This window comes from Syntrophomonas zehnderi OL-4 (assembly GCF_000983115.1).
Lineage (GTDB): Bacteria > Bacillota > Syntrophomonadia > Syntrophomonadales > Syntrophomonadaceae > Syntrophomonas_B > Syntrophomonas_B zehnderi.
The window spans coordinates 1-57,671 of the sequence record NZ_CGIH01000029.1; the positions used below are offsets into that span (position 1 = coordinate 1).

The window sequence follows — 57,671 nt, forward strand, 5'->3', positions numbered from 1 at the left end:
GGGGGAAGGAAGGGGGGCGGGCATTTCAAAAAAGGATTTAGAGGAAATAAAACGCAGCAGGTCAAGCAGCTTTGGCTTCAGCAATGTCTGCCAAAAAAAGGGTGTTGGCTATAAAAATGCAATTATTAAAGAAAGGAATAAAAAAAATACCAAATGACAGACTCGTGTCACTAGGATGTGGTTAAAGTATAAGAAGGAAAAAAAGGAAAAATAACGAAGAGATATTTTGTAATAAGATGTATGCCAGCATCTAACTGTTGCCGTTTATGTTTAAAAATATCTAAACGGCAAATGGATGTAAAGATTCCTGATACTTATATACTTTTTATATGACATTTTTATAGTATGCTTGCAAAAAAATTCTGATAGAAAGGGGGGATTAATTATGAGGGAAAAAATAATCGCTCATGTTCGTAAAAATGAGGACGGTACCTGGGCTAAGCCGCATGGATTATTAGAACACCTGAACAATACGGCAAAAAGAGCAGAATTTAGTGCTGGCAAATTTCAATCTGATGTTTGGGGGAAAGCAGCTGGATTGGCTCATGATGCTGGTAAAGGGAGAGAGGAATGGCAGAGGTATTTGAAAATCAAAAGTAGTTATGATGAAGAAGCACATTTAGAGGGTAAGCCTGGAAAAGTACCCCATGCCATTTATGGGGCAAAATTGGTTGAACAACTTTACGGAAAACAAGTGGGCAGATTACTGGCTTACTGTATTGCCGGGCATCATGCAGGCTTACCTGATTGGTCCAGTGCTGAAGGAGCAGGGCAGTCGTCGCTTCAGTTTCAGGAGATGCAGGTAAAACAGTTTGAAGATATAGACCAATCAATTATCGATATTATAGGTTCAGCCCAGCCCACGATTCCTCCCTGGAAATTTTCCGAGGGGTTAGATTTATCCTTGTGGATAAGAATGTTGTATTCCTGTTTGGTTGATGCTGATTTTCTGGACACTGAGTCATATATGAACCAGGAAAAAGCGGATAATCGGGGTGCTTATTGTTCTCTACAGGAACTGCTGGTTCGGTTTAATGAATACATTAAAAAATTGGACGAATCATCTGAAGATACAAGAGTAAATGCAATCCGAAGAGAAATAAGAAGAAAATGCATACAGATGGCAAGTGAAGATCAAGGAGTTTTTACCCTTTCAGTCCCCACTGGTGGAGGTAAGACTTTATCCAGCCTGGCGTTTGCTTTAGAACACGCTATTAAACATGAATTAGACCGCATTATCTATGTAATTCCCTATACCAGCATTATTGAACAAAATGCTGATGTATTTCGGGATGCTGTTGGTGCCGATCAGGTGGTGGAACATCATTCCAATCTGGAGGAAAATGATTCTACCCCGAAGTCCAGGTTGGCTTGTGAGAACTGGGACGCTCCTATTATTGTAACTACATCAGTGCAGTTTTTCGAATCTCTATTTGCCGCCAAATCGAGTCGTTGCCGCAAGCTACATAATATCACCAGGTCAGTTGTAGTTTTAGATGAAGCCCAATTAGTGCCTTCAGACTTCTTAATCCCTATTTTAGAAACCATGCAACTGCTAGTGGATCATTATAAAGTTAGTTTTGTAATATCTACTGCAACCCAACCAGCTTTCAAAGAGCGAATTGTAGGAGGTATACTCTTTCCTGGTTTAAAAAATGTGAGGGAAATTATGGGTGACGATAAAGATGTAGACTTGCTATACCAATCGCTAAAAAGAAATCATATCCAATTTCCCACTGATACTTATACAACTGCCAGCTGGGAAGAAATCGCGAATCAGTTACAACAATATGAACAGGTATTATGCATTGTTTCCGACCGTAAAAGCTGCCGTGAACTACATAGCTTGATGCCTAAAGGGACATTTCATCTGTCAGCTTTAATGTGTGGGCAGCACCGCAGTCAGATGATTAAATCCATCAAGAAAAAATTGCAAAATAATGAACCAGTTCGCGTTATCAGTACTCAGCTGGTGGAAGCCGGTGTTGATTTTGATTTTCCGGTGGTTTATCGCGCTTTTGCAGGTTTAGATTCTATTGCCCAGGCGGCCGGGCGTTGCAACCGGGAAGGTAATTTACCCAATCTTGGCAAGGTAATTGTTTTCATTGCTCCTCGGAAAGCACCCATGGGTATACTGCGAAAGGCAGCGGAAACAACCGCAAACATTGTTATAAAAAATTATGAAGACCCTTTGCAACATGAGATGTATGAAAAATATTTTTCCGAATTGTATTGGAAAGTCAATTCACTGGATGCAAAAAACATTGTAAATTTGCTAGACCCTTATCAAAATGATTTACGAGAATGTAGTATCTGTTTTCGCACTGCTGCAGGAAGGTTTCGCATAATCGATGAAACATTGCAGAAATCGATTCTAGTTCCATACTATGAGGGCGAAAAATTAATTAACCAGTTAAAATTTTCTGGCCCCGACCGCGGGTTGATGCGAAAACTGCAAAGGTATACCGTCAATATTTATAACAATGAGTTTAACCAGCTTTTAAAAAGAGGCTCACTATCCGAACCCAGTCCGGGTATTTTTGCACTGCTATCTGATGCTGAATATTCGGAGGAAATCGGTCTTATGGTGGAACCATCATTTGATCCTGAAAAATGCATTATTTAAGAAAGGAGCAGATGAAACTTGCATAATTGGTGTTTGGAAGTGTGGGGAGAATATGCATGTTTTACCCGCCCGGAAATGAAAGTGGAACGGGTAAGCTATGATGTCATGACCCCCTCGGCAGCACGGGCAATTTTTGAGGCTATTCTATGGAAACCTGCTATTCGCTGGAATGTGGTCAAGATAGAAGTTCTTAATCCAATTAAATGGATTTCTGTCCGGCGCAATGAAGTTGGAAAGACAGTACCAGCACCTACAGCTAAACAAATGGCAGGTGTACTCGGAGCCCCCATGGGTATTTTTATTGAAGATGAACGTCAGCAACGTGCCGGGCTATTTTTACGGGATGTCAGGTATCGCATTCATGGCTATTTTGATTTTATTCCGCCTGAGCAAAGAAAGGCAAACCGTTCGGCTTTACCCGAATTATGGGCGGACGAGCAGGAACAAGCCGGAATATTTAAAATGGATGAAACGGAAGCAAAATATGCCGCCATGTTTGAACGGCGGGCCAAAAAGGGTCAATGCTTCCACCGGCCTTATCTAGGGTGTCGGGAATTCGCCTGTGATTTCAGGTTGGTTGATCCCCTGAAAGAACCAGTCGAGTCGATTAATGAGACCAGGGATTTGGGTTACATGCTGTATGATATGGATTTTGAGCAGGATATAAACAATCCGCCGCCATTATTTTTCCGTGCTCAAATGGAGAACGGGGTAATTAATACCGACCGTCGGGAGGTGGAGGTAAGAGGATGATACTTCAGGCGTTAACAGAGTATTATGATCGCAAGGTAGCAGATCCTGATAGTAAAATAGCTCCAGAAGGTTTTGAAAAGATAGAATTGCAGTTTTTAATTGTTATTAATAAAAATGGCGAGTTTATTAATATTGAAGATACTAGGGAAAAGATAGGGAATAGAATGACTGCAAAATCTTTTCTACTACCAAGGTCAAAAGTGAGAACCGGTATTAAGAGCTATGAGACAACATTTTTATTATGGGATCATATCGGGTATTTGCTTGGTTTACCAAAAGACGATAGTAAATCAAGCAAACAACATCAAACCTGGATAAACTCTTTGAAAAAACTCCCATCAGAGTTACTTGATGATATAGGAGTTAAAGCAGTAATTAGATTTTATGAAAACAATGAGGTTATTAAGGCAGTCAACTCACCACAAATCCAGGAGTGCTTAAAATCTACTCAATGTAATATGTCTTTTCGGTTGGAATCAGATATTCCAGTACCATGTAGAACAAAAGTGAAAGAATTTGTTCGTAACAACCCAAACTATATAGTCGGTAAAGAAAACAACGAAAATAACGCGGAGGATAGTAAAACAGGAATATGTTTGGTAACAGGTGAAAGTGGAGTTATTGCCCGTACTCATGGTAGAACCCCAATCGATAAAGACACCAAATGCCTAGTAGGATTCCAAAGAAATAGTGGATACGATTCATACGGAAAAGAACAAGGTTATAATGCACCGATCGTACGATCAACCGAATTTGCTTATGTTACTGCACTAAATACTTTGCTAAAGTCAAAAAATCAACGTATGTCAATTGGCAATACCGCTACTATTTTCTGGTCAGAAAAACGCTCATCCTTTGAATCCGACTTTTCATTCTTTTTCAAGGAACCGGAAAAAGATAATCCCGATGCAGGAACCCAAAAAGTAAAAGCCCTGTTTAATTCCGTAAACACTGGGACCTACATAGAAGATGACGGGGATAACCGGTTCTATATTCTGGGGCTTGCGCCCAATGCAGCCAGAATTTCTATCCGTTTTTGGCAAGTAGGAACCATTTCCGAATTCGCATTACGAATTGCCCAATATTTTAATGACTTCAAAATTATTAAACCACCCAATGAACCGGAATACTATTCCCTTTGGCGTATTTTAGTCAATATTGCCACCCAGGATAAGAGTGAGAATATACCTCCTAATCTAGCCGGTGACTTTATGCGTTCTATCCTGGAGGGAACACCTTATCCTGCTACAGTACTGCAAGCCTGTCTTAGAAGAATTCACAGTGATACTAAATATAGAGTAAAACCTGTGCGGGCAGCTTTACTAAAAGCTTATCTGAACCGATATTATCAATTTTATCCTAATCAAAATCATAAGGAGGTTAATATAGAATTGGATACTAAACAACCATCTGTCGGCTACCAACTGGGGAGATTATTTGCTACCCTGGAAAAGATTCAAGAAGAAGCCAACCCGGGTATAAATGCTACCATTAGAGAACGTTTTTACGGTGCTGCTTGTGCCACACCGGTAACGGTATTTACCAATCTCCTGCGATTAAAAAATCACCACCTGGCCAAGTTGGAGAATAAGGGCAGAGTGGTAAACTTTGAACGCCTCCTGGGTGAAATTATGAGCCGTCTTACAGATTTCCCAGCCCATCTGGACTTACATGAACAAGGGCGTTTTGCCATTGGTTACTATCATCAACGGCAATCGTTTTTTACCTCGCAGAAAACTGATTCAGATAATAATTTCGAAAACAACTAAATTTAGAAAGGAAGAGTGGAAAAATGAGTGAGAATGTTTTAAATCGTTATGATTTCGTGCTTTTTTTCGATATAAAAGACGGCAATCCCAATGGAGATCCGGATGCCGGCAACTTACCACGTATAGATGCTGAAACTGGTCATGGATTGGTAACCGATGTGTGCTTGAAAAGAAAAGTTAGAAACTATGTCGCTTTGAAAAATGAAGAAAATCCTCCCTACGCCATTTTTATTAAAGAAAAGGCGATATTAAATAACCTCATAGAGCAGGCTTATATCAGTCTGGACATTGATTTGAATGAGTCGCCATCCGATGAGTCGGATGGTAGGAAAAGGATCAAGCCGGGGAAGGGTCAGGGCAAGGAAATTGATAGAGCAAAGGAATTTATGTGTCATAATTTTTATGATATAAGAACATTCGGAGCCGTACTATCAAGTGGACCTAATGCTGGGCAGGTTCGGGGTCCGGTTCAGTTAACCTTTGCACGCTCAGTAGATCCAGTTGTCGCCCTGGAACACAGCATTACCCGGATGGCAGTTGCAACTGAAGCTGAAGCCGAAAAACAAGGTGGCGATAATCGCACCATGGGGCGCAAATTTACCGTTCCCTACGGACTATATCGTGCCCATGGCTTTATTTCAGCACCGCTGGCAAATCAGACCGGCTTTTCAGTAGAAGATTTGGAGCTTTTTTGGGATGCTCTATTAAATATGTTTGAACACGATCGTTCTGCTGCTCGGGGATTGATGGGAACAAGAAAGCTTATTGTATTTAAGCATGCTTCAAAAATGGGAAATGCATCGGTTCAGAAACTGTTTGATACCATTTCGATAAAGAAACTAAATGAAAATAAACCGACTCGGGATTTCAGTGACTATGAGATTTCAATCGCCAAAGACGAGATCCCTGAAGGTGTTGAAGTACTTGAATTACTCTAAGAATTACCAGGAAGATCAGCTTCTAGCCATTTCCGGCTTGCAACATATAGCCTTTTGCGAAAGGCAATGGGCGTTGATTCACATCGAGCAGCAGTGGGACGAGAACCTCAGAACTGCTGAGGGGCGAGTATTGCATGGAAGGGTGCATGATCCGGAATATAAGACCTATAAACCAGGAGCAGTAGTTGTTCGGGGAATGACACTGCAATCACTGAGTTTAGGATTATATGGTGTTGCCGATGTAGTAGAGTTTGTAGAACAGCAGGGCGGGGTAGGAATTTCACTTCCTAACCGGACTGGATTATATCTGCCGCGCCCGGTTGAATACAAAAGAGGAAAATCCAAACAAGGTGATTATGACCGCATCCAATTATGCGCCCAGGCCATGTGCCTGGAAGAGATGTTAAACTGCCACATCGAAGAGGCAGACCTGTATTACGGAGAAACCCGCAGGCGGGAAACGGTGAAACTTGATACCGAACTAAGAGACGAAGTTATAGAACTGTCGCAACATATGCATAAACTCCATGAAGAAGGAATAACCCCAAAACCAGATATGAAGCTGAGCGTTTGCAAAAGCTGCTCCATGATAAACATATGTATGCCAAGAATAAGACTTAAAACCAGTGTACAAGGATATTGGAACGAAGTCCTAAAGGAATTATAAATAATATTAAGTTAAGAGGTGAGGTGATTGAGGCGTTTATTAAATACGCTCTATGTAACAACGCCCGATTCCTATCTGGCCCGTGAAGGGGAAAATATCCTTATTCGTTTGGAGGAAGAGACATTGTTCCGCGTACCTTCACATAACATTGAAGCGATTGTATATTTTGGTTATCCGGGGGCTAGTCCGTCATTATTAGGCCTTTGTGCCGAAAAGGGAATAACAGTTAGCTTTTTTACTCCCAATGGCAGGTTTTTAGCTAGGGTTGAAGGGGCACAGACTGGAAATGTACTACTACGACGCAAACAATATCGCATGGCTGACGAGGAAAATAATGTTCCGTTATTATCAAAATATTTTATTGCAGCAAAAATTATGAACAGCAGAGCCGTCCTGCAAAGGGGACGTCGAGATCATCCCGATAAAGTGGGAGATAATATTGAACGAAGCATAGTCTTGTTGGCTGGTTCAGTTAAAAAAGTATTTGCTAGTAAAAGCTTAGATGATATACGCGGGTTAGAAGGAGATGCCGCCCAAAGGTATTTTTCAGAACTGGATAATTTGATTCTGGAGCAAAAACAGGACTTTTTTATGAACACCAGGAGCAGAAGGCCGCCGTTGGACAATGTAAACGCATTATTATCTTTTTTCTATACACTATTAGTCCACGAATGTAGATCGGCTCTGGAAAGCGTTGGTCTAGATCCGGCGGCGGGATTTTTGCATAGAGATAGACCAGGTCGTCCTAGTCTGGCATTGGATTTAATGGAAGAGCTTCGTCCTTATCTCGGGGACAGGATGGTTCTTTCGCTTATCAATCGTAAACAGATTAGTAAGGACGATTTTGTCACCAAAGAGAATGGAGCAGTATATGTTCTGCCTGATACCAGGAAAATGCTTCTTACGGCCTGGCAAAAGCGTAAACAAGAGGAGATTATCCATCCGTATTTAGGAGAAAAGATTCCAATAGGATTATTGCCATATACCCAGGCACTATTGCTGGCGCGTTTTTTGCGGGGAGATTTGGATGCTTATCCGGCGTTCATTTGGAAGTAGAGGTGAGTAATCATGATGGTACTAATTACTTATGATGTTAATACTACTGACAAAGAAGGGCAGAAACGTTTGCGAAGGGTAGCCAAAAAGTGCGTTGATTACGGACAAAGGGTGCAAAATTCAGTTTTCGAATGTTTATTAGAACCAGCTCAATTTGTTTTACTAAAGAATGAATTGGAATCAATAATTGATACAGATAAAGATAGCTTAAGGTACTATATGCTCGGGGCTAACTGGAAAAGAAGGGTGGAGCATGTGGGAGCAAAAGAAACCTATGATCCGGAAGGCACCATGGTACTTTAGCGCGAACCGGAAGCGATTGGAAAAATGCTGGGCAGTTCGCGATAGCTAATTTTCGGGAGATAATTAATATTTTATAATTTGCTGGAGGTTAAAATCTAGGAGAAAAAGTTCTGCCGCGGATATAATGCTAAAAAACATTATTATATCGGAGTTAGAAAAGTTAGTGTCGCACCCCGTGCGGGTGCGTGGATTGAAACTTAAAAGTGTATGAAGAAAGTAATGCAATTGTTAGTCGCACCCCGTGCGGGTGCGTGGATTGAAACAATTATGTGGCCTTACGGGTCACCAACTCAGCCGCGTCGCACCCCGTGCGGGTGCGTGGATTGAAACAGGAAGCTGATCTATTTAATTCAGCTTCCCAAAGAGTCGCACCCCGTGCGGGTGCGTGGATTGAAACAAAAAATTGCTGATATTGTAACAGCCAAAAAGAAGTCGCACCCCGTGCGGGTGCGTGGATTGAAACGGCCCAAAAAGTTCAAGAAACAGAACCACAGGTTGCGGTCGCACCCCGTGCGGGTGCGTGGATTGAAACCCGGGCTCTCAAAGCCTGATCATGCGGGTTGTACTGTCGCACCCCGTGCGGGTGCGTGGATTGAAACACTTAAAAGTTTTGCCATTGTTCTTTTTCCTCCCTGTCGCACCCCGTGCGGGTGCGTGGATTGAAACCATGTGACCATGAAGAACTTGAAGGTAAAGAATGGTCGCACCCCGTGCGGGTGCGTGGATTGAAACTTTGTGCTTCGTATAAAGCTCTACCTGGTAATTAGGTCGCACCCCGTGCGGGTGCGTGGATTGAAACCAAAAGATGAACCAATCGATAGTGTGGGGCCTTGGCAGTCGCACCCCGTGCGGGTGCGTGGATTGAAACATCCAAGAAGGCTGTGTCGCACTCGACATAGCCAAGTCGCACCCCGTGCGGGTGCGTGGATTGAAACAGAAAATGAAGGATGAATATGGGATCATTGGTTACTGGTCGCACCCCGTGCGGGTGCGTGGATTGAAACTGAGTAGTTGGAACAGTGTCGCCTCATCCACGTCTTGTCGCACCCCGTGCGGGTGCGTGGATTGAAACAGCGATCCATGTTACCTGCACGCCTGCATAAACGGTCGCACCCCGTGCGGGTGCGTGGATTGAAACGGTTTCTAAAGCATCTAAATCAATATCGGTTGCATCGTCGCACCCCGTGCGGGTGCGTGGATTGAAACCATGTCCTCCACCCATGCAGGCGAGTTCCAACTGGTCGCACCCCGTGCGGGTGCGTGGATTGAAACAATTGCTGGATGTCTTGCAGCTATACATACACTTAAAGTCGCACCCCGTGCGGGTGCGTGGATTGAAACGGTTGTCAAGAATGACAATTGAAGACGGAATGCCTTGTCGCACCCCGTGCGGGTGCGTGGATTGAAACTATAGTTTGGCAGTTGGAAAAATAGTTAATCTTTGGTCGCACCCCGTGCGGGTGCGTGGATTGAAACTTATCTGTCATTAACATCTTATTACCCCTTCCTTGTCGCACCCCGTGCGGGTGCGTGGATTGAAACGTGATTATCTGTCAAAAATGAATAACAGAACTTTGTCGCACCCCGTGCGGGTGCGTGGATTGAAACAGTTTGTGTGTATTTATCGCTGTTGTTAATAGCTTGATGTCGCACCCCGTGCGGGTGCGTGGATTGAAACTTCAGGACGCTGGATGGGATGTAATGCTGACCAGGGGGTCGCACCCCGTGCGGGTGCGTGGATTGAAACTACAGAGTGCTATTAAAAAACCAATAACAATAACGTCGCACCCCGTGCGGGTGCGTGGATTGAAACTGAATCTATTCCATGTTGATACGAGTCTAATAAATGTCGCACCCCGTGCGGGTGCGTGGATTGAAACGAAGAAGTTGAGGATGGGAGTAAAGGAGTTATTAGTCGCACCCCGTGCGGGTGCGTGGATTGAAACAGGGAGCGGGGCAGGAAAGGGAGGAATTGAGATGGTCGCACCCCGTGCGGGTGCGTGGATTGAAACTTTCGACAAAAGCCTGTAACCCGCGTGGTTATGGGTCGCACCCCGTGCGGGTGCGTGGATTGAAACCCCTCAGTCCACCGCAAGATCGGCGGGCTGATAGAGGTCGCACCCCGTGCGGGTGCGTGGATTGAAACCGGTTATATCGCGCATTAGTCCTCGCTCCCTTCCAGTCGCACCCCGTGCGGGTGCGTGGATTGAAACAGCGTGTTAAAGCATTAAAGCGTTTTGACTGGCTGTCGCACCCCGTGCGGGTGCGTGGATTGAAACTGTGTATAAAGGCAGGTGGAAAAGGTGAAAAAGGGTCGCACCCCGTGCGGGTGCGTGGATTGAAACTCTGGGCTTAGCCTAAACCCGTAGTCTCTATACGTCGCACCCCGTGCGGGTGCGTGGATTGAAACTTGAAAAACTGCATACCCGTAAACCGTAAGTATCGGGTCGCACCCCGTGCGGGTGCGTGGATTGAAACAGTTTCCTCCGGGTACACCGGGGGATGAGGTATCGCAGTCGCACCCCGTGCGGGTGCGTGGATTGAAACATAGGTCCTTCGATAAATGCCTGCCCCTTCTCCCTCGTCGCACCCCGTGCGGGTGCGTGGATTGAAACTCCCCGCTGGACTTGCACCAGCCACCTTTCGGCGGGGTCGCACCCCGTGCGGGTGCGTGGATTGAAACCTGTATGCCTTGCTGACCGTGGCTTGGATACAGCCGTCGCACCCCGTGCGGGTGCGTGGATTGAAACTTGTAAAACACGTTGCAGGCTTTCGGCCAAAATGTGGTCGCACCCCGTGCGGGTGCGTGGATTGAAACAGTTTCCTCCGGGTACACCGGGGGATGAGGTATCGTCGCACCCCGTGCGGGTGCGTGGATTGAAACGCATGGATAGCGTGGTAGAAAAAGCGATAATATCGTCGCACCCCGTGCGGGTGCGTGGATTGAAACTATTTAAGGGATGAAAAGGACGAAGAAAGAGCCGGCCGTCGCACCCCGTGCGGGTGCGTGGATTGAAACTGCGTCTTAAGAAATAATGAAAAAAGATAGTAAAGTCGCACCCCGTGCGGGTGCGTGGATTGAAACGACAATCAGTGTCGAAAGGACAGACCAAGGGCGAAGTCGCACCCCGTGCGGGTGCGTGGATTGAAACCCGAATCTCGTCTTGTTCCATAAACGGGAGCCGTTGTCGCACCCCGTGCGGGTGCGTGGATTGAAACAGCTTGCCTCCCGCTGCTTGTGCTGGCTTGTAGCTCGTCGCACCCCGTGCGGGTGCGTGGATTGAAACTGAGGGTCGCACTGAGCGCAAACCGCGCGGCGAAGTCGCACCCCGTGCGGGTGCGTGGATTGAAACAAGCGGGTATAAAGACGCTTGCCAAGTATGCAACCGTCGCACCCCGTGCGGGTGCGTGGATTGAAACTCATCCTCCTTATACAAAGTCATCAAATACTATAGGTCGCACCCCGTGCGGGTGCGTGGATTGAAACCCATCAGTCCGTCGGTGTGATCGGCGGGCTGATAGGTCGCACCCCGTGCGGGTGCGTGGATTGAAACAAAATCACCAATGAGCAGTTAATCCAGATAGCCGCGTCGCACCCCGTGCGGGTGCGTGGATTGAAACTTGCGTGGGAGGCGTGGCAAGAACAGTAAGCTAGCGTCGCACCCCGTGCGGGTGCGTGGATTGAAACAGCAAAATTTTATCAGAATAAAACACTGTTTTATGTCGCACCCCGTGCGGGTGCGTGGATTGAAACTTTTTTGAAGGAATTAAAATGATAGCGCCCCACCCAGTCGCACCCCGTGCGGGTGCGTGGATTGAAACTACGTCAGTGCCTGCTTTTGTTTTCCAGCCATTTTGTCGCACCCCGTGCGGGTGCGTGGATTGAAACTAACAGGGTATTTCTTTATTACCTTTTTGTACCCTGTCGCACCCCGTGCGGGTGCGTGGATTGAAACCAGTAAAGGAGACTGAATAGCATGGCAGAAGAAACGTCGCACCCCGTGCGGGTGCGTGGATTGAAACCCCTTTGCACAAAGTAGTCATCAACGAAGTGCAGATGTCGCACCCCGTGCGGGTGCGTGGATTGAAACGGTTAGATGGTAACCACATGACTTGTACTCATAACGTCGCACCCCGTGCGGGTGCGTGGATTGAAACAAAGAACATGCGTTTGTAGTATCATATCCCACCCCGTCGCACCCCGTGCGGGTGCGTGGATTGAAACTAGCATGTGACGCGGCATAGTATGCTCCCCCTTCCGTCGCACCCCGTGCGGGTGCGTGGATTGAAACTTGGTTATAGTGGTCATCAATCATGTTAAGGGAATGTCGCACCCCGTGCGGGTGCGTGGATTGAAACTTTTAACCACACTGTTTTTTTTGGACTTCAATCAAGTCGCACCCCGTGCGGGTGCGTGGATTGAAACAGTAAATCCGTATTCGCACATTCTGGGGAACCAGTGGTCGCACCCCGTGCGGGTGCGTGGATTGAAACCTAAACAATCAAGCACCGTTAAGCGCTGCCTTACCTGGTCGCACCCCGTGCGGGTGCGTGGATTGAAACTCAGTTCCCCGATCTGGCCGCAAGCGGTAGAAATAGTCGCACCCCGTGCGGGTGCGTGGATTGAAACAAGGTGGAGCCTCTCTTTGAGGAACGCCTTGATCTTGTCGCACCCCGTGCGGGTGCGTGGATTGAAACGGTTGTGCCGCCGCCGATTTTGACCTTCTTTGCGGGGTCGCACCCCGTGCGGGTGCGTGGATTGAAACCCGAACCGGTACCGACGGTATACGCAGCTGATTTGTCGCACCCCGTGCGGGTGCGTGGATTGAAACCTGTAGTTCCTCTGCGAGTGGTATGTCGTAAATCGTCGCACCCCGTGCGGGTGCGTGGATTGAAACAAGGGTATCTAGTGTTCGTAATTCTTGCGTTAGCGTCGCACCCCGTGCGGGTGCGTGGATTGAAACGTATTGTAATCCTGCCAGTATTTCGCCTGGCTTTCGTCGCACCCCGTGCGGGTGCGTGGATTGAAACGGTCAGTTTGGCTTTTACCTCGTCCCAATTTTTATAGTCGCACCCCGTGCGGGTGCGTGGATTGAAACCCCGTAATTTTTCTAGCGCCCCCGGCGGTATAACGTTGCACCCCGTGCGGGTGCGTGGATTGAAACTATTATTTTAGCCAACGTTATAACTTTTAAGTTTGTCGCACCCCGTGCGGGTGCGTGGATTGAAACTTGTTGCTCCATTTCCAGTATTGCGCTTGCATTTGGTCGCACCCCGTGCGGGTGCGTGGATTGAAACGATAGATAGGAGTTTTTTTATCCCCTCCTGCTGATCGTCGCACCCCGTGCGGGTGCGTGGATTGAAACGTATCTAACCAAGGATGATGCCAAAAAGGCTTAATTGTCGCACCCCGTGCGGGTGCGTGGATTGAAACGGGAGGTGGTGTAATGGGTAAAATAATAAGACCGCCGTCGCACCCCACGCACGTGCGTGGGGTGCGATATTTTACCTTCTAAAACCCTGTGCCCCAATAGGCTGACTGCAGGATATTCAGAACGTCTTCGTAGGTGAGTATTTTAAATGAGCCTAGGCTTCCTTTGCTGGTTACATCGGCTGCAATTTCTGTGAGTTGATCTGTGTTGAGACCGATATCTTTGAAAGTGGCGGGTATGCCGAGTGATCTGAAAAAATTAGCGGTTTGGGCGATTCCCTCTAAGGCTGCCTGCATATCATCCGTTTCCGTAATGTCCCAGACATTTCTGGCATATGTGGCCATTTTGGCCGCGGTTTGTTCATTCAGAACCTGCTTCATCCAGTAAGGTGTTAAAATGGCTAGACCTAGTCCATGGGTGATATCATAAAGGGCCGAGAGTTTATGTTCTATATCATGGGTGGCCCAGTCGGTTATTTTGCCGGTGCTTAATAGTCCGTTTAATGCCAGGCTGCTTGTCCACATAAGGTTGGATCTGGCTTCGTAATTGTCCGGTTCAGCTATGGCCAGCGGGCCGTACTTGATACATGTTTTCAGCATGGCTTCCGCCATACGGTCTTGAATATAGGTGCCTGGAGTGGGACTGAAATACTGCTCGAATACATGACTCATGATATCTGCGGTTCCGGCTGCTGTCTGTTCGGCTGAGACTGAAAAGGTATGGACAGGATCCAGGATCGAAAACCGGGGATTTAAGCGAGTGCTGCCGGTTCCCAGTTTTTCTCCTGTTTCCGGATTGCTGATGACGGTGAAAGGATTCATCTCAGATCCGGTCGCTGCCAGGGTGAGGATGGAGCCAATGGGCAACGCTTCTTTGATAAAAGCTTTGCCTATAAAGAAATCCCAGGGATCTCCTTCGTATTTGACACCGGCAGCTATAGCTTTGGCACAGTCTAGACTGCTTCCGCCTCCCACAGCCAGTACAAAATCAAGCTGGTGTTTACGGCATAGTGTGACACCTTGGCGCACACTGTCAATACGAGGGTTGGGCTGTACGCCGGACAGTTCAATACAAGTAATGGCGTGGTCGGCCAATATTTGTACTACCTGGTCATAGAGGCCGCTTTTTTTGATACTGCCTCCGCCGTAAACCAACAGCACCCGGCTGCCGTGTTTTCGTATTTCTTTGCCTAATTTATTTGTTTCTCCCTGCCCAAAAAGGATCCGGGTAGGCGCTTGAAAGTTGAAATTTAACATATTCTATCCCTCCATATAATACTTGCTGCCAAATAGGGCAACAAAATCGTGTAAACCACTTTAAATCAACGTGTTCTGACTACTTTTTCACAGACCACCTAATATGGTTGTGGCGATAGCAAAATAGATAATTAAGCCCATGACATCAGTCATCGAGGTAATCAAAGGATTGCTGGCAACGGCTGGGTCGATACCTAGTTTGGTTAGAATAAAGGGCAGCATAACTCCGATCAGGTTGGCGGCAAGGATGACGGCTAACATGGTAAGTCCCACGATTAAACCGATTTGAACGCCTCCACGCACATAACCAAAAACAGCACTTATAATCCCCATGCATATTCCCAGCAGTAACCCTACCATAATCTCTTTAATGAATATTTTCAGCCATTCTTTAATATTAACATCGCTGGTGGCGATGGCGCGTACCATAAGGGTGGAAGCTTGAGCTCCGGCATTGCCTCCGCTGCCTAGCAGCAGAGGGATAAAAACAGTAAGGACTATAACTGTTTGCAAGGTTTGTTCATATATTGCGATTACCCCCGAGGAAAGCAAGCTGACAAAGACTAGGGCAATTAACCAGCCAATCCTTTTTGATACCAATTCTTTTACACTTGATTCCAGGTAGCTGGTTTTCAATGGTGTTACCGCTGCAGTTCGGTGAAAGTCTTCGGTAGCTTCTTCTTCGGCTACGTCCATTACATCGTCAAAAGTAACCAACCCCAGGAGTATTCCGCCTGAATCGAGTACCGGCAGGGCAAAGACGTCATATTTTTGCATGGTTTTTACTGCTACTTCCCGGTCATCGAAGGCACTAAGGCTGATAAAGGAGTAATCCATGATGGTTTCCACTGTATCGTCGGGGTTTGCTAATACAAAGTGCGACAACTCCAGTGAATCCAAGAGTTTCCAGGATCTGTCCGTAACATAAATAGTATGCAGGGTTTCACTGTTACGGGCTTTGAGCCGTATATGATTAATAGCTTCCTGAATCCTCCAATGCGGCCTTACCGCAACGTAATCCGGAGTCATTAGTCGGCCGACACTTTCGCGGGGATATCCTAAAAGGAGTCGTGCTTCTTTTAAATCTTCGGGATCTAACAGGTTAAGCAGGCGCTGGGTAACCTGCCCGGGCAGTTCTTCAAACAATGCCGTCCTATCATCAGGACGCAGGTTATTTAGAAGGTAGCGGGTTTCTTCATTGGTTAAATCTTTTAAAAGAGAGTTGCGATCTTCTTTTTCCAAATAGGAGAAGATGTCTGCTGCTACCGGACGGGGCAAGAGTCGAAACAGCATTACTCTTTCGGATTTGCTCAGATCGTTTAAAAGCGCAGCCACATCAGGTATAAGAAAGTCGCTCCAGTCTTGTTGTCTGATTTCATTCCACTGTTCCTGTTTTATTAAGTTTGATATATGTTCTTTTAATTCTTCTTTCACAACAATAACCTCAAAAATTAAACTGCTATTTTATTATATGCGCTATAATAATGAATCACAAGTTTACAGGCAATTCAAAAGGGGCTGTCCAGCCCGAACTACTTGACGTCACGATTAGATCATGGTAGAAATGAAACATGAGTTTTACGGCTTAATATTATTTTTCGGAAAAAATAGTTGGCTCATTTCCCTTGATAATATTGAATGGATGGATGTTATATGAAAAGAAGTATTTTATATCTTACATTGCTGGTGATGGTTCTGGGAGCTGCAGGATGTGGCTCTACCAAGCAGGACCATGAGGTCAGATCTTTTAATGACTTATCGGCAGTCCCGGCTTTTACCTGCCAGGATTTAAATGGCAACGAAGTAAACAACGACATTTTTCAGGACAACAAGCTGACCCTGATCAACATATGGGCTACTACTTGAGGTGGCTGCATTGAGGAGTTGCCTGAGTTACAGGCACTATACCAGGAAATCGGGGATCGCAAGGTTAATGTGGTGGGTATCGTTGCTGATGGTATGCACTATGAGGCAGATGCACGTTATTTCATCCAAAAATACGGAGTTAATTACCCTAACATTGTTCCGAACCAGAAGTTCATGGATGATTTTGTGAGACTAACCGTTGCCGTTCCAACATCTATTTTGGTTAATGACAGAGGTGAGATTATCGGGCAGCCGCTGATGGGATATAAGAGTAAAGCAGAATTCCGCCAGTTAATTGAAGGCAATCTATAAGCGGGGGAGTACGATTAATGGATAACAAACTAAGGCAGCGTATTTCGGTGGGTTTGCTGGCTGGCAGCGGGCTGTTAATCTCCTTGGGAATATTTCGCGGGGAGGTAGGAATTGTATTCAGCAAAGCCATAAATATCTGTCTGGAGTGTATAGGTCTTGGCTAGTTTGAACAGAAGATGGGTGCAGATAATCGCTGCCATTGGCAGCAACGGATATTGGCCGGGCTTTCGGGATGGGGCTATCTATCAGGGTAATCTTAAGAAAGTATGTGTTCCGGGCTTAAACTGCTATTCTTGCCCGGGAGCACTGGGTTCTTGCCCAATCGGTTCATTGCAGGCGGTGATTGGCAGCATAAATTACACGGTCTCCTTTTATATTATTGGATTTTTGACCCTGACAGGCAGTATTATGGGACGTTTGGTTTGCGGATGGTTATGTCCCTTTGGCTTGATTCAGGAACTTTTTTATAAAATACCTACGCCTAAAATGCGTTTAAAGGGTTTGGCTGCTAATCTTAAATATTTAAAATATGTCATCCTGGCTGTATTTGTTTTAATTCTGCCGGCATTGTGGGTGAATTCCGCTGGGATGGGAGCTCCAGCATTTTGTAAATATATTTGCCCGGCAGGTACCCTGGAAGGCGGTATACCTTGGGTGCTTTTCAATGCTTCGCTGCGATCGGCGGCGGGGTTTCTTTTCGTCTGGAAAATGGTCTTGCTGGTTTTGACCGTAACGTTTTCTATTCTGATTTTTCGTCCTTTTTGCCGGGTTATATGTCCGCTGGGCGCCGTTTATGCACTGTTTGCACCCGTTAGCCTGTACCGGTATCAAATAGATGAACACCGGTGTACCCGTTGCGGGACTTGCGTAAAAACCTGCAAGATGGATGTGGTTGCCTTTGAAAAGCCCAATGATCCTGAATGTATACGTTGCGGCGACTGTATAAAAAGCTGTCCGCACGGTGCTCTTCGCAGTGAGTTCTTTATACTGAACAACTCTGCTCCTACTACTGACGATTAATTTGACCGGGGATTGTGCCCTGACAAGCGAAGGAGTGGCAAGGTGAGATTTTGGCTGACGACAATAACGGTATTATTACTGGATCGAGCCAGTAAATTGTGGATTATGAGCCATATGAATCCAGGAAGCAGTTGGGATCTCATAAATGGTATATTAAGCATAACGTATATTTTCAACCCAGGAGCGGCTTTTGGGATTATGCAGGGCAAAGCAGGGCTGTTTGTTGCTGCAGCGGCATTAGTAATAACTTTTGCGTTGTACTTCATGTATAAGTATAATCCTGCCCAAAGGATTCAATATGCGCTGGCACTAATCGTTGGCGGAGCCCTGGGAAATGTAATTGATCGCATACTTTATAACGCGGTGGTTGATTTTATAAGTGTGGGTTGGTTCCCGATTTTCAATGTTGCCGATATTGCCATTGTGTGTGGGGGAGCCTTGCTGCTGATCTATATTCTGCTAAATGGGGACGAACCATCAAGGTAATACATATATTCAGTGAGGCTATGACCCACATGCGAATGTTGTTATTTAGTGGGGAAGCCGGTTATTCACTGCAGGTATAATATAGTTTAGGTGGGATATTAATTACGGGCGGAAATTTAGTTAAGGTAAGGAGAGCATATGCGAGATTTGGCAACTCTGCAGGTGGAAGAGGAAATGGAAGGTGAACGTTTAGACGTTTTTATAAGTGAAAGTCTGAATGAACTGTCGCGTTCCCTGGTGCAGGGTTTGATTAGAGAAGGCCAGGTGCTGGTGGCTGGTAAAACCGCAAAGCCCAGTTATCGGGTAAAAATCGGAGATGAGGTGCAGGTGGAAGTCCCCCGGGCGCAGGAGATAAAGATTCAGCCTCAGGACATTCCTTTGCCGATAATATACCAGGATGAAGATGTGGCAGTGGTTGATAAACCAAAAGGTATGGTAGTACATCCTGCGCATGGTAACTGGGATAAAACCATGGTTAATGCGCTTCTTTATCATATCAGGGATTTATCCGGGATTAATGGAGAAATAAGGCCGGGCATCGTGCACCGTCTGGACAAGGACACTTCTGGGGTAATGGTAGTCGCTAAAAATGATGTGGCACATCGCAGCCTGGCAGAGCAGATCCGAGTACATAGCATAAATCGCGAGTATATTGCCCTGGTTCATGGTCTGCTGCAAGAAAACCTGGGACGCATAGATGCGCCTATTGGCCGCAGCCCTAAAGATCGCAAAAAAATGGCAGTAATCAAAGACGGGCGTGAGGCGGTCAGTGATTACGAAGTTCTGCAAAGGTATCAGGAGTACACTCTGGTGAAAGTTAAACTGCTTACCGGACGAACCCATCAGATCAGGGTTCATTTTGCTTACATCCAGCATCCGGTGGTGGGCGACCCCTTGTATGGCTCAAAACGAAAAAACTTGAACCTGGATTCTCAGGCTCTGCATGCCTGGCGGTTAGGTTTTAATCATCCGCGCAGCCAGGAATACATGGAGTTTACCAGCCCTGTACCACAGTATTTGCAGGATATTATCACTAAAAAATTAAATAAAAGTATTTGACAACGTAAGTTGCTTTGATTAATATCTTTACAGTAGAACCTTTAAGTTGGCCCCGTGAGGCTAGCAAGGAAATGCGGGATATTTGCGCCTGCCTCCAGTCTTACGGAGCGCAGGCTTTTATTTTGCAGTCCTTACTTCCGGCAGATAGGCATAAGGAGGTTTTGACGTATGAGACTGGAACCAAAGAAAAAACTTATGGATGATATGGGTATCAAGCGGGCCATTACCCGTATCGCCCATGAAATTATTGAAAGAAATAAGGGTGTTGAAAATGTAGCCCTAATAGGTATTCGCCGAAGAGGAGGCCCTTTAGCCCAACGGCTGGCAGAACGCATTGAGGAAATTGAAGGAATTAAAATACCGGTTGGCATCCTGGATATTACTCTGTACCGGGATGATCTGACCACTCTGGCAGCCCAGCCGCAATTGCACCGCACAGAAGTATTTTTTAACATTAATGATATGAATGTAGTTTTAGTAGATGACGTCCTGTTCACGGGCCGAACTGTCCGAGCCGCCCTGGATGCCCTTATAGATATTGGACGACCCAGGTGTATTCAGTTGGCAGTTCTGGTTGACAGGGGACACCGGGAACTGCCCATCAAAGCCGATTATGTCGGCAAAAACGTACCTACCTCGCATACGGAAGTAATCTCAGTACTGGTGAGTGAAATCGATGGTAAGGATGAGGTGGTAATACAAGATATACTGAAGGAATAAACCCTTTAAACTGGTACAGAGAGACCGGCAAGGGAGCAAGTCTTTTGAAGGCGCAGCCTTCCTTGCTGATGCAGGGGAGGTTTTTTTATGAGCAAAGAGGGAGGCAAAACAGTGAAGCTGGAACAGCGCAAAGACTTATTAGGACTCAGGGATGTCAGCCGGGAAGAGATCGAAATGATATTAAGTACTGCTACTCCCATGAAAGATATCTTAAAAAGAGATATTAAAAAAGTCCCGACCTTAAGAGGCAAAGCCATGGTAACTGTTTTTTATGAAAACAGCACCCGTACGCGAACTTCCTTTGAAATTGCCGGCAAATATCTAAGTGCCGACACGGTTAATCTGGCGGTATCCACCAGCAGTGTGGCCAAAGGGGAGAGTTTGCGGGATACTGTTAAAACCATCGAAGCGATGGGATTTGACCTGATGGTTATTCGCCATGGTATGAGCGGAACCCCGAGCTATGTGGCCCGCAATACCAACATGCGGATTATCAATGCCGGTGATGGAGCCAATGAACATCCGACCCAGGCTTTACTGGATTTGTACAGCATCAAAGAGGCCAAAGGCAGCTTGGAAGACCTAAAAGTGGTAATCGTGGGCGACATCCTGCACAGCCGGGTGGCGCGTTCCAATATCTACGGTCTGAGTAAATTTGGCTGCGAAATCAGGGTGGTGGGACCGGCTACTCTGATGCCTCCGGAGATTGAGAAACTGGGAGTTAAGGCATATAACAACTTGGATCAGGCTCTTAGAGGAGCCGATGTGATTAATGTCCTGCGTATTCAAAGGGAGAGACAGGTAGCAGGTCTTTTTCCTTCCTTGGACGAATACTCTAATCTTTATATGTTAAGCCCGGAGCGGCTGAAAAACGCCCGGGAAGATGTATTGGTTCTGCATCCTGGCCCCATGAATCGCGGGGTGGAAATCTCCTCGGCCCTGGCCGACAGCACCACCGCGGTTGTTAATGAACAGGTTACCAATGGCGTAGCCGTAAGAATGGCGTTGCTTTTCCTGATGATGGGGGGGTCAAAAGATGAAATTACTTATTAGAGGCGGCAGGGTAATAGACCCGGCCAATGAAATAGATGCAATAATGGATGTTTTGGTAGCTGATGGCAAAATAGAGGCAATTGCCCCTAACATTCAGGCAGAGGGTGCTATAAACATAGATGCGGCTGGAAAATGGGTTTGCCCTGGTTTTATCGATATGCACGTGCATTTACGGGAACCCGGTTTCGAATACAAAGAAGATATTGCATCCGGCACCAGGGCTGCTGCGGCAGGTGGGTTTACCACCGTTTGTTGTATGCCTAATACCGATCCGGTGATAGATAATGCAGCCGTAGCCAGCTTCGTGAGAGAGCGGGCGCAAAAATCCGGGGTAGTTAATGTCCTGCCGATTGGCAGCATTACCAAAAAACAAGCCGGACGGGAACTTAGTGAAATGGCCGAACTGGTCGAAGCCGGCTGTGTGGCAGTCTCTGACGATGGCCTGCCGGTTGCGGATTCAGCCATTATGAGAAATGCCCTGCAGTATGCAGACATGTTTGGCCTGCCTGTTTTATCACACTGTGAAGACCTTAATCTGGCGCGGGATGGTCAGATGCATGAAGGTTACTATTCCATTATCTATGGACTCAAAGGCATCCCGGCTGCTGCGGAGGAGATCATGGTTGCCCGGGATATTATTTTGGCGCAAACTACTGGGGCGCAGGTTCATATCTGTCATGTTTCTACGGCGGGTTCAATTGATATGATTCGGGACGCCCAGGAACGGGGTGTGCAGGTAAGCTGTGAAGTTACTCCGCATCATCTGATTTTAACCGATGAAATTGTCGGTAGTTATGACGCTGATACTAAAGTAAATCCTCCCCTTAGACCTCTGGAAGATGTGGTTGCCTTAAGAGAAGGACTGCTGGATGGAACCATTGACTGCATTGCTACTGACCATGCTCCTCACCACTTGGAGAGCAAGGATTGCGAGTACAACCTGGCGGCTTTCGGAATTTCCGGTCTGGAGACAGCCGTAGCTCTTATTATGGATAAATTAGTCCATCCCCAGATTTTGGATGCGGAAACTATGGTAAGCCTTTTTACTATAGGGCCGGCCGATATTCTGGGAATCAATAAAGGAAGCCTGGACGTGGGAACTGATGCCGATATTACTATAGTTGATCCTGAGTTGGTAAGGGAAGTCAATCCCCGGGAGTTTTATTCAAAGGGGAAAAACACGCCCTTTAAGGGCATGGTATTAAAAGGCTGGCCCTGGATGACAATAGTAAGCGGCAGAGTTGTCTATAAAGAAGGCAAAATAATTACGGAATAAAGTCCATCAACTGGGGCGCGAGGGTGATACCATTAAATAATAATAAACCTTGCCATTCACGCCTCACTTGATGTGATAAACCCGTAAAACACTAAGTCATTGATCTATGAATTTGTGACTGATATTAAATAGGGGGTTGCTATGAAAGGATATCTGGTACTTGCAAACGGCAGGGTGTTTCAAGGCAAGCTGCTCAACGACTGCCAGACAGCAGGCGGAGAAGTGGTTTTTACCACCGCAATGATCGCTTATCAGGACGTTATTACTGATCCTTCCTACTATGGGCAAATTGTCGTTATGACCTATCCGCTGGTCGGCAATGTTGGTCTTAACGAACATAGCTTCGCCTCTCAACGGGCTATGGTTGAGGGTCTGGTACTGCGTGAAGCCACTGCGTTTCCCAGTCATTGGGAAATGGATACGGATTTAATTACATTTTTAAATGACAGCCAGGTTACCGTTTTAACTGAGGTTGATACCAGAGCTTTGACGAAGGTAATCCGCAGTCAGGGGAATATGGGAGGGATCATCACTGCGGATTTAAGCCATAAGGATGATTTGGTAGACAGGGCCCGGGAAGCTTTAAAAAGGCTCGATGGAGATTTGGTGCAGCACGTATCTCGTCATAACATTGGCTATTTTGGCAGCGGCTGTAAACGCGTGGTAATGCTGGATCTAGGTACCAAAAAAGGAGTGGTGACTTCATTTAACTTGCGGGACTGCGAAGTAATAGCAGTACCGGCGGTCACCAGTGCTGCTGATATTCTGCTTCTGCGTCCGGATGGAGTCTTTATATCCGATGGGCCGGGAAATCCCCTGGCACTTCCTTATGTAGTGGAAACAACCCGTGCCTTGATCGGCCGGATTCCAATATTTGGAGTCGGGTTGGGCCATCAACTGATTGCCCTGGCTTTAGGTGCCCAAGTTGCCAGGCTGCCTTACGGGCATCGAGGCAGTAACCATCCGGTAAAAAATCTGCGTAACAATCGGATCTATATTACTACACAAAACCACGGCTATACCATTGAGGAGAATTCGATTGCCGGTACAGACATTCTGGTAACGATGCGCAGCTTAAACGATGAGACCATAGAAGGAATCAGGCACAGCATCTATCCGGTATTTTCCGTACAGTTTGATCCTGAAGGTTATCCGGGATATAGCGATACCGGCATTTTTTTTGATCAGTTCATAGAGAGTATCTAATCAGGGGATTTTATTTTTGACGCAAACAGCGCAAACAGTACCGCAAGGGAGGAACGTAAATGCCGTTAAAAAATGGTTTAAGAAAAGTCATGGTGATTGGTTCCGGGCCAATTATCATAGGTCAGGCAGCCGAGTTTGACTATGCCGGTACCCAGGCCTGCCGGGCACTTAAAGAAGAAGGCATAGAAGTAGTGCTTATAAACAGTAACCCGGCAACTATTATGACTGATACCAGTATCGCCGACCATGTATATATTGAGCCGATAACCATCGAGACGGTAAGCAAAATCTTGGACAAGGAAAAACCAGACGGGATCATCGCTACCCTAGGTGGTCAGGTGGGTCTTAACATGGCACTTTCCCTTGATAAAGAAGGTATCCTTGAAAAAACAGGCGTCCCGCTGCTGGGTACTCCTTTGGAAGCGATTGCCCGGGCCGAAGACCGAGAGTTGTTTAAAAAAACCATGAGTGAAATAAACCAGCCGGTTCCTGAAAGTGATATTGTAACTTCGGTAGAAGCGGCTCTTAAATTCGCCAATGAAATCGGCTATCCGGTTATCGTCAGACCAGCCTATACCCTGGGCGGCACCGGGGGCGGCAATGCCCACAATGAAAAAGAATTATCCAACATAGCGGCCAAGGGTATTAAAAACAGCCCCATCGGTCAGGTTTTGGTTGAACGCAGTGTAGCCGGTTACAAGGAGATTGAGTTCGAGGTCATGCGGGATGACAACGATAACTGCATAACCGTCTGCAGTATGGAAAATGTTGATCCGGTGGGAATCCATACCGGCGACAGTATCGTTGTAGCACCGGCGCAGACATTGACCGATGAAGAATATCAGATGCTTAGAGCAGCTTCTATAAAAATTATTCGTACCTTAAAAATCGCCGGGGGCTGCAATGTTCAGTTTGCCCTGGATCCTTTTAGTAAAAAGTATTATGTCATAGAGGTAAATCCCCGCGTCAGCCGTTCCAGTGCGCTGGCCTCTAAAGCCACCGGTTATCCAATTGCCAAGGTTACGACCAAGATAGCCATCGGTTATACCCTGGATGAAATTCCCAATGCTGTTACCGGTAAGACTACTGCCTGCTTTGAGCCGGCAATTGATTATGTAGTTTTGAAAGTGCCCCGCTGGCCTTTTGATAAATTTGTCTTCGGGGATCGCAAACTGGGTACCCAGATGAAAGCAACCGGTGAGGTCATGGCTATTGACCGAAGTTTTGAGGCGGCCTTTTTAAAGTCCATACGTTGTCTGGAACTGGGTATTACCGGTATGCGTCCGCCGGATATGATAGATATTTCCGATGAATCCTTGCGGGAAAGGTTAAAAGAGGCTGACGATGAACGGATTTTTATGGTAGCCGAGGCCTTCAGCCGGGGAATGAGTATCAATGAGGTATGGGAGAACACCCATATTGATAAATACTTTCTAAACAAAATAAAAAACATCCTTGATTTTGCCGGGCGTCTGGCCAATGAGGAACTCGATCCGGTGCTGCTCCGGGAAGCCAAGAAAATTGGTTTTTCCGATATAGAAATTGCCCAGCTCAAAGGTGTGCAGGAGGTTCATATCCATCGCTTGCGTACCGATAAAGGGGTCATACCGACATACAAGCAGGTGGACACCTGTGCTGCTGAATTTGATGCTGAAACACCCTATTTCTATTCCTGTTACGAAGAAGAAAATGAAGCCTGGCATGATATAGACGAAAAAAAGGTTTTGGTAATCGGTTCAGGTCCCATCCGGATAGGGCAGGGAGTGGAATTTGATTATTGTTCGGTGCATTGTGTCTGGGCATTGCGTGAAGCAGGAGTCAAGGCGATCATCGTCAATAATAATCCCGAAACCGTAAGTACGGATTTTGATACTTCTGATCGACTTTATTTTGAACCCTTGGTTTTTGAAGACGTTTTAAATATTATTGATGAAGAGAAGCCGGATGGAGTAATAGTTCAGTTTGGTGGACAGACCGCCATCAACCTGGCTCAGCCGCTGAATAATGTGGGGGTACGTATTATCGGTACCTCCAATGACAGCATTGACCGTGCGGAAGATCGGGATCGCTTTGACAGCCTGGTGGAAGAACTGGGTATTCCCCGCCCGCCTGGAAAGAGCGTGTTTTCCGCAGATGAAGCAGTTAAGGCCGCTGAAACGATTGGCTATCCGGTACTGGTAAGACCTTCCTATGTTCTGGGCGGCAGAGCCATGGAGATCATTTATAATCAAGATGAACTTAAACAATATATCGCTACTGCAGTAAAGGTCAACCGCGAACATCCGGTGCTGGTGGATAAATACCTATTGGGAACGGAAATTGAAGTTGATGCCGTTTGCGATGAAAAAGAAGTTTTAATACCAGGTATTATGCAGCATATCGAAAGAGCCGGGGTTCATTCCGGTGACAGCATGGCGGTTTTTCCGGCCCATAACTTAAGCCAGGCAATTAAAGACAAGGTGGTCTTGTATACGACTAAACTGGCTTTGGCCCTGCGGGTTAAAGGTTTAATTAATATACAATTTGTCGAATTTAAAAATGAACTTTATGTCCTGGAAGTAAACCCCCGCTCCAGTCGCACGATACCATTCATCAGCAAAATTACCGGTGTGCCCATGGTGAAATTGGCTACCGAAATAATGCTGGGCAGGAGCTTGCAAGAGATGGGATACAGTGGGGGACTGCAACCGGAACCAGGTTTTTACGCGGTAAAAGTTCCGGTCTTTTCCTTTAATAAATTGGAACAGGTGGATATCAACCTGGGGCCGGAAATGAAATCCACCGGCGAAGTAATGGGAATAGATAAATCCTTAAAAACTGCCATGTATAAAGGCTTGATTTCAGCCGGAATGGACATTCCCCAAAAAGGTACGATTGTAGCTACCATAGCTGATAAGGACAAGCAGGAGGCGATTCCGATTCTAAAAGCTTTCTACGATATGGGTTTTAAACTGATTGCCACTGCGGGAACAGCCGCTGCCTTAAGGGCCGCCGGTATTGAGGTGGAACATGTCAACAAAATTAATGAAGGCACCCCGCATATCGTCGATCTGATTCGGGAAGGGAAAGCGGATTTTATCGTAAATACCCTGACCCATGGCAGGGATCAGTTCAGTGATGGATTCGTCATCCGTCGGGCTGCTGTCGAACTTAAAGTACCTTGTTTAACCTCTCTGGATACATTAAAAGCCATGCAGGAGGTGATTGAGGAAGGCAACAAGATAGCTGATATGCAGGTAAGATCACTTCAGGAGTACGTTAGTTGCGTAAAATAATTAGCTTTTTTTAATAAATATTTGGCCGGTACTTCCGGCGCACGTATTAATATTGAAAGGAAGTAGATCAATGTCATTCCTGGCAAAAGGACGAGTACTGAAAAACCAGCAGCTGGCTGATGATTTGTACGAACTGGAATTCCTGGCACCGCAAATAGCTTTAAAATGTCATCCCGGAAAATTTATGCAAATAAGAGTCAGTGAGCAGGATGATCCCTTATTAAGGCGTCCGCTTAGTCTCTATGATGTGGATGTTGATAGTGGCAGTATTAGTCTGCTATATAAAGTGGTAGGCCAAGGCACGCGTATTATGACCAGTTTTAAACCGGATGATACGATTGACGTCATGGGACCTTTAGGGAATGGCTTCACCATGCCCAACTATCCTTTAAACGCTATCCTAGTAGGCGGAGGAGTAGGTATAGCTCCCTTAATGTACCTGGCTCGGTGGCTTATACTACTGGATTGTCAGGTTAAGGTTTTATATGGTGCCAATACGGCTGGCGAACTGGTGGCTAGTGACCGCTTTTCTCGATTAGGAGTCGAACTGGAGGTTGCTACCCTGGATGGAAGCGCCGGTTATCATGGCCCGGTTACCGACCTGTTGAAAGATCAGGATCCCCATGAGGTTGATTCATTTTATACCTGCGGCCCTGAAATGATGATGGCCGAAGTAGCTGAATATGTAGCTTGCAACTATTTGTGGGGCGAGTGTTCCTTGGAAGAACACATGGCTTGCGGCGTAGGGGCTTGCTTGGGCTGCGCCCGTAAACTTAAACCAGCCGATGTCGATTATGTAAAGATATGCAAAGATGGACCGGTTTTTAATGTGCAAGCTGTTGAGTTCATGATGGGGAGGTAAGGGCGTGAAAAAGGAGTATGGTCAGGGAACAGGCCAGCCTGATATTTCCGTAAATCTGGGGGGGCTTTCCATGAAAAACCCGGTTGCGGTGGCCTCGGGCACTTTTGGCTATGGTTTTGAATATGAGGATTTTATTGATATCAGCGGCATTGGCGGGGTCATTGTCAAAGGCACAACCCTGGAGCCAAGACCCGGCAATCCGCCGCCGCGGATCGCAGAAACCCCGGCAGGTATGCTGAATGCGATTGGCCTAGAGAACCCCGGGGTGGATGTATTCCTGAACGAATACCTGCCTGTCCTGCGGGAAAAAGGCGTCACTGTAATTTTAAATATTGCCGGAAATACGGTGGAGGAATATGCCCGTCTGGCAGCCAAGCTTAAGGGACATCCGGGTATTGCCGGGGTGGAATTAAATATCTCCTGTCCTAATGTCAAAGAGGGAGGGCTGCAGTTTGGTACCGATCCCGTTATGGTCAAAACAGTGGTAGAAGCGATTAAAGCCGAATGTTCCTTGCCGATAATTCCCAAATTGTCCCCTAATGTAACCGACATAGTTGCTATTGCTCAGGCAGCACAAGAAGGGGGGGCAGACGCCCTTGCGATGATTAACACCTTGATGGGCATGGCGGTCGACATCAGAACTAAAAGACCGGTATTGGGAAATGTGTTTGGAGGATTGTCCGGCCCGGCCATAAAGCCGGTCGCTCTGCGCATGATCTACCAGGTATATCGCGAGATAGATCTGCCCATTCTAGGGGGCGGCGGCATAATGAACTTTACAGATGCACTGGAGTTTATCCTGGTGGGAGCCTCAGCCGTATCGATAGGCACCGGCAACTTCGTCAACCCATGCCTGGCAGATGAAATAGTGGACGGCTTGATTGAGTATATGCAGGAAAATCAGATCGCAAAACTCACCGACCTGGTAGGAGCTGCCGCAGTCTAGCCTAAGTAAATTCTAAGGGGGTACATGGATGCGCTTTGCTCCTGGAACAAAATTCAACCCTGCCAATAAAATATTATCTGTCAAAACACTTATCCTTCTAGTGACGGCATTGACCGGGAGCATATTGGCTGTTTGGCTATTGGGGAGTACTACCGTGGAAATGGAAGGCATTGAATTCAAGGCGGGATTAAGTCCCGGCCGAAGCGGCATAACAGAACTGCACTTTCCTCCCTTTGGCATGGTTGAAGCTAAAACCCATCATGGGCCGGTGAAACTGGTTATAAGTCTGGAACAGATAAGAAGCGATACGTTTAAGTCGCATGTTGATAATCCGCCTGACCAGAAAAAATTGCTGGAGCGGTTGCGTACCAGTGCCCGAGCCAAAATTACTGCCTTTGCCCTGCACCAAGTGCTGGTTGCTGGGTTGGGTGCCTTTTTATTGCTCTTATTGCTTTGGCGTCCCGGTTTGGTTAAAACCTTGCTTTATTCCGCGATCTCGGTGCTGATATTAGTCGCAGTCCTGGCGGGGGTATTTAGATCCTATGATACAAGTGCTTTTCATGAGCCGGAATACACGGGCGTTATTAGTATGGCGCCGGCTGCGGTTAAATTTGCCAGTGATTCCCTGACTGATTTCCAACAGATTCGCAGCCAAACCCGTCAAATTGTATCTAACCTAGGTATGCTTTTTTCCAGTGCGGATAGTTTGATGGTAATGGCAAATCCTGAAGAACAGGGAGAAGTGGTAAAGGTGTTGCTGGTGAGTGATTTGCATTCCAATCCGGTGGGGATTGAGTTATGCAGAAGTCTGGCGGCACGTTTCAAAGTAGACTTCTTGATAAATTCCGGAGATCTTACTGATATGGGATCAAAGCTGGAAACGAATGCTACCCAGCAACTGACGGCGATAGGTGTACCCCAGTTATTTGTTGCCGGCAACCATGACAGTCCAGAGACGATTGCTTTCATTAACAGTCTGCCTGATAGTCAGATTTTAAACGGACAGACGATTACCCTAAAAGGGCTAAAGATTATAGGCTTTGCCGACCCGTTATCAAGCGGCTCGGCTGTAACGTATGAAAACGCAGAGCAAGAGAAGAAAGCATCCCTACAGCAGATGGACTCGATTAAGGAGGCTATCAAGGTGCAGGGACGTCCGGATATTTTGGTGGTGCATGATTACAAGCTGGGCAGAAAGCTTACTCCGTTAGCTAACCTGGTTGTTTCCGGCCATAATCATCGTATCCAAATAGAAGAGGGGTCGGAGTCAGAGGGGGTTTTTGCCAATCCTGGTACTACCGGGGCTTCTGGTTTAAGGGGTTTATATTCTGAAAGTGGGATATCTTATTCAGCAGCTATTGCATATATCATACCAGGTAATGGCCTGCTGGCAGTGGATATTATTAAGTATAGTCCAGCCACCCAGCAATTTTCTCTGGAAAGAAAGCTCCTTAATGCCAAACCCGGGGCGCAATAAGCCCCGGGGTCAGTCCACACTATATAAGCTTAATTCGATTGGCGTTAAAGCGCAGCTCATCTCTGAAATCGGGATGGGCTATGGAGATTAAGAGTTTGGCTCTCTCGCGCTGGGATTTGCCCCGCAGACGGACTGCTCCATATTCGGTAACGATAATGTCAACATCGTTTTTAGTTACAGTGACTGAAGCCCCCGGCTGTAAACAAGGCGTAATGCGAGAGACGGTACCATCTTTGGCAGTAGAAGGCAGAGCCAGGATGGCCTTGCCGCCGGGTGATTTCACGGCTCCGCGTACGAAATCCGCCTGACCACCGGAACCACTATAATGTCTGTAACCAATTGATTCTGATACGCATTGCCCGAACAGGTCAACTTCCAATGTGGCATTTACAGCTACCATTTTGTTGTTGGAGGCAATCATGTTAACGTCATTGGTATAGTCAACCGGATACAGTTCCACTAGCGGATTTTGATGGGCATATTTATAAATCTTGTCGGTGCCGACCAAGGTCGTTCCGGTTATTTTGCCCAGGTGCATGGAGCGGTTGTTGTTGCTAACGGCTCCGCATTCGACCAGATCAACCATAGCATCGACCAGTATTTCGGTATGAATACCCAGGTGGTGTTTTTCTTTTAAGAACTCAGACATGGCCATGGGGATGGCTCCAAAACCAAGCTGTATGGTCGAACCATCTTCGATTAACTCGGAAATGATACCGCCAATAGTTTTTTGAATAGCGTTCGGTTGGGAGCTGGGTATTTGCGGAATCGGTACATTGTTTTCCACCACCTGATCCACATGACTGATATGAACAAAGGTGTTGCCATAGGTGCGAGGAAAGTTTTCGTTTACTTCAAAGATTACTTTTTTGGCTTTTTTGATTGCGTCATAGGCATAACAGACCGAAGCACCTAAAGAGAAATAGCCATGGTCATCCATAGGACTCACAACCGCCATGAATACATCGACCGGAACCATCTCCTGCCTCATTAGGTGACAGGTATCATGGAAATGCTGGGGTGTGTAGTCGGCCCAGCCCTCATTAACGGCGTGGCGGGTAGATGCTCCGGAAAACCAGGAACTTAAACGTACGTTCCCAGCGTTTTCGGGTTTTATATAAGAAGCTTTTTGGGGAGAGAGCATCTGCATAATCTTGACATCGGTATATGATTCCACGTTGTCGGCAATCGCTTCCAGCAGAGCAGGTGGTTCTCCGGCACAAAAGCCACAGTAGACGTAAGCTCCTGCAGGAATATCCTTTACTGCATCCTCAGGAGACGTCAATTTGTGTTGATATTGGTTATACCAGGTTTTAGCCATTATAAATAAATACCCCCAAAACAAATAATAAATTATACGGACATTTTGTAAAACGATACACTGCTTTGGCAAAGATGTAAAGACTATAATTAAAAAATAGGATATTTAGACGTGAAAGGAAGCCTAAGCTTTTCAATGGGCTGTTTTTTATGGGATTTTTAAATCCCGCCGCTTAATAACGGAAGATGACAATATTAATGTAGCGATAGCGGTGACCGCGCCAGGCGTTTCTTGCTTCCTGCCTTTTGCCTGCCGGGCATCTGTGAGGAAACGCCATTGACTACAGGTAAGAATTACATAATACTATAATTATTCACTTTAATTAAAATATACGGCAAGATGGGAGGCAAATTATGAACCCCAAGGAACGAATCGTACTGGCTTTGGATGTAGATACATATGATGAGGCCCTGGGCCTGGTAAGGGAATTGACTCCATATGTGGGTGTTTTTAAAATCGGTATGCAATTATACAATAGTATCGGCCCAGCTATTGTACAACAGGTAAATGAACTGGGCGGCAAGGTTTTTGTGGATTTGAAGCTGCATGACATTCCGAATACCGTTGGTGCGGCCGGGAGAGTATTAACCCGTTTAAATAGTTTTATGTTTAACGTTCACGCAGCGGGCGGCCGGGAAATGATGCAGTATGCGGCCGCAGAGGTAAGCAAGGAGGCAGCGCGCTTGGGAATCAATCCGCCGCTTATCCTGGCAGTTACCGTTTTAACCAGCATTTCCGATCAACAGCTTAAGAATGAGATGTACGTAAATGATTTAAATGTTTTGGAGTTGACAGTTAAATGGGCCGTAATGGCAAAGGAATCAGGGTTAAACGGGGTAGTCTGCTCACCCCAGGAAATCACCGCCATACGCGCTGCCTGCGGCCCGGACTTTAAGATCGTGACTCCGGGAATCAGACCCCGCTGGTCAGAGACCAACGACCAAAAAAGAGTAACCACGCCCCGGGATGCTTTGCATTTAGGTGCTGATTATATGGTTATCGGTCGGCCCATTACCAAGGCTGATAATCCCAAAATCGCGGCCCAAAAAATTATTGAGGAATTGGAGGGTTAACTATGTTAAGCCAAGATCAAGCCATAAAAATATTTACTGATTCGGGCGCTCTGCTCAAAGGGCATTTCAAGCTGACTTCCGGGCGGCACAGCAACCGCTATATGCAATGCGCCCAGGTTTTACAATATCCTGATTATACGGAACAACTAGCGCAGCATCTGGCTGAAAGATTCCGGGATGAAAAGATTGATTATGTGGTGGGCCCGGCCATGGGCGGAATTATTGTTTCGTATGAAGTCGCCCGGCAGTTAAAGGTCCCCGGTATATTCTGTGAACGCCAGGATGGTAAGATGTGCTTAAGGAGAGGCTTTACTATTAAAGAGGGGGATAGGGTTCTGGTTGTTGAAGACGTAGTTACCACTGGCGGCTCTGTAGTTGAAGTTATGGATGTGGTGCGTGAGTACGGCGGTGTTGTAGTAGGTGTAGGTGTGTTGGTAGACCGTAGCGGTGGCAAGGTCAATTTTGGAGTGCCTTGGGAGGCTGTATTGACGATGGATATAGAATCCTGGGAACCTGATCAGTGTCCTCTCTGTCAGTCCGGTCAAGGTGAAGCCATCAAACCCGGCAGCCGTAATTGAGTCTGCTTCGGCACGCAATAATAGGAAAGCAGAATAAAGGAAAGCGAAATCGCTGTCCCGCCGGGAGGCGTTTCTGTCACCCGACCATTGAGTGCCGGGTGCAGGTAATATGGTTTAGGGGTGAATACTAGGTGAAGGTGTTCTTAAACGGTACCGAAATGAAATTTGCCGAAGGCGGCTATAAATATGTGTTTATGAAGCCCCCTAAAAATGTAACGGAAAAAACCATCAGCAAAGACAACGGGGATCGTATGCATATTGAACTGTATGACAATGGTGTGCAGATTCGCACCCTGATCACCCGTCAGGAGGTTAATACCATTATTAACCGTGAAGTCGCAATTGATACGGTGAGTAACAAAATCTACATCCTGGAACCCGACAGTCAGATTAAAAAGAACCCCGATGGTTCCATAGAAGTAGCAGAGGGGGAGACTAACTGACTGTCGGCTCTTCAAACCGGTGCTTAATCCGTTCGTTGAGCGGATAGCAACTGCTCCAGCAGGGGAGAGCAGGGGTTTACCATAATCGTCCAGTAATTATCATAGATTACCATGCCCGGCTTGGCCCCTCCCGGTTTTTTGACGTTAGAACGGAAGGTATAATCCACCGGTACCTTTTCCGACTGGTTGGCCTTACTATAGTAAGCTGCCAGGGTGGCGGCTTCTTCCAGGCTTTTGTCCGGCACATCCTGAATCGACTTGACCGCAGCAGGCAGACTGAGGATGACATGAGTGCCGGGAATTTCCTTGGTGTGCAGCCAGAGGTCGCTTCCGTCTGATTCCCTTAAGGTCAGCCAATCATTTTGGCGATTGTTCCTGCCTACCGTTATTACAAGCCCGTCCGAGGATAGGAATCGGCGCGGCTGACTGCGTTCCTCCCGAATCTTGTTCTTTTTGGCAATTGCCTTAATATACCCTTCCTTTTCCAGTTCTTCGATAATTTCCTTCAACCCGGAGGGGTCTTCAGCCTGCTGAACTGCTACCAGCACAGATTCCAGATAGTCAATTTCCTGCTGGTTTTGAGCCATTAGAACCTGCAGATGTTTACGGGCTCCTCTACTTTTATTGTAGATTTTAAAATACCTCTGCGCATTTTGAATGGGAGTAAAGCGGGGATCCAAGGTCAAAGTGACTGTTTGGTCGCCGCCAAAATCATTCAGGGTGACTTCGGTATCTCCTTTTTTGTAAAGGTGGGCGTAGGCGGTCAACAATTCCCCCCAGTCTTTGTAAATATCGTGGTCATAAGCCTTGGCAAGGTCTCCTTCCTGGTGGAATTTTTTACGGTAAAGTTTGTCCAGGTGTTCTTTAATTTTCCGGGTAAGACTGGTTTTCATGGAATCGAGACGCAGCCGGTCCATCTTATCGGTAAAAAACACATCACAAGCTTCATTCATGCTGGAGTAAACTTTAATTTCAGCCTGTTTATCACTTAAAGGCGTAAAAGGACTGAATTCCAGGGGGAGCTGGAATTTATCATACAGTACTACCGGCGATAATTTCCCCTGATCGATATCAGCCAGTAATGATTGAATTGCGTAAAATACTTTGCTTAACTCAAACTCACCGCATTGGCCTACCGGCAGATCCGGATCTGTCCCGCAGGTTAAACAGATATGGCGGGCTGAATAAGGGCTGATCCCGGTATAAGTATTAAAAAGTGCTGCCGCCAGGCTCTGGTTTTCCTCCTGCTGCCACATCTTCCGGGTGAATTCATCCCATACGGCCCTGCCGGGTTCCAGTTTGCCCTGGTCGGGTGGGCTTACATATGGTTTGCCCGGCAATACCTCGCGAAAGGAGCTTAACTCGCTGCCGTATTTTTTTATGGCATCCAGGATAATACCGTTTTCGGGATTAACCAGAATAATATTGGAATGGCGCCCCATAAATTCACAGACCAGGATTTTGTCTTTCCACTCCCGGAAATCATCCAAGGCTTCAATGCGTATATGTAAAATGCGCTCCATCCCCAGCTGCTTGACTTCCTTGATTTTGCCTCCTTCCAGATATTTACGCAGGAGCATACAAAAACCGGAGGGATGGGTGGGATTAGGTTTTTTTTCATTACTTATGTGTATCCTGGCCCAGCGGGCATTGGCAGAGATTAAGAGCCTAACGGAGGTACTTTTATATTGACGAATGGACAAGACCAATTCATCTTTTTCCGGCTGATGTATTTTATCGATGCGGGCATCTTTCAGCGCGGCATCAAGCTCCCTGGCAACGGCTTTAATCGCAAGTCCATCAAATGGCATACAGCTACTTCCTTTTCATAAAATTCGAGGGCAGTTTAACCTGCCTTAAAAACCAGTATATCATTTCGTTAAACGGCCCTTCAATTAGCGTTTGTTCAATTTACTTACAGCATTTGCGGTTATTTTTTTGTAGTGAATAAGATTTATTCAAGTACGGAAACTAAAGATACTATAAAAAGACGGGGGTCTGATGGTTGTATCGGGTAAAGAGCACTTATTGGGGCGATATCCTCCAGGAGATAATATATGCTGAAAACACAAAGCGTCTAATTTGCCAGGAACTTCTCCTGGTTAAAGATGATGATCTGCGCAAAAAACTGGTCTATGATTTTCTTTGCAGTGATCTGGATAAACATGAAATTCTAGCCCAGGCTACCGTGATGGCGATAGACATAAACGAGGACTTTTTCCTGAAACGTCTGGAAAAGTTTTATCGACACTGTGAGGGCGGGGATTTATTATACAAAATTAACAACGAAATTATACGCACTCAATTGTATATGGATATTATTGAAAAAGCCCAGGATAAAAAAGAATCAATAAGCTTTATAGAACGCAGGCTGATCAAGGAAATAATTAAGTATGTGATGATCCAGGCTCGCTACTACAATAAGTTTAAGACCGACCGTCTTTAACTTCCAATTCAATTCCCCGCTAATCTGCAAATATGCAATAATTAGATAAATAGAAAACCGCGAGGCTGACCTTTATATTTTTAAAGGTTATCCTTTATTTTTATTAACCTCTATGGTGGGCGGGCACAACCTTATTATTTGCCGCGAGGTAACATAGTTGGTACCCGAAGGGCGCATGGAGCTGGTACTAGAGCAATTTCTTGACTGAAAGCTAAAAATATATAAAACTATTTCATAGGAATAATAGGGAGGTCTAGCTGTGTCTGAAAAAATCAAGGTAATAGTTTCTGGAGCGCTTGGGAAAATGGGAATGGAAACGGCCCGAGCAGTACATAATGATCCCGAGTTGGAATTGGTCGGCCTGGTGGATATTCGAGCTCGCGGCGAGGTGTTTGGTGATATTGCCGGAAATAAGGAAATATCCTTAACTATTCATAACGATCTGGATAAAATGATTGAAATGACCCGTCCGGATGTGATGGTTGATTTTACAAATCCGCAGGCTGTTTATAATAATACCAGAACAGCTCTTAAACAGAAAATAACTTCTATCGTGGGAACAACTGGCCTTAACGAAGTGGAATTGAGGCAATTAGAAAAACTGGCCCTGGATAAGCAGGTGGGTGTGGCGGTAATACCCAACTTTGCTTTGGGAGCAGTATTGATGATGAAGCTGGCTCAGGAGGCTGCCCAATACTTCCCGGATGTCGAGATTATTGAATTGCACCATGATCAAAAACTGGATGCACCTTCCGGTACGGCAATTAAAACCGCGGAAATGATTACTGCCAACCGCCAGCCTATTCCGGCACGAAACTCTCGTGAATTCGAGAAGATATCCGGAGCCCGGGGTGGTGAAATAAATGGCATTCGGGTTCACAGTGTAAGATTACCCGGCCTTATTGCCCACCAGGAAGTAATCTTCGGAGGAGTCGGCCAGAGTTTAAGAATCCGCCATGATTCTTTCGACCGGGTGGGTTTTATGCCTGGAGTTATAATGAGCATAAAAAAAATGATAACCACCACCGGGCTCGTCTACGGCCTCGAAAATCTTTTGTAAACTTGGTGAATTAATGGATACAGATAACACAGATTTAACGGATTTTCACAGATTATCTTTATTAACCCCCATACCCGCAGGACACAACCACCTATGAAAATGGTGGCGCGATTCGGACGGGGAAGCTTTGCTTCCCGCCGGAAGATAAAGCTTGCGCTACATAGGAGCGACCAAAGTTAGCCCCTACAAATTGACGATTCCTTTGAGTATTCGATTATGCTGCTAATAGCGTTTTATTAATTAAAAATAATCTGCATAAATCTATAAAATCTGTGTCCATTAATATTTTGGAGTGAGTCAAGGGAAACCGCCCCTTGGCTCTTTTTTACTTTCTTAAGACAGGCACCACTTTTGTTAGCAATACATATATTGCTATTAAATTCGCTTACATAAGCGGATAACCAGAGGGGGGTTAGTTTTGAGTTCAGTACTTTCGGGGACAAAAATTGCGGTATTAGGAGGCGATGATCGGGAACTGATTCTAGTGTCCGAACTTGTGCGTATGGGAGCAACAGTTGTGGTTGCCGGATTCCCCCGTGAACGGGTTGGGCATGGAGCGTTTGTAGTCAACAATATTGAAGATGCTTGCAAGGAAGCCGAAGTAGCTATCCTGCCTCTGCCGGGAACAAGTATGGAGGGTGTAATTAGGGCGGTTTATTCTGATCAGGAACTGAAACTTACCGAAAAAGCTGTTGCTAATCTGGCTTCTAACGCCTTGATTATTATTGGTTCTGCCCGTCAATTTTTAAAGGATTGGGCCAAGAAGCGAGGGGTGACCCTCCTGGAAATAGCTGAAATTGATGCGGTCGCTATTTTAAACTCCATACCCACCGCTGAAGGGGCTATTCAAATAGCTATGGAAGAAACCCCTTCCACCATTCATGGCAGCAAGACGTGTGTAATCGGTTTTGGCCGAGTCGGTATAACCCTGGCCAGAACTTTAAAAGCCTTGGGATCAGACGTAACCGTTGTGGCTCGCGATGAGGGACAATTAGCCCGTGCCTATGAAATGGGCTGCAGAAGAGCCGGTTTTGATGATTTGCATGAGATCATGAATTATTCCAGTATCGTATTCAATACCGTACCGGAAATGGTACTGCCCCGCAGCATCTTAAAGTATGCCAACCCGGAAATTCTAATAATAGATTTGGCTGCCCAACCTGGAGGGACTGACTTTGAAGCGGCCAATGCTTATGGCTTGAAGGCGATTTTAGCCCCTGGTTTGCCAGGTAAAGTAGCCCCGGTTTTTGCAGGAAAAATACTGGCGGAAGTCATTCCTGACCTGGTCATAAAGGAGCTTACAAAACCCGACAAGAATATGCTTTACGGCTAGCAGGGAGGTGACATCATGCAGGAGGCAAGATTAAAGGACATTAAAATAGGAGTAGTACTAACAGGTTCCCACTGCACAATTTGCGACACCTTGCCACAGATTGAGAAATTAATCGCCGAGGGTGCAGAAGTATTTTCAATAATATCCTTTTCCGTTAATAAAGTGGATAACCGTTTCTATAAGGTAGATGATTTAAAAACCAAGCTCAGACAGATTACAAATAAACCGATAATTAATTCCATTGTCGGGGCAGAACCGATTGGACCCGAAAAAATGTTGGATATTATAGTAGTTGCACCTGCAACCGGCAATACTATAGCCAAACTAGCCAATGGGATTGTGGATACTCCGGCTTTAATGGCTATAAAAGCGCATCTGCGTAATCAAAGACCAGTCGTCATTGCCATCTCTACCAATGATGCCTTAGGTATTAACGCCAAAAATATTGGTTTATTGTTAAATATGAAGAATATTTACTTCGTACCTTTTCGGCAGGATGACCCCCACAATAAAGCCAATTCTGTTGTCGCCAACCTGGAACAGATCGCTGATACCATCATATTTGCTTTGCAAGGAAAACAGGTTCAGCCACTCTTGCTCGGCCCTGCCCAATAATTGTGGTACATCTTGTTAATATGATAAAATACTATTTATATTAAAAACCCCATCTATGTGGGCAGGAGGTAATAATCTTGAGTGCAGGTATTCGATTGGCGATTGTAGGTGCCACTGGTGCGGTAGGTCAGGAGATGCTAAAAATTCTCGAGGAGAGAAATTTTGCTATAGAGGAACTTATCTGTCTGGCTGATCCACGGGAGGCCGGAACAAAACTAAAGTTTAAAGGTGAAACTGTTACTGTGCAAAGTGCCGGACCAGAACATTTTAAGAAGTCCGATGTGGCTATGTTTGCGGTAGGAACCGATATAGCCAAAGAAATGGCCGGGACGGCTCTGAAAAATGACTGTGTAGTGATCGACAACAGTTATGCTTTTCGCCTGCAGGAGGATGTTCCTTTAGTCGTTCCAGAAGTAAACCCGGAGGATATCGATTGGCATAAAGGCATCATAGCCAACCCTAACTGTTCCACCATCATTATGGTAGTTGCCATTAATCCAATTTATAAGGCGGCAGGGTTAAAAAGGGTTGTAGTATCTACGTACCAGGCGGTATCTGGAGCGGGTAAAGCTGGACTGGAGGAATTAGAGAAGCATAGTCGTGATTATTTGGAAGGCAGGGAAGTATCCCCTGAAGTTTTTGCCTATCCTATTGCGTTTAATCTGATTCCACATATTGATGTTTTTGTGGAGGATGATTACACTCGTGAAGAAATGAAAATGGTATGGGAAGCCCGCAAAATTATGCATGCTCCGCATTTGCAGATTTCACCTACAGCGGTGCGGGTACCGGTTTTTAGAAGTCACTCTGAATCAATAAATCTGGAGACGGAAAAACCAATAACGCCAGAACTTGCCCGCCAGATATTAGAAAAATCTCCCGGGGTTGTGGTACAGGATAATCCAGCTGAAAATACCTACCCCATGCCTCTTTTTACGGCCGGCACCGATGAGGTTTATGTAGGCCGTATACGCAAGGATATCTCTGTGGAAAATGGTTTGGCAATATGGGTGGCAGCCGATCAAATCAGAAAAGGCGCAGCCACCAATGCTGTTCAAATTGCTGAAATTCTGGCAGCGAAAAACCAATATTAGGAGAGTGCCAGTTTGAAAATTATTGTTCAGAAATATGGCGGAACCTCGTTGGCCACACCTGAACTAAGATCAAGGGTATGTGATATTATTGCTGCTCATCGCCAGGAAGAAACCGCCCTGGTAGTAGTAGTTTCAGCGATGGGCAGAGAAAAAGAAGCCTATGCTACGGATACGTTTATCAATTTAATAAAGGAGTCTAACCCCGATCCACCCTTGCGGGAAATGGATATACTCGTGTCCTGCGGTGAAACCATATCGGGTGTACTGCTGACCAGCCATCTGTGTGCCCGGGGTATTAAGGCGAAATTTCTAAGCGGTGAACAGGCTGGTATTATTACCGATAGCAATTATGGCAATGCCCACATTCTCTATGTAAATCCGCAGCACCTCTTAGAATGTTTAAGTGCTGGTATGGTAGTTGTGGTGGCTGGCTTTCAAGGTATATCTGAACAGGGTGAAAGAACCACCCTGGGCAGAGGCGGTAGTGATACTACTGCTTCCGCCCTGGGGGTGGCTTTGGATGCAGAATATATAGATATTTTTACGGATGTAGAAGGGATAATGACGGCTGATCCCAGAATTGTCGGTAATGCCCGCTTGTTAGATGCTGTCACCTACAACGAGATTTGTCAACTGGCCCGGGAAGGGGCCAAGGTCGTTCATCCGCGGGCGATTGAGATAGCCATGCAAAAGAGCATTCCCCTGCGGGTCAGGTCAACCTTTACTGATTCAGTGGGAACTATCGTTGCCAATCAGAATCCCGTTTGGGATAATCGGGCCAGGATAATTGCCGATCGTTTAATTACGGGCATAACATATACTTCCAACATAGCCCAGATCAAGATTAGCATCGACAGCCATTTAGAACCAAGAGGGATTGATTTAAAAATATTCAAATCCCTGGCTCAAGCTGATATCAGTGTGGATTTTATTACCGTTCAGCCGGAAGCTATTCGTTTTACAGTTAATAACGAACTGGCACAGAAAACGAAAGAAGTGCTAAAAAAACTTGACCTTTCTTTTGATATTGAATTAAACTGTGCCAAAGTAGCTATAGTGGGAGCAGCGATGACTGGTATACCGGGGGTGATGTCCAAAGTAGTTGAGGCATTGAGCGAAAACGATATATCTATATTGCAATCGGGAGACTCCTACACAAACATTTGGTGTTTGGTAAATAGCAAGGATATGGAAAAAGCGGTTCAAGCTTTGCATGATAAGTTTGAACTTGGCAACAAATAAATGAAGGTGGGGAAAAATGTCTAATTTTAAAATGTTTACTGCCATGATAACTCCATATGATCAGGATTTAAAGGTGAATTATGATAAAGCTGCTGAAATAGCCAAATACCTTATCGATCATGATAGTGATGGTCTGGTAGTCAGCGGTACTACGGGAGAATCACCGGTATTGAGCATGGCGGAAAAAATTCAGCTGTTTACTACCGTAAAACAAACTGTGGGTTCGGGTGTAGAAGTTTGGGGCGGAACCGGAACCTACAGTACCCAGTCCTCCATTGAACTCAGCCAGCAAGCTGAAAAAGCAGGCGTAGATGGCGTGTTGTTGGTTAATCCCTATTACAATAAGCCTTCCCAGGAAGGTATGTACCAGCATTTTAAAGCCATAGCTGAAAGCCTGTCCATTCCGGTTATGCTGTATAATATACCCGGACGTACCGGGATAAACCTTTTGCCGCAGACGGTAGCTAGGCTGGCAGAAATTGAGAATATCGTGGCTATTAAGGAAGCCAGCGGCAGTATGGATCAGGTATCGGAATTAAGAAATTTGCTGGGCGATAAAATCGACATTTATGCGGGGGATGATTCCTTGACCCTGCCAATGTTGGCTTTGGGCGGCAAAGGCGTAGTTAGCATTGCTTCTCACTTGGTCGGCAAAGATATTAAGCAGATGCTTAATGCCTTTGCGGATGGAAATTATGAATTGGCGGCGCGTATCCACAGTTACCTTTTCCCCATGTTTAAAGGCCTTTTTATAGCAACTAATCCGGTGCCGGTAAAAGAAGCGTTAAACATCAGAGGTATGCAGGTAGGAGGGTTCAGGCTACCCCTTTGCAGCCCCAGCGAAGAAGAAATTGGGTTTATCCAAAATTTATTAAAAAAGTATAATTTGTAACCGACCAGGTAAAAATACATAGCAGGCACAGCAGGGACAGTTTTTGGGATTTTACCGGTAAATTAGTGGTAAAATGTCGAAAATCGTCCCTGCTGTCACTTTATCGTATACAAACAATGACAAAACATTATGTTTGTAATCCCCAATAGATATGGGATATAATATTGCCAGCGGTAATGTGCGGATTATACGAACGCTAATATATAACAAATGAATAAGGAGGTGTTTGAGTGTCAGATGACGCAAGGTTGCAGATCATTCCTCTGGGCGGCTTGGGGGAGATCGGCAAGAACATGATGGCAATCAAATACCAGGAAACCATTATTGTTATCGATGCCGGGCTTATGTTTCCGGAAGATGAACTGCTGGGCATTGATGTGGTGATTCCTGATATTTCTTACCTGGTTGAAAACCAGGATAAAGTTAAGGCCATTTTATTGACTCATGGGCACGAAGATCACGTGGGCGCACTGCCTTATGTTTTAAGGGAGATAAATCCACCGGTTTATGGAAGCAAACTGACCATGGGAATCGTTGAAGGAAAAGTAAAGGAACACAATCTCGATAATCTGCAGTTAAACACAGTAAGACCCCGCGACAAAGTGACCATAGGTCCTTTTGAAGTCGAATTTATTCGGGTCAGTCATAGTATTCCTGATTGCATGGGGTTGGCAATTCACACTCCACTGGGTATTATTTTTCATACCGGTGATTTTAAACTTGATCAGACCCCTATCGATGGCCAGGTGATTGATTTTCGTAAGATGGCTGAGCTAGGTGAAAAAGGTGTACTGGTCATGCTCAGCGACAGTACCAATGCGGATCGACCTGGTTTTACCATGTCAGAGCGAGTCGTCGGACATACCTTTGATGAAGTTTTTGGACAATGCGAAGGAAGGATAATAGTTACAACGTTTGCATCCAATATTCATCGCATCCAGCAGGTCATTCACACTGCGGAAAAATATGGCCGTAAAGTGGCTGTGATTGGCAGAAGTATGATTAATAATGTGAAAATATCCATGCAATTGGGGTATTTGGATATGCCGGAAGGAATCCTGATTGAAATGGAGGAAATCGGCAACTACTCTGCCGATAAAATTGTCATTGTAACGACTGGGTCACAGGGCGAACCTATGTCGGCCCTTACCCGTATGGCGACTGCGGATCATCGCTGGGTAGGTATTGAGCCGGATGATACCGTAATTATATCCGCTACCCCTATTCCCGGAAACGAGAAATTGGTATCTAGAACCGTAGATCTGCTTTTCAAACAGGGTGCGGAGGTTATTTATGACCGTAGTGCCGGGGTGCATGTTTCCGGACATGCCTCTCAGGAAGAATTAAAAATAGTCTTAAACCTGATAAAACCCAAGTATTTCATTCCGGTACACGGTGAATATCGACACCTGATTAAACATGCCCAACTGGCTGAAAGTTTAGGTATTCCACACTCCCGGATCTTTGTAGCAGAAAACGGTCAGATTATCGAAATCGGCAAAAAGAAAGCCAGTATTACAGGCAAAGTAACGGCCGGCAAAGTTCTGGTGGACGGGCTGGGGGTAGGAGATGTTGGCAACATTGTCCTGCGGGATCGCAAGCAGTTGTCTCAGGACGGAATAATGATCGTAGTCGTAACAATTAACAAGGAAAATGGGGAAGTAATGGCCGGCCCGGATATAGTTACCCGCGGTTTTGTTTACGTGCGTGAATCCGAAGAATTAATTGAAAACGCAAAAAGCAAAGTCAAAGAAGCACTAGATGTATGTTACCGCAAGAACATTACCGAATGGGCCGTAATAAAATCGCAGGTAAGAGATAAACTGGGTAAACATTTGTATGAAAAAACCGGCCGCCGCCCGATGATTTTACCGATTATCATGGAAGTATAATTGCCGCGCAGGAAAATCAGACGCAGTTATATGCCGCTTAAATTTGATTTGCGTTGATTTTTCCTCGACTAAAAAAACGGTTGAGAGTATGGACGACCCTGTAAGGTTAAGCCATACTCTCAATTTTTTTATAAAAAAATAGACGCGGATAACGCATCACCTCATCCCAAAAACCTGCGCATGTTTTGTGGGCGAGCGGGCAAATTAAGCTTATGAAATTGTATTTTGAAAGGGGTTAGTATTTTGAATGAACAGCCCAATCCCAACAATCCCCAGGTAAGCGAGGAAAATCATAAGCTGGAGAATATTAAGGAACTGGGGCAGATAGAAATCCCAAATTATAAAAGCGATATCCATTGCCTGACGATTGCCGGACAGGTGGAAGGACATCTGGTTTTGCCACCACAGAATAAAGCTACCCGTTATGAACATGTCATACCCCAATTGGTAGCCGTGGAAGAAAATCCTCAGATCAAGGGACTGTTAATAGTATTAAATACCGTTGGCGGGGATGTGGAAGCGGGTCTGGCATTGTCCGAAATGGTCGCCAGCTTATCCAAACCTACGGTATCTCTAGTATTGGGGGGAGGCCATTCTATCGGGACGGCTATTGCGGTCAGTGCTGATTATTCATTTATTGCCCCTTCGGCCACCATGACTATCCATCCCATAAGATTAACCGGATTGGTCATAGGAGTTCCCCAGACCTATGAATACCTGAATAAAATGCAGGATCGGGTAGTAAAATTTGTGGTGGAACACTCGCATATAAGTGAAGAATCTTTTCGGGATATGATGTTTCAAACTAAAGATCTGGCACAGGATATTGGAACGGTTTTAGTCGGCCGGGATGCTGTGGAGTGCGGTTTAATAGATGGTGTCGGAGGTCTGCAGCAATGCATAGAAAAAATACGCTTAATGATAGATAATCCCGAGGGGGTATGGCAATGATATACTACAGTCCAGTACCGTTGGAACTCATACAAAGTACCGATCCTGCCAAAATAATCAGCATACCTATTCCGTCAGGCGGATATATCAGGGCAGAGGCGGTTGATTACAACCGCATAAGGGTGCTGGAACTGGTCAGCACTGATCCAATGGATTACCTGGACGAAGGCCTTCAGCCCGGCCGAATAGTTTCCCTTAAACCGAGCTTGTAAATTAAAAAATAGAAATAAGGAGCGGATCACGCGGATTCACTAGGTTTTAATAGACACAGATTACACAGATAAGACAGATTTACACTGATTATATCTTTAATTAATAAAACGCTATCTGCAGCATCATCGCATATGCTTAAAAAATCCAGTTAAATTTATACGGCACGACCTTTGGCTGTTCAGATATAACGCAACCATTTTCATTTGTGGTCGTTACCTGCGGGTATGGGTGATTAATAGATTAAACAAAGCAGAAACAGGTTCTTAATCAGAACCTGTTTCTGCATTCCATCAAGACACGATTATTAAAAAAGGAAGCATACAGAACGTCCCTAAGATTTAAATTAATTTCCCGGCGGAGAAGGAATCGGGTTACCGACAATCGAAACATATGCTAATGTATATGTATATAAGGAAAAAACTGATTGGAAGGTAATTTGCATAGTATGACCAACCCCAAAAAAAAGATTTCGTCTTCCCAAAAGAAAAAGCCGACAGCAGTCAGGAATGCCCCACCTCCGAAGGAAAAATGGGCCTTAAGAGAAGAAGTTCTTTCAGTAGTTTTTTTTATGCTGGCCGTGTTTCTATTTGTCAGTATCAGGAATTTTCAAGGCATTCCTGAAGACCGGCAATTTATTGGTCTCATCGGCACACAGCTTATGATAGCTTTGCAGTTGGTATTCGGCCGGGCAGCGCTTCTCGTATCGATCTTTTTGCTTTTCTGGTCCATTCATTTAGGTGTCTTAAAAAAAATATGGTCTATTCGTATGTGGGGCCTGAGCTTGCTGATGCTGGCTATAATGATTGGGATGAGTCTATATAATATTCCTCTCGGTATTGATTCCTGGGAAGCTGGTTTAAAAGGTATGGGCGGCGGGGTTATAGGCGGTGGCGCAGCTTATGTGCTGGTGCGTCTGGTAGGTCAACTGGGAACCTCGATATTGCTTGTCTTATTTACGATCATATCTTTAATTATGATGCTGAATAAGCCTATTGCTGAGATATCCCGGCTGGTTTTTAATCTTGCCAAGCGTTTAAAAAAAATGCTAAACGAACTGATGTTTTATGAAGAACCGGGGATTACTGAACCACCAACTGCTGCTACCAAAAGCGAACCTCTTATTATTCACCCGCCGGTAAATACTGTGGCCGAACCTGAAGAAATACCATATGTCGCTCCTAAACCGCAGGTCGTTACCCCGCTTAAACCAAAGTTGGACGAACCCCAAGAAGGGCCTAAAAAAGAAGGCCCGGAGATTGTTTTCCTGGGCAAGGAAGAACCTTTTGAATATCGGAAACCGACCCTGGATATGCTGGGCGATCTGGGGAGTGAACGTATTATTGACAAGAAGAATATCAAAGAGAGTATTTCGATTCTGGAGGATACCTTTGCCAGTTTTGGCGTAAGTGTCAAAGTCAACCAGGTTAGTTGTGGCCCGGCTGTTACTCGTTATGAATTGACTCCGGCTCCGGGAGTCAAGATAAGCCGAATTATCAGCCTTACAGATGACCTGCAGCTTAACCTGGCTGCTCCGGGCATCCGCATGGAAGCTCCCATACCAGGGAAGTCTGCTATTGGAATTGAGGTGCCCAATGCCAAGATAACCAGTGTGGGACTGCGCAGTTTGATTGGTTCAGCCCAATTTAGCAAATTAAACAGCCCACTGGCCGTAGCTCTGGGGGAAGATATTGCCGGCAACGCAATTGTAGCCAGATTAAGCGATATGCCGCACCTTTTAATTGCCGGCTCAACCGGATCCGGCAAAAGTGTTTGCTTAAACAGTATCATAATGAGCTTTTTATATAATGCTACTCCCGATGAACTGAAGCTGGTATTTATCGATCCTAAAATGGTTGAACTGACTGTCTATAACGGTATTCCGCATCTTCTTACCCCGGTCGTAACTGACCCTAAAAAGGCTTCCGTTATTCTGCGCTGGATGACAACGGAAATGGAAAAACGTTATAAAACATTTGCTAATAAAGGTGTTCGGGATATTTATCGATATAATCAAACAGTTGAAGAAAATATGCCTTTTATAGTTATCATAATTGATGAACTGGCTGATTTGATGATGGTCTCGCCTATGGAAGTTGAAGACTCTATCTGTAGATTGGCCCAGATGGCACGGGCAGCCGGTATTCATCTTATTGTGGCTACCCAGCGTCCCTCGGTTGATGTCGTCACCGGTATCATTAAGGCTAACATACCTTCGCGAATTGCCTTTGCGGTTTCTTCGCAGGCTGATTCGCGAACTATTTTGGATATGGGCGGTGCTGAAAAACTCTTGGGTAAAGGAGATATGCTGTTCTTCCCGGTTGGAGCAGTAAAACCCTACCGAGTGCAGGGGGCCTTTGTATCAGATAGCGATATTGATAAGACCGTTGGTTTCATCAAATCCCAACTGCCTTTAAATGAGGCGGAAAGGCTTCAGGAACTGGAGCTTAATCTGGATGATATGCCTATTGATGCCGATGATGAAATGTTTTGGGAGGCTGTAAAGATATTTGTAGATAGTCAGAAAGCATCGGTTTCTTTATTGCAAAGAAAGTTGCGGGTGGGTTACGCCCGAGCTGCTCGCCTGGTAGATGCCATGGAAGAAAGAGGTCTGGTTTCAGAAATAGACAGTAACAAAAAACGGGAAATACTAATCGATGCAGAACAACTTGAAAAAATATATCCACAAAGCAAGATCTTCTAAAATATGGCAAAATAAAATGGGAGGAAGCCAAAAATGAAGCTTACCTCAAGAGAACAGGAAATTGCCGAAGTTTTGTTCAAAGAACCGTTGATTTCTCAGGATGAGCTGGCGGAGCGCTTTGGAATCAGCCGGTCATCTGTGGCAGTTCATATATCAAATTTAATGAAAAAGGGTATTATATTAGGTAAGGGCTATGTCTTTAACAAAAAAGCATCCTTGGTAGTCATCGGTGAAGTTTTGCTTAGAATCGATGTGGAAAATCCCTTGACTAATCAGCGAATTGATATTGAGTATAGTGGTTTTTCGGTTGAAGTAAGCCGCTCCCTGGCTAGTTTTGGAATGAATCCTAAACTTCTTACGGTGATTGGCAACGATGAACCGGGCAATCTAATCCTGGAGGAATTAAAAGAACAGGACGTAGATATAAGTAATGTAGTCAGGGATCTTAATAGACGTACCTCCAGAAAGATATATATTGATGATGTAATGCAATATGCGGAAAGCATACCTGATGAAATATTTGTGGCTGCGGTTATGTCGCGAGAATGGGTGATATTAAACTGCGATTGGCTTTTGGTGGAAGCGCAGTATCAGGAGCTGATAAATGAAGAACTTTTCGTTAAGGAAGAACGAGCTATTAATTTTTGTACTTGTTGTTTTGTCGATGATAATGTGCCAGAGTTTTTAAGTCATTATTCACTGGTCGTATTGGGGGTTGAAGGCTTTAAACAATTGGAGCACATTACCCAGTCAGCTTTGAAGCTGGTGCAAGCAGGAACGCAAACATGTATAATAACTGATGGTAGCACTATGATTTTGCACCTTAATAATCAAGGGAGCAATGATTATACATTACCTCCCAATCAAAGTTTTGATAGTAATAAGGATCTGCACCTGTTTTTGGCAGGTCTGGTTTATGGTTTATCATGCGGTTATCCAATTAGGCAAGCCATAAGGATTGGTATTGGCAATGCCTGCAGGCAGGAGGCTGGCAACGGATCACCATAAAACTGGCTGGATATGTTAATGATGCAGGTTAGGGGTTGATTTAAATGGCCGAATTCGGAAAAAAATTACGTGAAGCCAGGGAACAGCAGGGTTTTTCCATCGAAGATGTGGAGGAAGAAACCAAAATACGCAAGCTGTATATTAAAGCCCTGGAGGATGAAGAGTTTTCGGTTCTCCCTCCTCTGGTATATGCCAACGGATTTGTGAAAAGCTATGCGTCTTTTCTGAATCTGAACCCAGAGGAACTCAGCGGGGAATTTAAAGAGTTGGTTATGCAACATGAAGATTTTGAGGAACTGCCGCCTATGCCGGTGACCCCACCGCCCAAAGAGCCATTGATGAATAAGATGCCGGTGCGAAATATTTTCCTGGCAGCGGTTTTTCTGATCGTGGCAATCTGGGCGGGTAATTTCCTGGTGACTTATTTTACCGGTGATACTGACCAACCTGATGTTAATAAACCGCCGGTGGAAGAAAACCGGGTTGAACCCCCTCGCCAGGGGGAAAATTCAACACCGGCTCCCGTACCTCCGTCGGTAATTGATGAATTTAAATTGACTGTAAAGATCAAACCGCAGCAGAAATCCTGGATACTAATAAAGGCCGATGGTCAGGAGGTATATCAGGGCATATTGACGGAAAACCAGGAACAGTCTTTTACTGCCAAAGATTTGCTTTATATTAAAGCCGGCAACGCGGGAGCGGTCGAAATTTATATAAATGAAAAACTCCAAGAACCACTAGGAGGGGTCGGGGAAGTTTGGGAGAAGGAATTTAAGAATGACGATTACCGAAAACAGTAGGTGGCAGATCGGTTTTATTAGTCTAGGATGTGCCAAAAACCAAGTTGATACCGAAATTATGATTGGCAAATTAAAGCAAGCCGGTTACAAAATTACCAGTCACATAGAAAGTGCCAATATCATTATTATTAATACCTGTGGTTTTATTGAAGATGCGCGTGAGGAAGCGATAAATACAATCATTCAAACCGGGGAAAGGAAGGAAACCGGACAATTAAAATACTTAATAGCTGCAGGTTGTCTGGCCCAAAGATATGGGCGGGAACTGCTGGATGAGATGCCGGAATTGGACGGAGTAGTAGGTATCTCATCCTTTATACTTATTGATCGGATCATTTCGTCTGTTGTTCAGGGTGAACGAATTTGCCAGGTGGAAAAACCTCCGCAGATATTTATAGAAAAAGGTCCTCGAGTTCTCACCACACCCCCGGGTTCAGCCTATTTAAAAATAACCGAAGGTTGCAATAACCGGTGTGCTTACTGTGCTATACCTCAAATCAGAGGTCAGTTAAGATCCCGCCCCCAGGAGGAATTGCTAAAGGAAGCCGAGGAACTCGTTAAAAAAGGTACTAAGGAGCTGGTCTTAATTGGGCAGGATACCGCGTTGTATGCAAAAGATCTGGCAAAGGGAGATAATCTAAGCAGCCTGATTGAAAAGCTGAGTACTATAGATGGTCTTAAATGGATACGTTTGATGTATCTGCACCCGGCGCATATTGATCGGCAATTAATCGAAGCCATAGTACAGGCGCCCAAGGTTTTGCCTTATCTGGATATTCCTGTTCAACATGCGGCAGACCCAGTATTAAAGGCAATGAATCGCCAACACGTAAGTTCCGACCTGACCCGCCTAGTTAATCGGCTGAAAGAAGCGATACCTGATCTGGTGCTTAGAACTACGGTTATGTTGGGATTTCCCGGTGAAACGGAGGAGGATTTCGCTGAACTGTTTGGTTTTGTGGCGGAAACTGAATTTGACTGGCTGGGTGCCTTTGCGTTTACACCGGAGGAAGGCACCTTGGCATATGACTTGCCTAACCAGATACCGGATGAGGTTAAACAGGAACGCCTGGATGCCATTATGAAACTGCAAAAGAGCATTACCCGCCAAAAGAACAAACAACGTCTGCAACAAAATTATGACGTTCTTATATCATCGCGGTTATCCCCAAATTTATATATGGGCAGGGCTTATTTTCAGGCTCCCCAGGTTGATGGGGTTACTATTGTCAGGAGTGAACACCGTCTGCACAAAGGGGAATTTGTCAAGGTGAACCTCAAAGCTATTCGCGACTATGATGTGATTGGGGAGTCAATTGAATGAACGTACCAAACAGTTTAACCCTTTTGAGGATTATTCTTATCCCGGTATTTGTGGTGGTAATCGGAATTAGTATTCCATATGGAGATTTAATGGCCGCCATTATCTTTATTGTGGCAGCTTTAACGGATAGCCTGGATGGTTATCTGGCCCGCAAATACAAGCAGGTCACCAAATTAGGTATTATTTTAGACCCTTTAGCTGACAAACTGCTTATAACGGCTGCTTTGATTTGTCTGGTGGAATTAGGCAGGTTATCCGGCTGGATTGCTATTGTTATATTAGGCCGTGAATTTGCGGTGTCGGGACTGCGCGCCGTTAAGGCTGAGGAAGGCATTGTTATTCCGGCCAGCAAACTGGGCAAGCTTAAAACCATATCTCAGGTTCTGGCAGTAATATTGATTATCCTGGAAAATGTTGTTACCCCTTTTAAAGGAGTCGGAATGTGGGCCATGTATATTGCGGTTGTCATTACGGTTGTCTCCGGTGTTGACTATTTCTATAAATTTAAAGTTGCCTCTTGAGTTGGCAATCTTTAGGGGCAGTTGAGGGGCAAATGCCTGCAACTGCCCCTTTGTCATGAAAGCAGTTCCTCTTATATGCTGATTTACCAATAATTAAGGTATCGGGGATGGTTCTGGGACTGTGCTATAATAGGTTTGGAAAAGGCGGGACGTGTATGAATATAGGAAGAACCAAGATTATAACCATATTGATTGCCCTGGGGGCTACCCTAGGTCTGCTCATATTTGTGCAGCATTACTATGCCCAAAGCTTTATTGAACGTCCGGTTAGAGAGGCACTCCACAAATTGGAGTTTGTCGATACCGTTACGGTTAACAAGCAAGACAGTGTTTACAAAATCACGATTAAAATCAAACAGCCCGGCAATATTCAATATGAATACACACAAGCAGATAAGACCATTAAGGATCATATAAGGGGCAAACAATATCAGTTACAGCTAACCGACAAGCGCAATAAAAAACTAAATGATGAACTGGATTATCTGGAATTAAGTATCTATGAGGCGATGGCTAAAAACAATTATCTCTGGCTGGATGAAATCTTTCGCGAGACTGCCGGCCGCGATCATTTTACTTATAAGCTGTTTATAGATGAGCAAAGGCTTTATGTTCAATTGGTTGACCAAAATCATTTTTTATACGAAGTTATTGAGCGTAGCATTCCCGCTCCAGAAACAGGCAAAGGAGAGAAACAGATGTGAGGGAAATCCTAGCAGGCGCAGCGATTGCGGTTCTGGTTTTTTTAGGCATAAATGGCATCAATGTAACCCCGTTTATTATTGTGGCAATCTTAATAGGCTTTATGATTTATTTTATGCATGGACAGGGAAATATTAAGATAGGCAGTTATGGGGCCGGAACCAGTCGGCCCAGTTCATTAAATTTTGAGGAAATCGGCGGACAAGATTCGGCTATCAATGAACTCAAGGAAGCCCTGCAGTTTATATTAAAACCCGAAGCCATAGATCATATGGGGATACGCCCGTTAAAGGGTATCTTGCTGGTCGGCCCTCCCGGTACGGGTAAAACCCTTTTGGCCAGGGCGGCAGCCAATTATACCAGCTCAGCTTTCATTTCCGCTTCGGGCAGCCAGTTTATTGAAATGTATGCCGGTGTCGGAGCTAAAAGAATCAGGCAGATATTCAGCGATGCACGTAATAAGGCCAAGAAGCAAAATAAAAAAAGTGCGATTATTTTTATTGATGAATTGGAAGTACTGGGGGCTAAAAGGGGCAGCCACAGTGGTCACATGGAATACGATCAGACCTTGAATCAATTGCTGGTGGAAATGGATGGGATTGCTCAGTATGAAAACCCCAGGATTCTGCTTATCGGTGCTACCAATCGGGCTGATTTGCTGGATCCGGCTTTAATGAGACCAGGACGGTTTGACCGTCAGGTAGCCGTGGAATTGCCGGATAGATTCGGAAGATCTAAAATACTGGCCATTCATACCCGCAACAAGCCGCTGGATAAATCTGTGAATCTGGATGAAATATCCCGGGCCACCTTTGGCTTTTCAGGAGCGCATTTGGAAAGCCTGGCCAATGAAGCAGCCATCTTTGCGATGCGTGAAGATTCCCCTACTATTCAGGCCCAGCATTTTCGGGAAGCCATAGATAAGGTTATGCTGGGCGAAAAAGCGGATCGCCGACCATCCCTAAACGAAATGGAGAGGGTCAGCGTACATGAAAGTGGACATGCCCTGGTAAGTGAATTGGTGGAAACTGGTTCAGTGGCATCTTTGACGATTGTTCCCCGCGGCAAGGCCTTGGGATTTATGCGCAAATCGCCGCAGGATGACCAATACCTTTATACACACGAAGAACTGGAATGTCAGATAATGATTACCCTGGCTGGTGCTTTGGCCGAAGAAATACGTTTTGGCAGCAAAAGTACCGGAGCCCGCAATGATTTTCAACAGGCCTGGGATATAGCTCAGGAGATGGTTAGCAGCGGATTGTCACCGCTGGGGGTAGTATCGAGCGACAACCTGCCGCCAGAAGTTTTTTACGGTGAGTGCAAGAGGATTATCGATGGTGCTGAACAAAAGACTAGCAGCTTATTGACTGAGAATCAGGATCTTTTGTATCAACTGGCAGATTTGCTGATTCAGGAAGAAAGTTTGGATCGGCAACGCTTTAAAGAAATCATTTATACTTTTAACCATGAACAGGCAGTGTAACCAAAAGGGCCGCATCTTAAAAGCGGCCCTTTTGGTATATCAAATATTTGATAAGAAAATCTATTTTCAAATAAATCCGGTATCAACTCTTTAAAGAAGGTCTATGCTAAGCTTGTAAATGGGGTATTATATTGGTAGGAAATGTCTTGGCATAAAAAGATAGGAGAGATACGCTTGCAGAAGGTTTTCTTGATATCAACCGGTACCGAGCTGTTGCTGGGTAATACCCAGGACAGCAATTCGGTATTCCTCTCCCGTGAGTTGGGCGATATGGGGTTGCGGGTTACCGGGAAAGCAACCGTTGGCGACAGTAAAACTCAAATTCAAAAGGCCTTTTTATATGGTCTTGATTTAGCTGATATAGTCATCTCGTCAGGAGGGTTGGGCCCAACTTTTGATGACCTGACCAAGACAGTCGCCAGTGAGGTCATGGGGTGTAAACTGGAACTGCGCAGTGAAGAAGAGGCGCGCCTGCGTGAATACTTCTCACGCAATCAGCGCAAAATGCCGGAGATAAACATAAAACAAGCCATGTTCCCTCCCGAAGCTGAGGTGCTGAAAAATAGTCGAGGTTCAGCTCCAGGTATGTATCTGGCTAAAAACAACAAGCTGATTATTCTCCTGCCTGGGCCGCCGCATGAAATGCAGGTAATGTTTAAAAACGAAGTAAAACCCCGACTGGAAAGGGATTATGCCGTTTACATGCAGCGGGTGGTCAGAAGGACTATAAAGGTATTGGGGCCAGGGGAATCGAGGGTTGAGGAGTTACTGGGGGAATTGATGACGGATACCCATGGCTGCTCCATGGCTTTACTGGCAACCGATGGGGAAATCCATATTAAGCTCACGGCGGAAGGTAAGGATGAAATAGCCAGCCAGAAGATTTTAGATGAACTTACTGAAGCGATTAAAGGCAAACTGGCTAGACATATTTTTGCTTATGATGATGAGACCCTGCCGCAACGTGTTGCAGGGTTGCTTAAAGAGCAAGGCAAGCAATTGGCTGTGGCTGAATCTTGTACCGGCGGGATGCTGGGCAGTTTTATAACTGATATTCCCGGAAGTTCAGAGTATTTTTGGGGTGGGGCTATTACTTACAGTAATGCCGCCAAAATCAAAATATTGGGGGTTTCGCCTGCTACCTTGGAAGAACATGGGGCGGTTAGCAGACAGACAGCGGCAGAGATGGCTCAGGGTATTCGGCAGGTCTCAGGTGCGGATCTGGGCTTATCGATAACCGGTATTGCTGGGCCGGACGGAGGCAGCGAAGCAAAACCGGTGGGGCTGGTGTATATCGGTCTGGCCAGCGCAGATGACTGTCAGGTAAAAGAATTAAGATATGTAGGGCCTCGGGATGCCATCCGTAAATTGACGACCCGCTCGGCCTTGGATATACTGCGCCGTCACCTGGAGGGTATTGCCATCAGGCTATAAATAGCTTATTATTTGCGTGTCTCTAACTTATTTGGGGAGGAGTGTAATTTTGAGAGCCTTTGTAGCTATTCCGGTGCCGGATGATATAAAGCAGTTTGCGCGTATGCTGCGCAATGAGTTAGGCCGGGCCAGACCGGATGTCAAGTGGGTGGAATACCAAAATTATCATATCACGCTTAAATTCCTGGGAGAGGTCGAGGATAAACAGTTGCCTGAATTAAAAAGAAATCTAAGGCTGGCCGGAGATTCTTCACCTCCCTTAAATCTATCTGCCGGCGGAATCGGGTTTTTTCCTAACCGGATGCGGCCCCGGGTAATATGGTTGGGGATTAATGGTGAGTTGGACAAGGCGGATTTCTTAGGCGACCGGGTAGATGCCTATCTTAGTTCAATGGATTTTGAACCTGAAAGGAAGCGCAGTTTTCATCTTACCTTAGGACGGGTTCGCTCTGAGACGGGCTGGAAGGAAATGCTGAAGGTACTGGATAAAATACCACAGAAGGATAAAATGCGCAGTTTTAGGATTCAACATTTTGAATTGATGAAGAGCACCCTTAGTCCTGCTGGGCCTGTTTATACGGTTCTGGAAACATTTACCTTAAACGGATAAATATCATTGACAGGGTCTTTGGCGCTGGTTATCATTTAATAAAGCGAACGCATGTTTGAGGAGGGTTTATTTTGGACAATAATGACATTAACCAGGGTAAGGCTGAGGCCCTGAATGTTGCTATAACAAATATCGAAAAGGCATATGGCAAAGGAGCCATAATGAAACTCGGTGAAGCCAGTATCATGAATGTTGAAGTAATATCTACGGGTTGCATCTCCTTGGATCTGGCGATGGGCGTAGGGGGGTTGCCCCGGGGCAGGATTATTGAGGTTTTCGGTCCGGAATCTTCCGGTAAGACTACGGTCGCCCTGCACGTTATAGCTCAGGCTCAAAGTGAAGGCGGAATGGCTGCATTTATTGACGCGGAACATGCCCTGGATCCTTTATATGCTAAAAAGCTTGGTGTTGATATTAACAACCTGTTGGTCGCACAACCTGACAATGGAGAACAGGCTTTGGAAATAACAGAGGCCTTGGTGCGCAGTGGGGCCGTTGATGTAGTGGTTATCGACTCGGTTGCTGCTCTGGTTCCTAAGGCTGAACTGGACGGTGATATGGGCGATGTTCATGTTGGCTTGCAAGCTCGCTTAATGTCGCAGGCCTTAAGGAAACTGACGGCTCATATCGGCAAATCAAATAGCTGTGTCATTTTTATTAACCAAGTTAGGGAAAAAGTGGGCATATCCTATGGAAATCCCGAAGTCACTACCGGTGGGCGGGCTTTAAAATTCTATTCGTCCCTGCGCATGGAAGTTCGCAAAGGTGAAGCTATCAAGATGGGCAATGAACTAATCGGCAACCGTACCAAGGTAAAGGTGGTTAAAAACAAAGTGGCCCCACCATTTAAGTCGGTAGAATTTGATATCATGTATGGTACCGGTATTTCCCGGGAAGGTGACCTGCTGGATGTAGCCAGCGATTTAGGCATTGTTCAAAAGAGTGGATCCTGGTATTCCTATAATGGTGAACGCATGGGGCAGGGTCGGGAAAATGCCAAGGAGTATCTGAAGAACAATCCCGAGATAGTCCAGACTATCCAAGGAATGATCAAAGATACAGTATTTCCCAAGGTCACAAACGATACAGACGATGCTTGACACTATTTTGCAAACTAACTAAAATTTAAATAAGGCTCTTGGAAGGGGTCTCACTTTTTTGAACTTGACCATATAGACACTTATTTTATATATATATATTTTATCCCCAGGTAATGTGGAAGGCCCGGTCGGTTTACCGGAGCCTAATAAATATAGAGTGTATATTTGTCGTCTTATAAGGTTAAGGTGGGATGTATAGTTCTCACTGACTTAATATACAGTGCTGACTCATTTATCTGAGGTGGCAGTATGATTATTTCAGGGGAAGAATACAGGAGAAGTGAGCGTCTTCTTAAAAGCCGAGTGAAAACTCGGCTTTTCTATGTACAGACTTAGTTAGTCAAATAAAATATCTAATCAAAAAAGGAGGTGAAAAATATAGATACAATTTGGAGTTTTATAATTGTTACCTTATCATTAGCAGTAGGTGTTGTAGCAGGCTATTATGCTAGAAAAGTAATCGCGGAAAGT

The 57,671-nt window shown here is 45.5% G+C and carries 49 protein-coding genes and 1 CRISPR repeat array (1 of these 50 running past the window's edge); of the genes, 45 read left to right on the forward strand and 4 right to left on the reverse strand.

Features of this window, described 5'->3' with window-relative positions:
- Positions 1 to 385 precede the first annotated feature (385 nt).
- From AAV90_RS08635 to cas2, 7 genes are read left to right on the forward strand one after another with little or no spacing between them, the layout of a single operon-like run.
- Entirely contained in the window at positions 386 to 2,626 is a 2,241-nt protein-coding gene (locus AAV90_RS08635) for a CRISPR-associated endonuclease Cas3'' (protein ID WP_046497836.1), read from the forward strand.
- 18 nt (positions 2,627 to 2,644) lie between these two features.
- Entirely contained in the window at positions 2,645 to 3,379 is a 735-nt protein-coding gene (cas5c, locus tag AAV90_RS08640) for a type I-C CRISPR-associated protein Cas5c (RefSeq protein ID WP_046497840.1), read from the forward strand.
- Entirely contained in the window at positions 3,376 to 5,148 is a 1,773-nt protein-coding gene (gene cas8c, locus AAV90_RS08645) for a type I-C CRISPR-associated protein Cas8c/Csd1 (protein ID WP_046497843.1), read from the forward strand. Before cas5c ends, cas8c begins: the two co-directional genes overlap by 4 nt.
- Positions 5,149 to 5,171: 23 nt before the next feature.
- Positions 5,172 to 6,086: a type I-C CRISPR-associated protein Cas7/Csd2 gene (cas7c, locus tag AAV90_RS08650; RefSeq protein WP_046497845.1), complete on the forward strand. Its 915-nt coding sequence runs from the start codon at positions 5,172 to 5,174 to the stop codon at positions 6,084 to 6,086.
- Positions 6,073 to 6,753 (forward strand): CRISPR-associated protein Cas4, encoded by a 681-nt coding sequence (gene cas4, locus AAV90_RS08655; protein WP_046497849.1) that lies wholly within the window; start codon positions 6,073 to 6,075, stop codon positions 6,751 to 6,753. The genes cas7c and cas4 overlap by 14 nt, the downstream gene beginning before the upstream one ends.
- 27 nt (positions 6,754 to 6,780) lie before the next feature.
- The gene (gene cas1c / locus AAV90_RS08660; protein ID WP_046497852.1) at positions 6,781 to 7,809 is read left to right on the forward strand and encodes a type I-C CRISPR-associated endonuclease Cas1c; all 1,029 of its coding nucleotides are present in this window, start codon (positions 6,781 to 6,783) and stop codon (positions 7,807 to 7,809) included.
- A 12-nt stretch (positions 7,810 to 7,821) separates the two neighbouring features.
- The gene (gene cas2 / locus AAV90_RS08665) at positions 7,822 to 8,112 is read left to right on the forward strand and encodes a CRISPR-associated endonuclease Cas2 (protein WP_046497854.1); all 291 of its coding nucleotides are present in this window, start codon (positions 7,822 to 7,824) and stop codon (positions 8,110 to 8,112) included.
- Between the two features lie 165 nt (positions 8,113 to 8,277).
- Positions 8,278 to 13,546: a CRISPR direct-repeat array (repeat unit 32 nt; unit sequence GTCGCACCCCGTGCGGGTGCGTGGATTGAAAC).
- Between the two features lie 78 nt (positions 13,547 to 13,624).
- Here cas2 and AAV90_RS08670 read toward each other — a convergent pair.
- The gene (locus AAV90_RS08670; protein ID WP_046497858.1) at positions 13,625 to 14,800 is read right to left on the reverse strand and encodes an iron-containing alcohol dehydrogenase; all 1,176 of its coding nucleotides are present in this window, start codon (positions 14,798 to 14,800) and stop codon (positions 13,625 to 13,627) included.
- Between the two features lie 87 nt (positions 14,801 to 14,887).
- On the reverse strand, positions 14,888 to 16,234 hold the full coding sequence (gene mgtE / locus AAV90_RS08675; protein ID WP_076982630.1) for a magnesium transporter: 1,347 nt from the start codon (positions 16,232 to 16,234) through the stop codon (positions 14,888 to 14,890).
- A 219-nt stretch (positions 16,235 to 16,453) separates the two neighbouring features.
- Here mgtE and AAV90_RS08680 point away from each other — a divergent pair, with 219 nt between their 5' ends.
- The 14 genes from AAV90_RS08680 to AAV90_RS08745 all read left to right on the forward strand — a co-directional run bounded on the left by AAV90_RS08680 (position 16,454) and on the right by AAV90_RS08745 (position 30,358).
- Positions 16,454 to 16,666, forward strand: coding sequence for a hypothetical protein (locus AAV90_RS08680; protein WP_046497864.1), 213 nt, complete (start codon positions 16,454 to 16,456; stop codon positions 16,664 to 16,666).
- Positions 16,667 to 16,675: 9 nt separating this feature from the next.
- Positions 16,676 to 16,978, forward strand: a complete 303-nt coding sequence (locus AAV90_RS08685) for a redoxin domain-containing protein (RefSeq protein WP_084691526.1) — start codon at positions 16,676 to 16,678, stop codon at positions 16,976 to 16,978.
- Positions 16,979 to 16,995: 17 nt separating this feature from the next.
- Entirely contained in the window at positions 16,996 to 17,142 is a 147-nt protein-coding gene (locus AAV90_RS08690; protein ID WP_046497869.1) for a CD1871A family CXXC motif-containing protein, read from the forward strand.
- Positions 17,135 to 17,998 (forward strand): 4Fe-4S binding protein, encoded by an 864-nt coding sequence (locus tag AAV90_RS08695; RefSeq protein WP_242847518.1) that lies wholly within the window; start codon positions 17,135 to 17,137, stop codon positions 17,996 to 17,998. The genes AAV90_RS08690 and AAV90_RS08695 overlap by 8 nt, the downstream gene beginning before the upstream one ends.
- Before the next feature lie 42 nt (positions 17,999 to 18,040).
- Complete coding sequence (gene lspA, locus AAV90_RS08700) at positions 18,041 to 18,484, forward strand: signal peptidase II (protein WP_052729693.1); 444 nt, start codon at positions 18,041 to 18,043, stop codon at positions 18,482 to 18,484.
- 138 nt (positions 18,485 to 18,622) lie between these two features.
- A complete protein-coding gene (locus AAV90_RS08705; protein ID WP_046497873.1) occupies positions 18,623 to 19,543 on the forward strand; it encodes an RluA family pseudouridine synthase in 921 nt (306 codons plus the stop codon).
- A gap of 168 nt (positions 19,544 to 19,711) precedes the next feature.
- On the forward strand, positions 19,712 to 20,263 hold the full coding sequence (gene pyrR, locus AAV90_RS08710; RefSeq protein ID WP_046497876.1) for a bifunctional pyr operon transcriptional regulator/uracil phosphoribosyltransferase PyrR: 552 nt from the start codon (positions 19,712 to 19,714) through the stop codon (positions 20,261 to 20,263).
- Between the two features lie 87 nt (positions 20,264 to 20,350).
- Positions 20,351 to 21,316: an aspartate carbamoyltransferase catalytic subunit gene (locus tag AAV90_RS08715; RefSeq protein WP_046497878.1), complete on the forward strand. Its 966-nt coding sequence runs from the start codon at positions 20,351 to 20,353 to the stop codon at positions 21,314 to 21,316.
- Positions 21,300 to 22,592: a dihydroorotase gene (locus AAV90_RS08720; RefSeq protein ID WP_046497881.1), complete on the forward strand. Its 1,293-nt coding sequence runs from the start codon at positions 21,300 to 21,302 to the stop codon at positions 22,590 to 22,592. Before AAV90_RS08715 ends, AAV90_RS08720 begins: the two co-directional genes overlap by 17 nt.
- Positions 22,593 to 22,733: 141 nt before the next feature.
- Complete coding sequence (gene carA / locus AAV90_RS08725) at positions 22,734 to 23,798, forward strand: glutamine-hydrolyzing carbamoyl-phosphate synthase small subunit (protein ID WP_046497883.1); 1,065 nt, start codon at positions 22,734 to 22,736, stop codon at positions 23,796 to 23,798.
- A 59-nt stretch (positions 23,799 to 23,857) separates the two neighbouring features.
- Complete coding sequence (carB, locus tag AAV90_RS08730; protein WP_046497886.1) at positions 23,858 to 27,073, forward strand: carbamoyl-phosphate synthase large subunit; 3,216 nt, start codon at positions 23,858 to 23,860, stop codon at positions 27,071 to 27,073.
- A 70-nt stretch (positions 27,074 to 27,143) separates the two neighbouring features.
- The gene (locus tag AAV90_RS08735; RefSeq protein ID WP_046497889.1) at positions 27,144 to 27,935 is read left to right on the forward strand and encodes a dihydroorotate dehydrogenase electron transfer subunit; all 792 of its coding nucleotides are present in this window, start codon (positions 27,144 to 27,146) and stop codon (positions 27,933 to 27,935) included.
- A 70-nt stretch (positions 27,936 to 28,005) separates the two neighbouring features.
- On the forward strand, positions 28,006 to 28,881 hold the full coding sequence (locus tag AAV90_RS08740; RefSeq protein WP_046498063.1) for a dihydroorotate dehydrogenase: 876 nt from the start codon (positions 28,006 to 28,008) through the stop codon (positions 28,879 to 28,881).
- Positions 28,882 to 28,909: 28 nt separating this feature from the next.
- Positions 28,910 to 30,358 (forward strand): metallophosphoesterase family protein, encoded by a 1,449-nt coding sequence (locus AAV90_RS08745; RefSeq protein WP_046497892.1) that lies wholly within the window; start codon positions 28,910 to 28,912, stop codon positions 30,356 to 30,358.
- A 19-nt stretch (positions 30,359 to 30,377) separates the two neighbouring features.
- Here the strand turns inward: AAV90_RS08745 and AAV90_RS08750 are convergent, their stop codons facing one another.
- Positions 30,378 to 31,679, reverse strand: coding sequence for an acetyl-CoA hydrolase/transferase family protein (locus AAV90_RS08750; protein WP_046497894.1), 1,302 nt, complete (start codon positions 31,677 to 31,679; stop codon positions 30,378 to 30,380).
- 353 nt (positions 31,680 to 32,032) lie between these two features.
- Between AAV90_RS08750 and pyrF the strand changes: the two genes are divergently transcribed.
- The 3 genes from pyrF to AAV90_RS08765 all read left to right on the forward strand — a co-directional run bounded on the left by pyrF (position 32,033) and on the right by AAV90_RS08765 (position 33,773).
- Positions 32,033 to 32,752 (forward strand): orotidine-5'-phosphate decarboxylase, encoded by a 720-nt coding sequence (pyrF, locus tag AAV90_RS08755; protein WP_046497896.1) that lies wholly within the window; start codon positions 32,033 to 32,035, stop codon positions 32,750 to 32,752.
- A gap of 2 nt (positions 32,753 to 32,754) precedes the next feature.
- Positions 32,755 to 33,330, forward strand: coding sequence for an orotate phosphoribosyltransferase (pyrE, locus tag AAV90_RS08760; protein ID WP_046497899.1), 576 nt, complete (start codon positions 32,755 to 32,757; stop codon positions 33,328 to 33,330).
- A gap of 131 nt (positions 33,331 to 33,461) precedes the next feature.
- On the forward strand, positions 33,462 to 33,773 hold the full coding sequence (locus AAV90_RS08765; RefSeq protein WP_046497902.1) for a hypothetical protein: 312 nt from the start codon (positions 33,462 to 33,464) through the stop codon (positions 33,771 to 33,773).
- A 23-nt stretch (positions 33,774 to 33,796) separates the two neighbouring features.
- Here AAV90_RS08765 and AAV90_RS08770 read toward each other — a convergent pair whose 3' ends face one another.
- Entirely contained in the window at positions 33,797 to 35,584 is a 1,788-nt protein-coding gene (locus tag AAV90_RS08770; RefSeq protein ID WP_046497905.1) for an Rqc2 family fibronectin-binding protein, read from the reverse strand.
- 194 nt (positions 35,585 to 35,778) lie between these two features.
- Here AAV90_RS08770 and AAV90_RS08775 point away from each other — a divergent pair, with 194 nt between their 5' ends.
- The 21 genes from AAV90_RS08775 to rny all read left to right on the forward strand — a co-directional run.
- Positions 35,779 to 36,219, forward strand: coding sequence for a hypothetical protein (locus tag AAV90_RS08775; protein WP_046497908.1), 441 nt, complete (start codon positions 35,779 to 35,781; stop codon positions 36,217 to 36,219).
- 259 nt (positions 36,220 to 36,478) lie between these two features.
- Positions 36,479 to 37,279 (forward strand): 4-hydroxy-tetrahydrodipicolinate reductase, encoded by an 801-nt coding sequence (gene dapB, locus AAV90_RS08780; RefSeq protein WP_076982631.1) that lies wholly within the window; start codon positions 36,479 to 36,481, stop codon positions 37,277 to 37,279.
- Between the two features lie 418 nt (positions 37,280 to 37,697).
- On the forward strand, positions 37,698 to 38,612 hold the full coding sequence (gene dpsA / locus AAV90_RS08785) for a dipicolinate synthase subunit DpsA (protein WP_046497911.1): 915 nt from the start codon (positions 37,698 to 37,700) through the stop codon (positions 38,610 to 38,612).
- A gap of 15 nt (positions 38,613 to 38,627) precedes the next feature.
- On the forward strand, positions 38,628 to 39,227 hold the full coding sequence (locus tag AAV90_RS08790) for a dipicolinate synthase subunit B (protein ID WP_046497914.1): 600 nt from the start codon (positions 38,628 to 38,630) through the stop codon (positions 39,225 to 39,227).
- Between the two features lie 134 nt (positions 39,228 to 39,361).
- Positions 39,362 to 40,321 (forward strand): aspartate-semialdehyde dehydrogenase, encoded by a 960-nt coding sequence (locus tag AAV90_RS08795; protein ID WP_046498068.1) that lies wholly within the window; start codon positions 39,362 to 39,364, stop codon positions 40,319 to 40,321.
- A gap of 12 nt (positions 40,322 to 40,333) precedes the next feature.
- On the forward strand, positions 40,334 to 41,563 hold the full coding sequence (dapG, locus tag AAV90_RS08800) for an aspartate kinase (RefSeq protein WP_046497918.1): 1,230 nt from the start codon (positions 40,334 to 40,336) through the stop codon (positions 41,561 to 41,563).
- A gap of 16 nt (positions 41,564 to 41,579) precedes the next feature.
- Complete coding sequence (gene dapA, locus AAV90_RS08805; RefSeq protein WP_046497921.1) at positions 41,580 to 42,455, forward strand: 4-hydroxy-tetrahydrodipicolinate synthase; 876 nt, start codon at positions 41,580 to 41,582, stop codon at positions 42,453 to 42,455.
- A 230-nt stretch (positions 42,456 to 42,685) separates the two neighbouring features.
- Entirely contained in the window at positions 42,686 to 44,347 is a 1,662-nt protein-coding gene (locus AAV90_RS08810; RefSeq protein WP_046497924.1) for a ribonuclease J, read from the forward strand.
- A 240-nt stretch (positions 44,348 to 44,587) separates the two neighbouring features.
- Complete coding sequence (locus AAV90_RS08815) at positions 44,588 to 45,298, forward strand: ClpP family protease (RefSeq protein ID WP_046498069.1); 711 nt, start codon at positions 44,588 to 44,590, stop codon at positions 45,296 to 45,298.
- On the forward strand, positions 45,295 to 45,510 hold the full coding sequence (locus AAV90_RS08820; protein WP_046497927.1) for a YlzJ-like family protein: 216 nt from the start codon (positions 45,295 to 45,297) through the stop codon (positions 45,508 to 45,510). Before AAV90_RS08815 ends, AAV90_RS08820 begins: the two co-directional genes overlap by 4 nt.
- A gap of 446 nt (positions 45,511 to 45,956) precedes the next feature.
- On the forward strand, positions 45,957 to 48,212 hold the full coding sequence (locus tag AAV90_RS08825) for an FtsK/SpoIIIE family DNA translocase (RefSeq protein WP_052729703.1): 2,256 nt from the start codon (positions 45,957 to 45,959) through the stop codon (positions 48,210 to 48,212).
- A gap of 33 nt (positions 48,213 to 48,245) precedes the next feature.
- Entirely contained in the window at positions 48,246 to 49,220 is a 975-nt protein-coding gene (locus AAV90_RS08830; RefSeq protein WP_046497930.1) for a winged helix-turn-helix transcriptional regulator, read from the forward strand.
- Positions 49,221 to 49,264: 44 nt separating this feature from the next.
- A complete protein-coding gene (locus tag AAV90_RS08835; RefSeq protein WP_046497933.1) occupies positions 49,265 to 50,023 on the forward strand; it encodes a helix-turn-helix domain-containing protein in 759 nt (252 codons plus the stop codon).
- On the forward strand, positions 50,001 to 51,347 hold the full coding sequence (gene rimO, locus AAV90_RS08840) for a 30S ribosomal protein S12 methylthiotransferase RimO (protein WP_046497935.1): 1,347 nt from the start codon (positions 50,001 to 50,003) through the stop codon (positions 51,345 to 51,347). The genes AAV90_RS08835 and rimO overlap by 23 nt, the downstream gene beginning before the upstream one ends.
- On the forward strand, positions 51,344 to 51,868 hold the full coding sequence (gene pgsA, locus AAV90_RS08845) for a CDP-diacylglycerol--glycerol-3-phosphate 3-phosphatidyltransferase (RefSeq protein ID WP_046497938.1): 525 nt from the start codon (positions 51,344 to 51,346) through the stop codon (positions 51,866 to 51,868). The genes rimO and pgsA overlap by 4 nt, the downstream gene beginning before the upstream one ends.
- A gap of 155 nt (positions 51,869 to 52,023) precedes the next feature.
- Positions 52,024 to 52,572 carry a hypothetical protein gene (locus AAV90_RS08850; protein WP_046497941.1) on the forward strand — a complete coding sequence of 183 codons (549 nt, stop codon included), beginning with the start codon at positions 52,024 to 52,026 and terminating at the stop codon, positions 52,570 to 52,572.
- On the forward strand, positions 52,569 to 54,056 hold the full coding sequence (locus tag AAV90_RS08855; RefSeq protein WP_046497943.1) for an AAA family ATPase: 1,488 nt from the start codon (positions 52,569 to 52,571) through the stop codon (positions 54,054 to 54,056). The genes AAV90_RS08850 and AAV90_RS08855 overlap by 4 nt, the downstream gene beginning before the upstream one ends.
- A 174-nt stretch (positions 54,057 to 54,230) precedes the next feature.
- Positions 54,231 to 55,490 (forward strand): competence/damage-inducible protein A, encoded by a 1,260-nt coding sequence (locus tag AAV90_RS08860; protein WP_242847519.1) that lies wholly within the window; start codon positions 54,231 to 54,233, stop codon positions 55,488 to 55,490.
- A 49-nt stretch (positions 55,491 to 55,539) separates the two neighbouring features.
- Positions 55,540 to 56,100 carry an RNA 2',3'-cyclic phosphodiesterase gene (thpR, locus tag AAV90_RS08865; protein WP_046497948.1) on the forward strand — a complete coding sequence of 187 codons (561 nt, stop codon included), beginning with the start codon at positions 55,540 to 55,542 and terminating at the stop codon, positions 56,098 to 56,100.
- Between the two features lie 71 nt (positions 56,101 to 56,171).
- A complete protein-coding gene (gene recA / locus AAV90_RS08870) occupies positions 56,172 to 57,200 on the forward strand; it encodes a recombinase RecA (RefSeq protein WP_084691532.1) in 1,029 nt (342 codons plus the stop codon).
- Positions 57,201 to 57,578: 378 nt separating this feature from the next.
- Positions 57,579 to 57,671: the start of a ribonuclease Y gene (rny, locus tag AAV90_RS08875; protein ID WP_046498075.1), read on the forward strand. 1,449 nt of this gene lie beyond the right edge of the window; only the first 93 of its 1,542 coding nucleotides appear in the window; the start codon lies at positions 57,579 to 57,581; its stop codon lies beyond the right edge, outside the window.

Bases quoted from the DNA above. Each gene is read 5' to 3' on its own strand.
- AAV90_RS08770 (WP_046497905.1), bottom strand. From the start codon at position 35,584: ATGCCATTTGATGGACTTGCGATTAAAGCCGTTGCCAGGGAGCTTGAT.
- carB (WP_046497886.1), top strand. From the start codon at position 23,858: ATGCCGTTAAAAAATGGTTTAAGAAAAGTCATGGTGATTGGTTCCGGG.
- AAV90_RS08690 (WP_046497869.1), top strand. From the start codon at position 16,996: ATGGATAACAAACTAAGGCAGCGTATTTCGGTGGGTTTGCTGGCTGGC.
- AAV90_RS08830 (WP_046497930.1), top strand. From the start codon at position 48,246: ATGAAGCTTACCTCAAGAGAACAGGAAATTGCCGAAGTTTTGTTCAAA.
- pyrE (WP_046497899.1), top strand. From the start codon at position 32,755: ATGTTAAGCCAAGATCAAGCCATAAAAATATTTACTGATTCGGGCGCT.
- cas7c (WP_046497845.1), top strand. From the start codon at position 5,172: ATGAGTGAGAATGTTTTAAATCGTTATGATTTCGTGCTTTTTTTCGAT.
- AAV90_RS08670 (WP_046497858.1), bottom strand. From the start codon at position 14,800: ATGTTAAATTTCAACTTTCAAGCGCCTACCCGGATCCTTTTTGGGCAG.
- pyrF (WP_046497896.1), top strand. From the start codon at position 32,033: ATGAACCCCAAGGAACGAATCGTACTGGCTTTGGATGTAGATACATAT.
- pyrR (WP_046497876.1), top strand. From the start codon at position 19,712: ATGAGACTGGAACCAAAGAAAAAACTTATGGATGATATGGGTATCAAG.
- AAV90_RS08825 (WP_052729703.1), top strand. From the start codon at position 45,957: ATGACCAACCCCAAAAAAAAGATTTCGTCTTCCCAAAAGAAAAAGCCG.
- AAV90_RS08735 (WP_046497889.1), top strand. From the start codon at position 27,144: ATGTCATTCCTGGCAAAAGGACGAGTACTGAAAAACCAGCAGCTGGCT.
- AAV90_RS08715 (WP_046497878.1), top strand. From the start codon at position 20,351: ATGAGCAAAGAGGGAGGCAAAACAGTGAAGCTGGAACAGCGCAAAGAC.
- AAV90_RS08745 (WP_046497892.1), top strand. From the start codon at position 28,910: ATGCGCTTTGCTCCTGGAACAAAATTCAACCCTGCCAATAAAATATTA.
- carA (WP_046497883.1), top strand. From the start codon at position 22,734: ATGAAAGGATATCTGGTACTTGCAAACGGCAGGGTGTTTCAAGGCAAG.
- cas8c (WP_046497843.1), top strand. From the start codon at position 3,376: ATGATACTTCAGGCGTTAACAGAGTATTATGATCGCAAGGTAGCAGAT.
- AAV90_RS08705 (WP_046497873.1), top strand. From the start codon at position 18,623: ATGCGAGATTTGGCAACTCTGCAGGTGGAAGAGGAAATGGAAGGTGAA.
- rimO (WP_046497935.1), top strand. From the start codon at position 50,001: ATGACGATTACCGAAAACAGTAGGTGGCAGATCGGTTTTATTAGTCTA.
- dapA (WP_046497921.1), top strand. From the start codon at position 41,580: ATGTCTAATTTTAAAATGTTTACTGCCATGATAACTCCATATGATCAG.
- AAV90_RS08720 (WP_046497881.1), top strand. From the start codon at position 21,300: ATGAAATTACTTATTAGAGGCGGCAGGGTAATAGACCCGGCCAATGAA.
- AAV90_RS08835 (WP_046497933.1), top strand. From the start codon at position 49,265: ATGGCCGAATTCGGAAAAAAATTACGTGAAGCCAGGGAACAGCAGGGT.
- AAV90_RS08680 (WP_046497864.1), top strand. From the start codon at position 16,454: ATGAAAAGAAGTATTTTATATCTTACATTGCTGGTGATGGTTCTGGGA.
- cas2 (WP_046497854.1), top strand. From the start codon at position 7,822: ATGATGGTACTAATTACTTATGATGTTAATACTACTGACAAAGAAGGG.
- AAV90_RS08850 (WP_046497941.1), top strand. From the start codon at position 52,024: ATGAATATAGGAAGAACCAAGATTATAACCATATTGATTGCCCTGGGG.
- AAV90_RS08790 (WP_046497914.1), top strand. From the start codon at position 38,628: ATGCAGGAGGCAAGATTAAAGGACATTAAAATAGGAGTAGTACTAACA.
- AAV90_RS08795 (WP_046498068.1), top strand. From the start codon at position 39,362: ATGCTAAAAATTCTCGAGGAGAGAAATTTTGCTATAGAGGAACTTATC.
- AAV90_RS08740 (WP_046498063.1), top strand. From the start codon at position 28,006: ATGAAAAACCCGGTTGCGGTGGCCTCGGGCACTTTTGGCTATGGTTTT.
- AAV90_RS08635 (WP_046497836.1), top strand. From the start codon at position 386: ATGAGGGAAAAAATAATCGCTCATGTTCGTAAAAATGAGGACGGTACC.
- AAV90_RS08750 (WP_046497894.1), bottom strand. From the start codon at position 31,679: ATGGCTAAAACCTGGTATAACCAATATCAACACAAATTGACGTCTCCT.
- pgsA (WP_046497938.1), top strand. From the start codon at position 51,344: ATGAACGTACCAAACAGTTTAACCCTTTTGAGGATTATTCTTATCCCG.
- AAV90_RS08820 (WP_046497927.1), top strand. From the start codon at position 45,295: ATGATATACTACAGTCCAGTACCGTTGGAACTCATACAAAGTACCGAT.